This is a genomic window from Martinezella paranaensis (assembly GCF_014200235.1).
In the GTDB taxonomy this organism is placed as follows: Bacteria; Pseudomonadota; Alphaproteobacteria; order Rhizobiales; family Rhizobiaceae; genus Rhizobium; species Rhizobium paranaense.
This window is the reverse complement of the sequence record NZ_JACHBI010000001.1, coordinates 1050736-1107699: the sequence shown is the minus strand read 5'-3', so window position 1 is coordinate 1107699 and position 56964 is coordinate 1050736. Positions and strand designations below refer to the sequence as shown.

General features: G+C 59.4%; 55 protein-coding genes and 1 tRNA gene (2 of these 56 cut by a window edge). 14 read left to right on the top strand and 42 right to left on the bottom strand.

From position 1 onward, the window contains the following. From GGD50_RS05435 to pcsA, 11 genes are all read right to left on the bottom strand, one after another. Positions 1 to 11, bottom strand: the 5' end (the start) of a protein-coding gene (locus GGD50_RS05435) for a FadR/GntR family transcriptional regulator (RefSeq protein ID WP_107107992.1). Its footprint begins 736 nt before the window's first position; the window shows 11 of its 747 coding nt (coding positions 1-11); its start codon is at positions 9 to 11; the stop codon falls past the left edge of the window. Between the two features lie 16 nt (positions 12 to 27). Beyond that, entirely contained in the window at positions 28 to 996 is a 969-nt protein-coding gene (yjfF, locus tag GGD50_RS05430; RefSeq protein ID WP_107107991.1) for a galactofuranose ABC transporter, permease protein YjfF, read from the bottom strand. Beyond that, positions 993 to 2021 carry an ABC transporter permease gene (locus tag GGD50_RS05425; protein ID WP_107107990.1) on the bottom strand — a complete coding sequence of 343 codons (1029 nt, stop codon included), beginning with the start codon at positions 2019 to 2021 and terminating at the stop codon, positions 993 to 995. Before GGD50_RS05425 ends, yjfF begins: the two co-directional genes overlap by 4 nt. Continuing rightward, positions 2018 to 3541, bottom strand: coding sequence for a galactofuranose ABC transporter, ATP-binding protein YtfR (ytfR, locus tag GGD50_RS05420; protein ID WP_107107989.1), 1524 nt, complete (start codon positions 3539 to 3541; stop codon positions 2018 to 2020). Before ytfR ends, GGD50_RS05425 begins: the two co-directional genes overlap by 4 nt. Before the next feature lie 192 nt (positions 3542 to 3733). Further along, positions 3734 to 4696 (bottom strand): galactofuranose ABC transporter, galactofuranose-binding protein YtfQ, encoded by a 963-nt coding sequence (ytfQ, locus tag GGD50_RS05415; RefSeq protein ID WP_107107988.1) that lies wholly within the window; start codon positions 4694 to 4696, stop codon positions 3734 to 3736. Positions 4697 to 4838: 142 nt separating this feature from the next. Then, positions 4839 to 5915, bottom strand: coding sequence for a BMP family ABC transporter substrate-binding protein (locus tag GGD50_RS05410; protein WP_107107987.1), 1077 nt, complete (start codon positions 5913 to 5915; stop codon positions 4839 to 4841). A gap of 52 nt (positions 5916 to 5967) precedes the next feature. Then, the gene (locus GGD50_RS05405; RefSeq protein ID WP_107107986.1) at positions 5968 to 6888 is read right to left on the bottom strand and encodes an ABC transporter permease; all 921 of its coding nucleotides are present in this window, start codon (positions 6886 to 6888) and stop codon (positions 5968 to 5970) included. A 2-nt stretch (positions 6889 to 6890) separates the two neighbouring features. Beyond that, entirely contained in the window at positions 6891 to 7976 is a 1086-nt protein-coding gene (locus GGD50_RS05400; RefSeq protein ID WP_107107985.1) for an ABC transporter permease, read from the bottom strand. Further along, positions 7966 to 9540, bottom strand: a complete 1575-nt coding sequence (locus GGD50_RS05395) for an ABC transporter ATP-binding protein (RefSeq protein ID WP_107107984.1) — start codon at positions 9538 to 9540, stop codon at positions 7966 to 7968. The genes GGD50_RS05400 and GGD50_RS05395 overlap by 11 nt, the downstream gene beginning before the upstream one ends. Positions 9541 to 9580: 40 nt before the next feature. Further along, entirely contained in the window at positions 9581 to 10561 is a 981-nt protein-coding gene (locus GGD50_RS05390) for a quinone oxidoreductase family protein (protein ID WP_107108141.1), read from the bottom strand. Between the two features lie 18 nt (positions 10562 to 10579). Next, complete coding sequence (gene pcsA / locus GGD50_RS05385; RefSeq protein ID WP_107107983.1) at positions 10580 to 11305, bottom strand: phosphatidylcholine synthase; 726 nt, start codon at positions 11303 to 11305, stop codon at positions 10580 to 10582. A 213-nt stretch (positions 11306 to 11518) separates the two neighbouring features. Between pcsA and GGD50_RS05380 the strand changes: the two genes are divergently transcribed. Then, positions 11519 to 12721 (top strand): UbiH/UbiF family hydroxylase, encoded by a 1203-nt coding sequence (locus tag GGD50_RS05380; RefSeq protein ID WP_107107982.1) that lies wholly within the window; start codon positions 11519 to 11521, stop codon positions 12719 to 12721. Here GGD50_RS05380 and GGD50_RS05375 read toward each other — a convergent pair. Together GGD50_RS05375 and GGD50_RS05370 are read right to left on the bottom strand one after the other, a co-directional pair. Then, complete coding sequence (locus GGD50_RS05375) at positions 12698 to 13660, bottom strand: AEC family transporter (RefSeq protein WP_107107981.1); 963 nt, start codon at positions 13658 to 13660, stop codon at positions 12698 to 12700. The genes GGD50_RS05380 and GGD50_RS05375 overlap by 24 nt on opposite strands. A 43-nt stretch (positions 13661 to 13703) precedes the next feature. Continuing rightward, complete coding sequence (locus GGD50_RS05370) at positions 13704 to 14456, bottom strand: cytochrome c biogenesis CcdA family protein (protein WP_107107980.1); 753 nt, start codon at positions 14454 to 14456, stop codon at positions 13704 to 13706. Between the two features lie 203 nt (positions 14457 to 14659). Here GGD50_RS05370 and GGD50_RS05365 point away from each other — a divergent pair, with 203 nt between their 5' ends. Then, positions 14660 to 14872, top strand: coding sequence for a helix-turn-helix domain-containing protein (locus GGD50_RS05365; RefSeq protein ID WP_107107979.1), 213 nt, complete (start codon positions 14660 to 14662; stop codon positions 14870 to 14872). Positions 14873 to 15026: 154 nt separating this feature from the next. Here GGD50_RS05365 and GGD50_RS05360 read toward each other — a convergent pair. Beyond that, positions 15027 to 15102 (bottom strand) — tRNA-Lys (locus GGD50_RS05360). 481 nt (positions 15103 to 15583) lie between these two features. Here GGD50_RS05360 and GGD50_RS05355 point away from each other — a divergent pair. The 4 genes from GGD50_RS05355 to GGD50_RS05340 all read left to right on the top strand — a co-directional run bounded on the left by GGD50_RS05355 (position 15584) and on the right by GGD50_RS05340 (position 17363). Beyond that, on the top strand, positions 15584 to 15790 hold the full coding sequence (locus GGD50_RS05355) for a hypothetical protein (protein ID WP_107107978.1): 207 nt from the start codon (positions 15584 to 15586) through the stop codon (positions 15788 to 15790). Positions 15791 to 15926: 136 nt separating this feature from the next. After that, on the top strand, positions 15927 to 16184 hold the full coding sequence (locus GGD50_RS05350; RefSeq protein ID WP_107107977.1) for a GlsB/YeaQ/YmgE family stress response membrane protein: 258 nt from the start codon (positions 15927 to 15929) through the stop codon (positions 16182 to 16184). 174 nt (positions 16185 to 16358) lie between these two features. Continuing rightward, on the top strand, positions 16359 to 16565 hold the full coding sequence (locus GGD50_RS05345) for a hypothetical protein (RefSeq protein WP_028753159.1): 207 nt from the start codon (positions 16359 to 16361) through the stop codon (positions 16563 to 16565). Between the two features lie 183 nt (positions 16566 to 16748). Next, positions 16749 to 17363: a GntR family transcriptional regulator gene (locus tag GGD50_RS05340; protein WP_107107976.1), complete on the top strand. Its 615-nt coding sequence runs from the start codon at positions 16749 to 16751 to the stop codon at positions 17361 to 17363. A gap of 127 nt (positions 17364 to 17490) precedes the next feature. On the opposite strand, the gene GGD50_RS05335 is transcribed toward GGD50_RS05340, so the two are convergent. The 5 genes from GGD50_RS05335 to cysG all read right to left on the bottom strand — a co-directional run bounded on the left by GGD50_RS05335 (position 17491) and on the right by cysG (position 22497). Then, entirely contained in the window at positions 17491 to 18303 is an 813-nt protein-coding gene (locus GGD50_RS05335; protein ID WP_107107975.1) for a ferredoxin--NADP reductase, read from the bottom strand. A gap of 235 nt (positions 18304 to 18538) precedes the next feature. Beyond that, positions 18539 to 19051 carry a DUF934 domain-containing protein gene (locus GGD50_RS05330; protein WP_107107974.1) on the bottom strand — a complete coding sequence of 171 codons (513 nt, stop codon included), beginning with the start codon at positions 19049 to 19051 and terminating at the stop codon, positions 18539 to 18541. 10 nt (positions 19052 to 19061) lie between these two features. Further along, complete coding sequence (locus tag GGD50_RS05325) at positions 19062 to 20735, bottom strand: nitrite/sulfite reductase (protein ID WP_107107973.1); 1674 nt, start codon at positions 20733 to 20735, stop codon at positions 19062 to 19064. A gap of 7 nt (positions 20736 to 20742) precedes the next feature. Then, complete coding sequence (locus tag GGD50_RS05320) at positions 20743 to 21057, bottom strand: DUF2849 domain-containing protein (RefSeq protein WP_107107972.1); 315 nt, start codon at positions 21055 to 21057, stop codon at positions 20743 to 20745. A gap of 3 nt (positions 21058 to 21060) precedes the next feature. Further along, positions 21061 to 22497, bottom strand: a complete 1437-nt coding sequence (gene cysG / locus GGD50_RS05315) for a siroheme synthase CysG (protein ID WP_107107971.1) — start codon at positions 22495 to 22497, stop codon at positions 21061 to 21063. Between the two features lie 294 nt (positions 22498 to 22791). Here cysG and GGD50_RS05310 point away from each other — a divergent pair, with 294 nt between their 5' ends. Together GGD50_RS05310 and mazG are read left to right on the top strand one after the other, a co-directional pair. Continuing rightward, positions 22792 to 23379, top strand: a complete 588-nt coding sequence (locus GGD50_RS05310; RefSeq protein WP_107107970.1) for a deaminase — start codon at positions 22792 to 22794, stop codon at positions 23377 to 23379. A gap of 25 nt (positions 23380 to 23404) precedes the next feature. After that, positions 23405 to 24241 carry a nucleoside triphosphate pyrophosphohydrolase gene (gene mazG, locus GGD50_RS05305; RefSeq protein WP_107107969.1) on the top strand — a complete coding sequence of 279 codons (837 nt, stop codon included), beginning with the start codon at positions 23405 to 23407 and terminating at the stop codon, positions 24239 to 24241. Positions 24242 to 24338: 97 nt separating this feature from the next. Here mazG and hflX read toward each other — a convergent pair whose 3' ends face one another. The 8 genes from hflX to dusB all read right to left on the bottom strand — a co-directional run bounded on the left by hflX (position 24339) and on the right by dusB (position 34582). Next, positions 24339 to 25700: a GTPase HflX gene (hflX, locus tag GGD50_RS05300; RefSeq protein ID WP_181316057.1), complete on the bottom strand. Its 1362-nt coding sequence runs from the start codon at positions 25698 to 25700 to the stop codon at positions 24339 to 24341. A 48-nt stretch (positions 25701 to 25748) separates the two neighbouring features. After that, a complete protein-coding gene (hfq, locus tag GGD50_RS05295) occupies positions 25749 to 25991 on the bottom strand; it encodes an RNA chaperone Hfq (RefSeq protein WP_007693481.1) in 243 nt (80 codons plus the stop codon). 108 nt (positions 25992 to 26099) lie between these two features. After that, positions 26100 to 26963, bottom strand: coding sequence for a D-amino-acid transaminase (locus GGD50_RS05290; RefSeq protein ID WP_107107967.1), 864 nt, complete (start codon positions 26961 to 26963; stop codon positions 26100 to 26102). A 74-nt stretch (positions 26964 to 27037) separates the two neighbouring features. After that, complete coding sequence (gene ntrX / locus GGD50_RS05285; RefSeq protein WP_107107966.1) at positions 27038 to 28402, bottom strand: nitrogen assimilation response regulator NtrX; 1365 nt, start codon at positions 28400 to 28402, stop codon at positions 27038 to 27040. Further along, positions 28392 to 30665: a sensor histidine kinase NtrY-like gene (locus GGD50_RS05280; RefSeq protein ID WP_107107965.1), complete on the bottom strand. Its 2274-nt coding sequence runs from the start codon at positions 30663 to 30665 to the stop codon at positions 28392 to 28394. Before GGD50_RS05280 ends, ntrX begins: the two co-directional genes overlap by 11 nt. A 286-nt stretch (positions 30666 to 30951) precedes the next feature. Next, a complete protein-coding gene (ntrC, locus tag GGD50_RS05275) occupies positions 30952 to 32403 on the bottom strand; it encodes a nitrogen regulation protein NR(I) (protein ID WP_107107964.1) in 1452 nt (483 codons plus the stop codon). Further along, positions 32400 to 33557 carry a two-component system sensor histidine kinase NtrB gene (locus GGD50_RS05270; RefSeq protein ID WP_107107963.1) on the bottom strand — a complete coding sequence of 386 codons (1158 nt, stop codon included), beginning with the start codon at positions 33555 to 33557 and terminating at the stop codon, positions 32400 to 32402. The genes ntrC and GGD50_RS05270 overlap by 4 nt, the downstream gene beginning before the upstream one ends. Beyond that, complete coding sequence (gene dusB, locus GGD50_RS05265; protein ID WP_107107962.1) at positions 33554 to 34582, bottom strand: tRNA dihydrouridine synthase DusB; 1029 nt, start codon at positions 34580 to 34582, stop codon at positions 33554 to 33556. Before dusB ends, GGD50_RS05270 begins: the two co-directional genes overlap by 4 nt. A 220-nt stretch (positions 34583 to 34802) precedes the next feature. On the opposite strand from dusB, the gene GGD50_RS05260 reads away from it, so the two are divergent. Together GGD50_RS05260 and GGD50_RS05255 are read left to right on the top strand one after the other, a co-directional pair. Continuing rightward, positions 34803 to 36023 carry a bifunctional 2-C-methyl-D-erythritol 4-phosphate cytidylyltransferase/2-C-methyl-D-erythritol 2,4-cyclodiphosphate synthase gene (locus GGD50_RS05260; protein ID WP_107107961.1) on the top strand — a complete coding sequence of 407 codons (1221 nt, stop codon included), beginning with the start codon at positions 34803 to 34805 and terminating at the stop codon, positions 36021 to 36023. Then, complete coding sequence (locus GGD50_RS05255; protein ID WP_028753142.1) at positions 36020 to 36517, top strand: CinA family protein; 498 nt, start codon at positions 36020 to 36022, stop codon at positions 36515 to 36517. The genes GGD50_RS05260 and GGD50_RS05255 overlap by 4 nt, the downstream gene beginning before the upstream one ends. A 15-nt stretch (positions 36518 to 36532) precedes the next feature. Here the strand turns inward: GGD50_RS05255 and GGD50_RS05250 are convergent, their stop codons facing one another. The 14 genes from GGD50_RS05250 to GGD50_RS05185 form a co-directional block, all read right to left on the bottom strand. Beyond that, positions 36533 to 36979, bottom strand: coding sequence for a type II toxin-antitoxin system RatA family toxin (locus GGD50_RS05250; RefSeq protein WP_028753141.1), 447 nt, complete (start codon positions 36977 to 36979; stop codon positions 36533 to 36535). A gap of 9 nt (positions 36980 to 36988) precedes the next feature. Next, positions 36989 to 37555 (bottom strand): P-loop NTPase family protein, encoded by a 567-nt coding sequence (locus GGD50_RS05245; RefSeq protein ID WP_107107960.1) that lies wholly within the window; start codon positions 37553 to 37555, stop codon positions 36989 to 36991. Between the two features lie 126 nt (positions 37556 to 37681). Beyond that, entirely contained in the window at positions 37682 to 38653 is a 972-nt protein-coding gene (gene lipA / locus GGD50_RS05240) for a lipoyl synthase (protein ID WP_107107959.1), read from the bottom strand. A gap of 35 nt (positions 38654 to 38688) precedes the next feature. Next, positions 38689 to 38937 carry a GlsB/YeaQ/YmgE family stress response membrane protein gene (locus tag GGD50_RS05235; protein WP_107107958.1) on the bottom strand — a complete coding sequence of 83 codons (249 nt, stop codon included), beginning with the start codon at positions 38935 to 38937 and terminating at the stop codon, positions 38689 to 38691. A 13-nt stretch (positions 38938 to 38950) separates the two neighbouring features. Next, on the bottom strand, positions 38951 to 39205 hold the full coding sequence (locus GGD50_RS05230; RefSeq protein WP_107107957.1) for a GlsB/YeaQ/YmgE family stress response membrane protein: 255 nt from the start codon (positions 39203 to 39205) through the stop codon (positions 38951 to 38953). 55 nt (positions 39206 to 39260) lie between these two features. After that, complete coding sequence (gene lpdA / locus GGD50_RS05225; protein WP_107107956.1) at positions 39261 to 40706, bottom strand: dihydrolipoyl dehydrogenase; 1446 nt, start codon at positions 40704 to 40706, stop codon at positions 39261 to 39263. A gap of 128 nt (positions 40707 to 40834) precedes the next feature. After that, a complete protein-coding gene (locus tag GGD50_RS05220; protein WP_107107955.1) occupies positions 40835 to 41476 on the bottom strand; it encodes an SGNH/GDSL hydrolase family protein in 642 nt (213 codons plus the stop codon). A 25-nt stretch (positions 41477 to 41501) separates the two neighbouring features. After that, positions 41502 to 42854, bottom strand: a complete 1353-nt coding sequence (locus GGD50_RS05215) for a pyruvate dehydrogenase complex dihydrolipoamide acetyltransferase (RefSeq protein ID WP_107107954.1) — start codon at positions 42852 to 42854, stop codon at positions 41502 to 41504. A 15-nt stretch (positions 42855 to 42869) separates the two neighbouring features. Continuing rightward, positions 42870 to 44243 carry a pyruvate dehydrogenase complex E1 component subunit beta gene (locus GGD50_RS05210; protein WP_107107953.1) on the bottom strand — a complete coding sequence of 458 codons (1374 nt, stop codon included), beginning with the start codon at positions 44241 to 44243 and terminating at the stop codon, positions 42870 to 42872. A gap of 17 nt (positions 44244 to 44260) precedes the next feature. After that, the gene (gene pdhA / locus GGD50_RS05205; protein WP_107107952.1) at positions 44261 to 45304 is read right to left on the bottom strand and encodes a pyruvate dehydrogenase (acetyl-transferring) E1 component subunit alpha; all 1044 of its coding nucleotides are present in this window, start codon (positions 45302 to 45304) and stop codon (positions 44261 to 44263) included. Positions 45305 to 45461: 157 nt separating this feature from the next. Next, positions 45462 to 45773 carry an FtsB family cell division protein gene (locus tag GGD50_RS05200; RefSeq protein ID WP_107107951.1) on the bottom strand — a complete coding sequence of 104 codons (312 nt, stop codon included), beginning with the start codon at positions 45771 to 45773 and terminating at the stop codon, positions 45462 to 45464. A 284-nt stretch (positions 45774 to 46057) separates the two neighbouring features. Beyond that, the gene (gene eno, locus GGD50_RS05195) at positions 46058 to 47332 is read right to left on the bottom strand and encodes a phosphopyruvate hydratase (protein WP_107107950.1); all 1275 of its coding nucleotides are present in this window, start codon (positions 47330 to 47332) and stop codon (positions 46058 to 46060) included. A 149-nt stretch (positions 47333 to 47481) separates the two neighbouring features. After that, positions 47482 to 48321 (bottom strand): 3-deoxy-8-phosphooctulonate synthase, encoded by an 840-nt coding sequence (gene kdsA, locus GGD50_RS05190; protein WP_107107949.1) that lies wholly within the window; start codon positions 48319 to 48321, stop codon positions 47482 to 47484. Beyond that, the gene (locus tag GGD50_RS05185) at positions 48318 to 49205 is read right to left on the bottom strand and encodes a VOC family protein (protein ID WP_107107948.1); all 888 of its coding nucleotides are present in this window, start codon (positions 49203 to 49205) and stop codon (positions 48318 to 48320) included. The genes kdsA and GGD50_RS05185 overlap by 4 nt, the downstream gene beginning before the upstream one ends. 529 nt (positions 49206 to 49734) lie before the next feature. Here GGD50_RS05185 and GGD50_RS05180 point away from each other — a divergent pair. The 4 genes from GGD50_RS05180 (at position 49735) to lexA (ending at position 54788) form a co-directional block, all read left to right on the top strand. Beyond that, on the top strand, positions 49735 to 50979 hold the full coding sequence (locus tag GGD50_RS05180; protein ID WP_107107947.1) for an alpha/beta hydrolase: 1245 nt from the start codon (positions 49735 to 49737) through the stop codon (positions 50977 to 50979). A gap of 68 nt (positions 50980 to 51047) precedes the next feature. Next, complete coding sequence (locus GGD50_RS05175; RefSeq protein WP_246451045.1) at positions 51048 to 53078, top strand: mechanosensitive ion channel family protein; 2031 nt, start codon at positions 51048 to 51050, stop codon at positions 53076 to 53078. Between the two features lie 45 nt (positions 53079 to 53123). After that, the gene (locus tag GGD50_RS05170; protein WP_245407457.1) at positions 53124 to 53675 is read left to right on the top strand and encodes a DUF2721 domain-containing protein; all 552 of its coding nucleotides are present in this window, start codon (positions 53124 to 53126) and stop codon (positions 53673 to 53675) included. A gap of 390 nt (positions 53676 to 54065) precedes the next feature. Then, the gene (lexA, locus tag GGD50_RS05165) at positions 54066 to 54788 is read left to right on the top strand and encodes a transcriptional repressor LexA (protein ID WP_107108139.1); all 723 of its coding nucleotides are present in this window, start codon (positions 54066 to 54068) and stop codon (positions 54786 to 54788) included. On the opposite strand, the gene GGD50_RS05160 is transcribed toward lexA, so the two are convergent. Continuing rightward, a protein-coding gene (locus tag GGD50_RS05160) for a ComEC/Rec2 family competence protein (protein ID WP_107107946.1) crosses the window boundary here: on the bottom strand, positions 54769 to 56964 show its 3' portion. It continues 264 nt past the right edge of the window; only the last 2196 of its 2460 coding nucleotides appear in the window; its start codon lies off the right edge, out of view; its stop codon occupies positions 54769 to 54771. The genes lexA and GGD50_RS05160 overlap by 20 nt on opposite strands.

Sequence of the window (56964 nt, the reverse complement as noted above, 5' to 3'; positions counted from 1 at the left end):
CTGCTGCGCAAGCACTCTGTCCTTCCCTCAGGCGTAACGACGATTGAAGCGGGAAAGCAGCAGAAGACCCTTCTGCATCAGAATAAATGCAAACAGCAGCAGCCCGATCAGTATCTTAGTCCACCAACTGGAAAGTGTTCCATCAAAGGTGATGTAAGTCTGAATCAAGCCCTGTATGAGAATTCCGATAAGCGTTCCCCCAACGAACCCTGCTCCCCCCGTCAGCAACGTTCCGCCGATGACCACCGCAGCAATGGCATCGAGTTCGACACCAACGGTAGCCAGCGAATATCCAGCCGACGTATAGAGAGAAAAAACGATTCCGGATAGACCGGCGAGAAAGCCGGACAGCGCATAGATCTGGATGGTCGTCCGGCCGACCGGAACACCCATCAACTGAGCCGTCTGCACCCCGCCGCCCAGCGCATAGACGTTGGCTCCGAAGCGGGTGCGATGCGCCAGCAGGATGCCGCCGGCAAAGACGATCAGCATGATACCGCCGATCAGCGTCAGACGACCGCCGCCCGGCAGCAGCAGATAGAGATCGCTGAGTTGCGTATAGAAATCATGCTCGATCGGGATGCTGTCGATCGACAGGACGAATGCGATGCCGCGCGCGAGAAACATGCCCGCCAGCGTGACGATGAAGGGCGGCATACTGAGATAGTGGATGATGGCACCCATGCCCGCGCCGAAGATCGTCGTGATCGCCAGAACAAGCGCGAAGGCGATCAAAGGATGGATCGAGGTATCCCGCAGAACGATCGCCAGGAAGACGCCGGTAAAGGCGATAACCGAACCGATCGACAGATCGATGCCGCCGGAAAGGATGACGAAGGTCATGCCGACTGCGGCAATTCCGAGAAAAGCGTTGTCCGTCAGCAGATTGCCGATAACGCGCGTCGACAGCATGGTCGGAAACTGCAGCACGCAGCCGGTATAGGCCAGCAGGAAAATGACGATCGTCACGAGCAGGGGAAGATATTTCGAATTCACTTTGCCTGCTCCTCATGGATCATCTGCGCCGCACCCCGCCGACGCCAGAAAAACGCCGAGACGGATTGGAGAGCTGGAGACTGGATGACCAGAATGATGATGACGATGACGGCCTTGATCACCAGATTGAATTCCGGCGGGAAGCCGGACAACAGAATGCCCGTATTGACCGACTGGATGATCATCGCTCCAACCAGCGAGCCGACAATGCTGAAACGACCGCCAAGAAGGGAATTGCCGCCGACGACAACGGCGAGGATCGCGTCCAGCTCAAGCCAGAGACCGGCGTTGTTCGCATCGGCGCCCTTGATATCGGCGGAAACGATGATGCCGGCGATTGAGGCGCAAAGGCCGCTCAGGGCATAGACGGCGATCAGCAGCACCGGCGTCTGGATGCCCGACAGCGTGCTGGCGCGACGGTTGATGCCGATCGCCTCAACAAGCATGCCGAGCGCCGTGCGCCTCACCAGAAGAATGACCGCCAATGCCACCAGCAGCCAGATGACGACAGGCATCGGCAGAGAGGCGAAAGACCCGCTCCCCAGGAAGATCAACCCATCGTCATTGAAGGTCATGATGACGCCTTCGGTGATCAATTGGGCTATCCCGCGGCCTGCGACCATCAGCACCAGCGTAGCGATGATCGGCTGAATGTCGAGAACCGCGACGAGGAACCCGTTCCAGAGCCCGCATGCAAGCCCGACGCCGATGGTCAGCAGCAGCGTGTAGGCGAGAGAATTCCCGGAGACGATGGCGGATGCCGCGACGGCACCGCAAATTGCGATCACCGCGCCGACCGAGAGATCGATGCCCTTGGTGGCGATGACGAGCGTCATGCCAATCGACAGAAGTGCTACCGGCGCACCGCGATTGAGAACATCGATGATGCTGCCGTACAATCTGCCATTCTGCATTTCCAGATGAAAGAACTGCGGGAACATAATGAAATTCAAAAGAAGAATGGCTGCCAACGCAATGAGTTGCGGAGCCAATCGAAATAACAGGGCCTTGATCTGGGAACTCATGCTTCTTCTCGCTTGCTCTCGCCCGTCGCTATGGAGTCGACGATATGGCTGGCAGTAATCTTGTCGCCCGTCAGTTCGGCAATATGCTCGCGGTCGCGCAGCACGATGACACGGGAACTATAGGCTACGAGCTCCTCCAGCTCGGACGAAATCACCACCAGCGACATTCCCTGCTGGCAAAGGTCTTCGATCAAGCGGATGATCTCGGCGTGCGCACCGACATCGATGCCGCGCGTCGGCTCGTCCAGTATCAGGAAGTTGGGATTGGTCGCCAGCCAGCGGGCCAGAATGGCCTTTTGCTGATTGCCGCCGGACAGCAGCCTTATCGGCTTTTCGCGGTCGGTGGTACGAATATCCAACGCCTTGATATAGCGATCAGCGAGCGCATTCTGCTCGCTGCGCGGCAATGGGCGTGCCCAGCCGCGGCGGGCCTGAAGCGCCATGACTATATTTTCGCGGATGGACAGATCGCCGATGATGCCGTCCGTCTTGCGGTCCTCCGGGCAAAAGCCGAAGCCGCTCTTGATCGCGGCACGCGGGCTCGAAAGAGCCACCGTCCGGTCCTCGATCTTTGCCTCGCCGCTGTCGGCGCGCTCGACACCAAAGAGCACCTCTGCGGTTTCCGTGCGTCCGGAGCCCAACAGACCGGCAATCCCAACCACTTCGCCGGCACGAACCTCGAGGTCGAAGGGTTTGATCTTGCCGCGCTTGCCGAAATTGGTGAAGCGGTACCTCACCGGCCCGCTTTCGCTGACCGCCTGCTTCGCAGTCGCTTCGGCGTGCGCAAGTTCGCGGCCAAGCATCATGGCGATCAGGGTTTGCCGCGAAAGGCCCTCAGCATCGCGCGTCCCCACAAGGCGGCCGTTGCGCAGCACGGTTATGCGGTCGCAGATCTGATAGACCTGTTCCAAAAAGTGCGTAATAAAAACAATGCCTAAACCGCGCTGCTTCAGATTTCGGATAATACCGAAAAGCATCTCGACCTCATGGGTGTCGAGGCTGGCCGTCGGCTCGTCGAGGATCAAAACCTTGCCGGAGAGATCGACGGCACGCGCGATCGCGATCACCTGCTGGATTGCCACGGAGAAACGGTCGAGCTGACGGCTGACATCGATGTCTATGCCGTATTGCGACAACAGGTCTTTCGCCATGCTGTTCATCACGCGGCTGCTGACCATGCCGAGGCGTTTCGGCTGACGGCCGAGAAACAGATTTTCCGCGACACTCAAATTCGCAAGGAGGTTCACCTCCTGATAAACCGTCCCGATGCCGAGCTTCTGCGCTGCGAGCGTATCATGCGGATCGATTTCGGCGCCATCGAGAACGAGGCTGCCTGCGTCGCGGCGATATGCGCCAGTCATGCACTTGATCAGCGTCGATTTCCCAGCACCATTTTCGCCGAGAAGCGCATGAACCTCACCCCGCCGCAATGTGAAATCGACATGATCCAGGGCGGTGGAACCGGGAAAATATTTGCAGAAGCCGGTAGCTGTCAGAAGACGCTCGACATCGTGAGCCATGGGCCAAGAATTTCCTTGAATTGAGCCGCTATGCAAAAGCGCGAAATACGCCGCTCGCTAGAGCGCCGTGCGTTCATCTTACTCCCATTCAGGTGATTTCACCCGAATTCGTGAAGTTTCAGCGCGCCCGCAGTTCCGCGTCGAAAAGCCCGCACCGGCCGTTTGCCGGCCGATGCGGTTTGCTTTCTTACATCAGTAACCCTGGCCCTTCTTTTCCTCGTAGACCTTCTGCGGGTCGTCAGACTGCGTGTACAGCTTGGACTCGGTCTGGATCCACTTCGGCGGCTCCTTCTTGGTCTTCAGGTAGGCGTCGAGAGCATCGAAGGCGGGGCCGGCCATGTTCGGCGTCAGTTCGACCGTCGCGTTTGCTTCGCCGGCAGCCATGGCCTTGAAGAGGTCCGGAACCGAATCGATGGATACGGTCAGGATATCCTTGCCCGGCTTCAGGCCGGCTTCCTTGATCGCCTGGATGGCGCCGACGGCCATGTCGTCGTTATGAGCGTAGAGCGCGCAGATATCCTTACCGCCGTTCTCAGCCTTCAGGAAGCTTTCCATGACTTCCTTGCCCTTGGCGCGGGTGAAGTCGCCCGTCTGGCTACGAACGATCTTCAGGTTGTCATGGCCCTTGATGGCTTCTTCGAAGCCCTTCTTGCGGGCAATCGCCGGCGAAGAACCGGTGGTGCCCTGGAGCTCGACGATGTTGCACTTCTTATCGCCGACGGTCTTCACAAGCCAGTCGCCGGCAACCTTGCCTTCGTGGATCTGGTCCGAGGTAACGGCGGTCAGATAGAGATCCTTCGGTGCGTTGATCGTGCGGTCAAGCAGGATGACCGGGATCTTGGCTTCCTTTGCTTCCTTCAGAACGGCGTCCCAGCCCGTTTCAACAACGGGAGCCAGCAGAATCGCATCGACACCCTGTGCGATGAAAGAGCGAATTGCCTTGATCTGGTTTTCCTGCTTCTGTTGCGCATCGGCGAATTTGAGATCGATCCCGCGCTTCTCAGCTTGCTGCTTGGTAACGGTCGTTTCCGCCGCACGCCAGCCAGATTCCGAGCCGATTTGCGAAAAGCCGACAACCAAATTCTTTGCCGACGCAGACGTAAACATGCAAGCAGCAAGAATCGTGGCACTCACCAGTGCAGTCTTCAATTTCATGATGTCCTCCCAATTGGCCGTCTCTTACGGCCAGTGGCAAAAAATCATATAGTAATACTTTTGTAAATCGACATTGTGTGATGCACTGCAACAAAAAAGGGCGCTCGGGGCGCCCTTTTTCAACCGTCTCAAATTTAGAGGCTTACTTTGCGGCAGGAAGCTTATCGTCGACGCCTTCGATGTAGAAATTCATGCCGAGCAGCGTAGCGTCATCGGCCTTTTCGCCAGCCTTCAGCCAAGGCGTTCCGTCCTGCTTGTTGATCGGGCCCGTGAAGGGAGCGAGTTCGCCGGACTTGATCTTGGCTTCAGTTTCCTGAGCCATCTTCTTCACGTCGTCAGGCATGTTGGTGTAGTCCGACATCTTCAAGATGCCGTCCTTCAGGCCGTCCCAGTTCTGTTCGGCCTTCCAGGTGCCGTCGAGCAGCGCATGGACGCGCTTGGAGTAGTAGTTACCCCAGGTGTCGACGACAGCGGTCAACTGCGCGTGCGGGCCGGAGGCGATCATGTCGGAGGCCTGACCGAAGGCATGGATGCCGCGTTCCTCGGCCACCTGCATCGGCGCGGTGGTGTCGGTATGCTGGGTCAGGATATCGACGCCCTGGTCGACCATCGCCTTGGCAGCATCGGCTTCCTTGCCTGGGTCGAACCAGGTGTTGACCCAGATGACCTTGAGCTTGAAGCTCGGATCGACCGAACGCGCGCCCTGCTCGAAGGAGTTGATGCCCATCACCACTTCCGGAATCGGGAAGGAAGCAATGTAGGCGGCACCGTGATTCTTCGACATCTTGGCGGCGATCTGCCCCAGGATGTAGCGGCCTTCATAGAAGCGCGAGTTGTAGGTGGCGAGATTCGGGCCGCTCTTGAAGCCGGTCGCATGCTCGAACTTCACCTTAGGGAACTTCGCGGCGACCTTGACGGTGGCATCCATGAAGCCGAACGACGTGGAAAAGATCAGCGAGCAGCCGGAACGAGCGAGGCGCTCGATGGCGCGTTCGGCGTCCGGGCCTTCCGGAACATTTTCGAGATAGGGCGTATCGATCTTGTTGCCGAACTCCTTCTGGACCTGCTGACGGCCGAGATCGTGCGCCTGCGAATAACCGCCATCCGTGTGCGAGCCGACATAGACAAAGCAGACCTTGGTCGGTGCCGCTTCGGCCGCGGCAGCGAAGCCGATAATGGCGGCGGCCGTGGTGGCGAGTGTGAGTGCTAGTTTCTTCATGGTTACCCCTGCTGGTTTGACATAACTTACGAAATCCGTCCGGTTGTTGTTCTTAGCGCTCCGGAACGAAGGCCTTGCCGAGCGACGCTGGCGTATTGATCAAGGTCGCGCGGCGATTTTGAGAGATGATGACGAGAACCACTATAGTCGACGCATAGGGCAGCATCGACAGGAATTGTGCGGGAATGCCAACCCCGAAGCCCTGCGCATGAAATTGCAGGATCGTCACCGCCCCGAAGAGATAGCCGCCGGCCATGACGCGCATTGGCCGCCACGACGCGAAGACAACGAGAGCCAGCGTCACCCAGCCCCGGCCGGCCGACATGTTCTCAACCCATTGCGGCGTGTAGACCAGCGACAATTGCGCGCCGGCGAGGCCTGCGCAGGCGCCGCCGAACATGACGGCCAGATAGCGCGTGCGGATGACATTGATGCCGAGGGCATGCGCCGAGCCATGACTGTCGCCGATGGCGCGTAGCTTCAGGCCGGTCCGGCTGCGGAAGAGGAACCAATTGACGCCGATCAGCAGCGCGATCGAGAGATAGAAAGTCAGGTCCTGCTTGAAGAGCACCGGCCCGATGAGCGGAATATCGGACAGGAACGGAAAGACGATTTCCCGCAACTGCACGCCGGGCACGCTGACATAACCTTCACCGATCATGCCGGAGAGACCGAGGCCGAGGATAGTGAGCGCCAGACCCGTCGCCACCTGATTGGTCACCAGCGTCAACGTCAGGAACCCGAACAGCAGCGAAAACAGCGCACCGCCGACAATGCCGGTGATGAGGCCCACATAGGGTGATCCGCTCATCTGCGCGCCGACGAAAGCGGCGACAGCACCCATGATCATCATGCCTTCGACGCCGAGATTGAGCACGCCGGAGCGTTCCACCACCAGTTCGCCGAGGCCGGCGATAACGAGCGGCGTCGAGGCGGTGATGATGGTCAGGAGAATCGCTTCAAAAACACTCATAGTCATGCCGCACCTCCCCGAACCCGCGACCAGACCAGCCGGATCTTATAATTGATCAGCGTATCGCAGGAGAGCACGAAGAAAAGCAACAGCCCCTGGAAGACGCTCGCCGCCTTGGCGGAGATGCCGGGTGACAATTGCGCCGCCTCGCCGCCAAGATAGGTAAGCGCCAGTACAAAGCCGGAGAGGATCGCGCCAAGCGGATTGAGACGCGCCAGGAAAGCAACGATGATGGCGGTAAAGCCGTAGCCAGGCGATATCGCCGGCTGCAGATGGCCGATCGAGCCCGAAACCTCGGAAATGCCGGCAAGACCTGCTAATGCACCGGAGAAGAGGAAGCCGAACCAGACCATTTTTCGCGAAGAGAATCCGGCGAAACGCCCTGCCCGTTCCGATTGGCCGAGAACGGTTATCTCGAAGCCCTTCAGCGTATATTTCATCATGAACCAGGCAAGGATCGCCGCGACGATGGCAAAGACGATACCCCAATGCGCCCGGCCGGAGTCCGCCCAGATCGCCGGCAGCACCCCCTCCGGCGGAAAATCGATGCTCTGCGGGAAATTATGGCCCTGTGGATCGCGCCATGGCCCGCGTGACAGCCAATCCAGGAAGAGCTGCGCGATATAAACGAGCATCAGGCTCGTCAGGATCTCGTTGGTATTGAAATGCGCCTTCAACAACGCCGGAATCGCGGCATAGAGCGCGCCGCCAATGGCACCTGCGATCAGCATCAGCGGCAGGACCATCGGTGAATGCCAATCGGTGTAGACGATCGGGATATACGAGCCGACGACCGCGCCGATGGTGAACTGGCCTTCGGCGCCGATGTTCCAGTTGTTGGAACGATAGCAGACACAAAGGCCGACGGCGATCATGATTAGTGGCCCGGCCTTGATGGCCAGTTCGTGCAGCGACCAGACTTCCAGCAGTGGCTCGACGAAGAAGGCGTCCAGCGCCTCCACGGGGTCCTTGCCGAGGACGGCGAACATGATGGTGCCGGCGATCAGCGCCAACGCGAGGGCAAGCAGCGGCGACAGGAAGCCGAACAGTTTCGAAGCCTGCGGGCGCCTTTCCAGTTCAATGCGCATGCATAGGCTCCGAATGCGTCTTTGATTCATGCAGGCCGCCCATCAGGAGGCCAATCTTTTCCCGCGTCAGCTCGCCCGCTGGATAGGCCTGCGACAGCCGCCCTTCGGAAATGACGGCGATGTCGGTGGCAACCTCGAATATTTCGTCGAGATCCTGGCTGATGACCAGCACGGCCGAGCCGTTGCGGGCAAGATCGACCAGTGCCTGACGAATATGGCTCGCGGCACCCGCATCGACACCCCAGGTCGGCTGATTGACGACCAGCACGGTCGGCTGTCGGTCAAGCTCTCGGCCAACGATGAACTTCTGGAGATTGCCGCCGGAGAGCGAGCCGGCAGTCGGGTCCTCGCCGCTCTTGCGCACGTCCATGGCTTCGGAAATGCGCTTGGTCGCCTGTTTGACCGCACCACGCCGAATCACTTTCAGGAAGCCGCCGCCAAGAAAAGCACGGCGGTCCGATTTGCTGCGGGCGAGCACCAGATTGTCCGATAGCTTCAGCCCCGAAACCGCCGCATGGCCATGACGTTCCTCCGGCACAAAGCCGGCACCTAACAGGCGGCGCGCGTTGATACCCTTGGTCCCGACCGCTTGGCCACGCACGAAGATCAAATTGTCCGATGGCACGGTGTGTTCACCGGAAACGATGTCGAACAGTTCGCCCTGCCCGTTTCCGGCAACGCCGGCGATCGCCAGAATCTCGCCGGCGCGTACCCGCAGCGAAACGTTCTTCAACGACATGGCAAAGGGCGTGCGGGCAGGCACCGAAAGACCGGCAATCTCGAGCTGGATGTCGCCCTTTTTACCAAGCCCTTCATGCTGCACGCTGGCAACATCGCTGCCGACCATCATACGAGCCAACGAGCCGGGCGTTTCCTGCCGTGGGTCGCAGGCACCGGTTACCTTGCCATGGCGCAGCACCGTGGCGCGGGAGCAGATGCGTTGCACCTCCTCCAGGCGGTGGCTGATATAGAGCACCGAACGGCCTTCGTCCCGGAGCCGGAAGAGCGTTTCGAACATACGATCGGCTTCCTGCGGGGTCAGCACGGAGGTCGGCTCGTCGAGGATGATCAGCTTCGGATTCTGCAGTAGCGCGCGGACGATTTCGATACGCTGGCGCTCGCCGACGGAAAGATCGGCCACATGCGCATGGGGATCGAGCGGCAGGCCATAGGCTCGCGATAGGCTGGCAGCCTCCTCGGCGATCTTGCCGATCGGGATGCTGTCATCAAGGGAAAGGGCAATATTTTCAGCGACCGTCAGCGCTTCGAACAACGAGAAATGCTGAAACACCATGCCGATGCCGAGCTTACGCGCTTCGCCAGGCGAACCAATGGAAACGGGTTGGCCTTGCCAGGCGATCTCGCCCTCGGTTGGCTCCAAAACGCCGAACAGCATCTTCACCAGAGTGGATTTGCCTGCGCCGTTCTCACCGAGCAAAGCGTGAATCTCGCCCGGTCGAATTTCCAGATCAATTCCATTACAGGCAGCAAAGCTACCGAACAGCTTCGTCAGCTTGCGAACCGACAATAACGCGCCGGTTGCCGGCACATCGAATGACGACACGTTCCCCTCATTTCCTTCCCACTGTCCTACCCTTTCGGATCTATGGGATCAGCAGCGTAGTTCCACTCGTTTTTCTTGTTTCCAGATCCGTGTGCGCGCGCCCCGCATCGCTCAACGGATAGGTCTGGTTGATATTGATACGCACTTTGCTGCCTTGCACAACAGCAAATAATGCTTTTGCGCTGGCTCTCATTTCCTCAGGGGTGGCGATATAGGCGAAAAGGCTTGGCCGCGTAGCAAAAAGCGAGCCCTTCTGATTAAGGATGGCAAGGTTAAAATTTTCAATCGGACCAGAGGATTGGCCGAAAGTCACCCACATGCCGCGCGGCTTCAGACAATCGAGGGAGTGCGGAAACGTATCACGGCCAACCGAGTCATAGACGACATCGACACCCTTGCCGCCGGTAATCTCGCGGACGCGGTCGACGAAGCTCTCGCTGCTGTAATCGATCACATGGTCATAGCCATGTTCCAGCGCCAGTTTCACCTTTTCAGGCGAGCCGGCGGTTCCGATCACCGTGGCGCCGAGCGCCTTTGCCCATTGTCCGGCAATCAATCCGACGCCACCGGCCGCAGCATGAAATAGCAGCACCGTTTCCGGACCGACCTTGAAGGTGCGGTTGAGAAGATATTCGGCCGTCATACCCTTCAGCATCATCGACGCCGCGGTCTCGAGCTCGATATCATCGGGTACCTTGACGATAAAACGCGTCTCGATATTGCGCTCGACGCTGTAGGCGCCATCGCTGCCGACATAGGCAACGCGATCGCCGACCGCGAAATCGCTGACACCCGGGCCTACGGCCGTTACCGTGCCGGCCGCTTCCTTGCCAAGCGGCAGCGGAAAATAGGGCGCCTTGTAAAGACCCGAACGGAAATAGACATCGATGAAATTCAATCCGATCGCAGCATGGCGGATCTGCACCTCGCCGGCGCCTGGCGGCGGCAGGTCGACCTCTTCCAGCTTCATGACCTCCGGACCGCCGTTTTCGTGAATGCGAATGGCGTGGGTCTTCTTCATGCTCATGTCTCGCAAATCCTACTGGCGTCCGAGGGACGGGAAAAACTGCAGCACGGCGCCGATGCAATAGAGATAGATGCCGGTAACGATAAACAAGATAACGGCCCATTCCGGCATGACGAAATGCATGAGCAATGAATACACTCCGAGCGCGGACCAAAGCAGGAATATGCCGAGATTGAGCGGCCGCAGCCGCTTGACCCGCACCGGATGCAGGAAATTGATCGGCAGGAATGTCAAAACAACCGAAACGCCGACCAGCACCATGGCAGTCACCGCGCTGGCGTCGATGACGAAGAGCGTAAAGACGATCATGTTCCAAACGACAGGGAATCCGGAGAAGAAATACTCCCCCGTCTTCATGCCCGTGTCGGCATAATAAATGGCACTGGATACGACGATCATGCCTGCGGCGACGAAGGACCAGGGCTCACCGATCATGCCCTTTTCGTAGAGCGCGAAGGCGGGCAGAAGCACATAGGTCACGTAGTCGATGATGTTATCCAGCGTGTCGCCGGACCAATTCGGTAAAACTTCCTTGACGCTGACCTTACGGGCGATCGGACCATCGATGCCATCGACAAGCAACGCCAGGCCGAGCCACCAGAACATATCGACAAAGCGATGTTCCGCCGCTGCAACAACGCCGAGAAAGGCAAGGAATGAGCCGGATGCCGTCAAGATATGTACGGAAAAGGCGCGGATTTCCGCGTAAGGCACCCGCTTGTAATTGAAGATTTTCATCCGCCCCGTTACTCGCCTGCTTATCTACCTGCCCCGGCAGGCGATTTTTCTTGCTAATATGCACCCTTTGCCCGGCGCTGCCAGCGCAAAAGCGTCCATGTACCATAGGCTAGCGCGAGTTCTTGTCATTTTCACCCGCTGCGATGTTTCATCCCATGGATTTCAACAGGCTAAGCGTCTATTTTCAGAAAGAAAGATAATTGAGGCATCGATATGAAGCAGGTTGAAGTGGCCGTCATCGGCGGCGGTCTGGCGGGCATGATCGCGGCGATCGCCTTGGCGCGCGGCGGACGAGCCGTTGCGCTCATAGCCCAGCCGCATAACAAGGCCGACCGGCGGACGACGGCGCTGATGGACCAATCGATTCGCTTCCTGGAGCGGTTGACGCTCTGGGACAGGATTGCGCCGTCCACCGCACCGCTGACCACGATGCAGATCATTGACGGCACCACACGGCTGCTGCGTGCGCCGACCGTCGCCTTCCGCGCCTCCGAAATCGGCCTCGACGCCTTCGGCTACAATATACCGAACGCCGCACTGCTCAGCGCTCTTAGCGAAGCCGCAAAGGCGGAAGGCAATATCACGCTTATCGAGACGGCGGCTTCTGAGGTGACTGTGCGCGACGATGGCGTCACCATCACTCTCGAAGACGGCGATATCGTTGAAACGGCTTTGGTCGTCGGTGCGGACGGGCGCAATTCGATGGTGCGGGAAACGGTGGGGATCAAGGTCAAGACGTGGTCTTATCCGCAATCGGCCATGGTGCTGAACTTTGCGCATTCGCTGCCGCATCAAAACATCTCTACCGAATTCCATACGGAAAGCGGGCCGTTCACCCAGGTCCCCCTGCCCGGCAATCGCTCGAGCCTCGTCTGGGTGCAAAAGCCGGCGGAAGCCGCCGCCAATGCTGAGAGATCGCTGGAAGACCTCGGGCGCCTCATCGAGGACCGTATGCAATCGATGCTCGGCAAGGTTACTGTCGAGGACAACGTCCAGGTCTGGCCGCTCTCCGGCATGACGGCCTATCGCTTCGGCAAAGGCCGCGCCGCGCTGATCGGCGAAGCCGCGCATGTTTTCCCGCCGATCGGCGCGCAAGGGCTGAACCTCAGCCTGCGCGATATCCTGACGCTCGTCGAAATTCTGGCGAGCCCCACAGGGCAGCCGATTTCAGCATCCGCCGGCGACAGTTTCGACCGCCGCCGCCGTGTCGATATCATCAGCCGGACGGCGAGCGTCGATCTGCTGAACCGTTCCCTGCTTTCGGATTTCCTGCCCGTCCAGATGTTGCGAGCAGCAGGGCTGCATGTCCTTTCAGCCATTCCGCCATTGCGCAACATCGTCATGCGCGAAGGCATCGAGCCAGGCGGCGGCTTGCGCGGTTTTCCGTCGATGCTACGGGAAAAGTTGCGCCGGTAAGGCACCGGACTTGATCAAATAAAGCACCAGCGAGACCGTCACCACCGAACAAGCGGTGGTGATCAGGATCGTCGCGGAGGCGCGCTCCTGCCAGACGCCATATTGCTGGCCGATGACGAAGACATTCGTCGCCGTTGGCAGAGCCGCGAGCAGCACCGCCGATTCGATCCAGATCGGATCGAAGCCGCCGACCGCCTGCAGCACGACATAGACGACCAACGGATGCAGAATGAGCTTGACCGGCACGATATAGCCGATCTCGGCCGGTATGCGTTTCAGCGGCCGCAGCGCCAATGTCACGCCCATGGCGAACAAGGCGCAGGGTGCGGCCGCCTGAGCGAGATAATCGACGAAGTGCTGGAAGGGAGCTGGCTGGCCGACCGAAAAGGCCGCGGCGGCAAAGCCGAGGGCCGTCGACAGGATGAAGGGATGCAGCAGCACCCTTCTCGCGATGTCGGCGGCAAGCCGCCATGGCGAACGTTTATCGCCGCCCTCGATTGCCATCAGCGCCGGCGCGACGATGAAATGCAGCGCATTTTCAAAGCAGACGATCAGCGCCACCGGTACGGCGGCCTTCTCGCCAAGCGCCAGCAACGCTAAGCCCGGCCCCATGTAGCCGATATTGCCGTAGGCACCGGCAAAGGCCTGGATCGTGCTATCGGCCAGCGAATTGCGACGCAGGAAGCATCCGACCAGGAACACCAGCAGAAAGATCAGATAGGTCGCGGCAATGTCGGTGGCGATGAAATCGACTCGCGTCAATTGTTCGATCGGCGTTTGCGAGACGAGCTTGAAGAAGAGGGCCGGCAACGCGGCGTAGATGATGAAGGTGTTGAGCCAGCCAAGCGCCTCAGCCGACTGTTTGGTGATGCGCGCGGCAATATAACCGACCAAGATCAAGCCGAAGAACGGCAGCAACAGACCGACAATGTCAGCCATCGGGCACATCCATTTTGGCGATTGGAGACAGGACGGGAGTTGCTTAGCCGATTTGCATCAGGATTGGAAAGGTTTGCTGAAACCAGATCGCCATGTCGCTGACATAGCCAAATATGAACGCCAGGCCGGTCAGCACGAGCAGCCCGCCCATAACCTTCTCAACCGTGCCAAGATGGCGGCGGAAGCGGACAAGAAAGCTCATGAAGGCGCCCGAAAAACCGGCGGCGATCCAGAAGGGGATGGCAAGGCCGAGCGAATAGATGGCGAGCAGCCCGGCGCCGGCGCCGATCGTCTCCCGCGAAGCCGCAACGCCGAGGATTGCCCCGAGCACCGGGCCGATGCAGGGCGTCCAGCCGAAGGCAAAGGCGAGGCCCATGATATAAGCACCCGTCAGCGTCGCCGGTTTGCCGCCCCCTTGGAAACGGGCCTCGCGAGCAAGAATGCCAAGCCGAAAAACGCCGAGGAAATTCAAGCCCATGACGACGATGATCAGGCCGCCTATTTTCGCCAGGATATCGAGATGCTGGCGTAGCAATATGCCGATCGAGGACGCACCGGCGCCAAGCGCAATGAACACGGTCGCAAAGCCGAGCGTGAAGAACAGCGCCGAAAACAGGACATTGCCACGAACGCTCGGCCCCGTCGCAATAGCCGCTCCACCACCGCGGAATTGCTCGACAGAAATGCCGGCCATATAGCAGAGATACGGTGGCACCAGCGGCAGGACGCAGGGCGAGAGAAACGAAAGCGCTCCGGCAAGCAAGGCGCTCAGAAGCGAGATATCGGCAAGCGACACGATAGACTCCGGCTATGTCATTCAGCCGTCTTACTAGCGTTGCCGGGGCCGGAACGCCAATCACCTTTTCGCGGGCGAAGCGGGCACAAGGCCGCACCCCTACCGAATAAAGATTGCTTCATATACTGCTAATATCCGAATTTACTCACAGCAACATTGACGTCATTTCTTCTAGCTCTCCAATGATTGCAAGGGAGCGTATCATGGCGGCTGTTGTTACAGAGCATTCCGAAACCTCCGTCGGCATGACGCCGGTGCACGATTCGTCGGCCACGGCCATGAGGCATAAAGAGGAAAGCGTTTTTCGCTTAAAGGCCGAGGGAAAGTCGATGGATTGCATCGCCCAAGAGGCAGGCGTCAGCCGATCGACCGTGACCAGAATCTTCCGCTATGTCGAACGAGCATCCGCCGGCTAGCAGACCGACAGGTGCGACGGCGCAGCAAATCGCTTGCCCGGTCGAGGCGGACACAGGTCGTTCTCATTCGGACATAGGGTAGACACGAAAACGGCTGAACAGGCCGGAGATAAAAGGCCCTGCCCTATAAACTGTCTGACTTTCCTGGATTTTTTGGTGAGAGCGATGGGATTCGAACCCATGACCTACTGATTAAAAGTCAGTTGCTCTACCGGCTGAGCTACGCTCTCCCTGTCCGCGGATGGTCACACCCCGGCTGGAAGTGCGCGGAACATATGCAGACGCCCTATTGCGGTCAACCCATAAAATCGCAGTTGCGGCGACGGACAATGCTTTTCCGCATGTCGACGTGGTGAAACCTGCCTGTCTCGATGCGCGACTTGGAAAGATCAGCGCATCAAGCAGTGGTTTCAAGCTGGAAAAAAGCAAGGATTGGTCGTTTTGATGATACGGAAGGGCATGATTCCTCAATTTAAGGATTATCTTATAGATTATTCTTGCCTTTTCGGGAGATTGCCGCAGACTTTTTGAGGGGCGACTACGCCTTTCTTATTCGAACGAATGACTCGGCGAGCGCCACGTCGGAATGTTACCACGGTTTTGATAGGATGTTTTTGAGCGAACACGGCATTATTGAATGCTAGTTGCCTGAATTCTTAAGATATCTGCCCGGTATCAGGTTTGGGCCGGCACTGGGGGTCGAGGGCGCCAATGAAGCAGAAATCCGAGCTCGATAAATGGTGCAAGGCACAGGAGCAATTTCTGCGTTTCCACCTGCATTGTCTGAAACAGGGCCGCATCCGCGTACATGTCGTGGAAAACAACCGGTTCATCGACACGACCGATGAAGTCGCCGAGGATTTGAGAAAACAGTTAGCCGATCTCAAAGCCTGTCTCGGCGCCCCGGAACAACGGTAACATTTTTCCCCAATAATCGCGCTTTGCCAGCCAGCGGCTCTGTTCGCAACCCAAACGCAATTGTTTGCGGGCCGAATCGCTTTTGGTGTATATCAACTTTTATCAGTAACTTGCCGATTCCTTGAGGAGGATATTTATGGAAGACGCACACGTCGGTTGGATCGCAGCGATCATTATTGGCGGCTTCGCCGGCTGGCTCGCCGAAAAGCTCATGGAAAGCAACATGGGCGTTATCATGAACATCATCCTCGGCATCGTCGGGGCAATTGTTGCTAGCTGGCTCCTTGGGGCCCTGCACATCGCATTGCCGTTCAACGCATGGCTCAACTATCTGATCACCGGCTTCATTGGTGCCTGCATCCTGATCTTCGTCGGTCGGTTGATCAGGCGATAGGCGCGCGCTGCGCGAGCAGAAAGCCGTCCGGACAGAGATGCTCAAAGGGAAGATGGGGATATCTCGTCTTCCCTTTTTTATTGTATTTATGTGACATTTTGCCTTTCACAACCCTTTTCAACCGCATCCGCAGCCCTAACTTTTGTTGGGTAGACGGAAGAGGAGGTTGGAAGCATGACCCAAAGCGCCAATCAGACGCCGGGCCGGAAAGTAATACGCGGTCGCCCCTACAGCATCGCCGAATTCGCACGAAAATATCGCCTCGACGACAAGGAAGCCAAGCGGCTGTTCGACAAGTTCGGACCGTCTTCGACGGAACTGGATTTGCTGATGGCTGCCAAGCGGAAGCCGCCGAGCCTATCCTCCGCAATCGGCTATTGACCCTATCTCACGGTCACGGGCTCCCCTCGCCCGGCCCTTGACCGTCCGATTCCACCAAATCAGAACTTTGACAGGTCCGGCAGGCGGGCTCGCAGCCGGCCGATCTCACCTGATATATCACCGTCGCTTGCCATCGCGACGACGCCATGGCAACTTGTGATATATCAATGGAATCGCCCGAGAATGCTGAATTCGCAAAGCCATCTTGCTTATCTCGCCCTTGAGCATCGGATCGTGACGTTGGCGCTGAAACCGGGTGCACTGGTCACGGAAAAGCAACTGATCGAATTGGCAGGCCATGGGCGCACGCCGGTGCGCGAGGCGATTCAGAAGCTGGCGTGGCAAGGGTTGATTCATGTAAGGCCGCGCGTCGGATTGCAGATCGCGGAGATTCGGCCGGGAGACCATATGCATGTGATGCAGGTCAGGCGCGAACTCGAACCGATCGCCGCATCGCTGGTCGCCAGCCATGCCACTGAGGAACAACGGGAACAGTTGCTTGAGTGCGCCCGGCTCATGAGTGATTGCGCCGCAACGCGCGATCTGCCTGGCTTCTTCGCTGCCGACAAGGCGTTCGATGAAATCCTTGAGGAGGCCTGTCCGAACGGCTTCATCACGGCCGCACTCGGACCCGTGCAGACGCATTCGCGCCGGCTCTGGTATTCGACCGCTACGCCCGATGGCATGGACCGGTCGATTGCGTTGCATGTCAGCGTCATCACGGCAATCCATCGGGGCGACAGCGATGATGCCCGCAAAGTGATGGCAACACTGATCGATTATCTCAGCGACAGATGAAAAAAGCGGCCTCGCTATCGAGACCGCCTTACCTATTCCGATATCCGAGAGCAGTTTCGCTTTTCACGAAAACGCGGAATTAGCCTATTTTGCAATCCCGGATGGAAAACTGCTTCGTATTTTTCGTTTAGCCGACGAAGGCGCGTTCGATGACGAATTCGGCCGGCTTGCTGTTGGCGCCTTCGTTGAGGCCTGCCTTCTCAAGCAGGTCCTTAGTGTCCTTCAGCATGGCCGAGGAACCGCAGATCATGCCGCGGTCGACCGCGGGATCCAACGTGGGAATGCCGAGATCGGTGAAGAGCTTGCCGTTTTCGATGAGATCGGTAATGCGGCCCTTGAAGGGAAACTCTTCGCGGGTGACGGTCGCATAGTGGCGCAGCTTGTCGCCGACGACTTCACTCAGGATTTCATCGTTGCTGATTTCCTCGACGAGGTCGAAGCCGTATTTCAGCTCTGCCACATCACGGGTTGTATGCGTGAGGATCACTTCCTCGAACTTCTCATAGGTCTCTGGATCGCGGATCAGGCTGGCGAAAGGCGCAATGCCGGTGCCGGTCGAGAACATATAGAGCCGCTTGCCCGGCGTCAGCGCGTCGAGCACCAGCGTGCCCGTCGGCTTCTTGCGCATCAGCACTTCGTCGCCCGGCTTGATGTTCTGTAGATGCGAGGTCAGCGGACCATCCGGCACCTTGATCGAGAAGAATTCAAGCTCATCGGCCCAGGCAGGGCTCGCGATCGAATAGGCGCGGTAAAGCGGCTTGCCGTCGACCATAAGGCCAATCATCGCGAACTCGCCCGAGCGGAAGCGGAAGCCCTGCGGCCGGGTCATCGTAAAGCGAAAGAGCCGGTCGGTATAATGCGTCACGCTCAGTACCTTCTCGGCAAAGACGCCGGCGGGCACTGCGGAAACAAAGTCTTCGGTCTTGGCGGGGGCGTTCATTCGGTCTCGGATCCCGTATTCGTCGTACACGTCATTCTTGGCAAGCTGCGTTTCGCGAGGCTGATATTATAATATAGCCCCGATTTAAAGGCATTCTATTCCATCACACGGCGCCGGCATAAAATATGCGTGTTCCGGTCAAGATTCACGCCATCATGTCAGCCATATATAGTCACTAGAATGCGGCAATCCGATGTATCTCGCATTGCCGCCACTCCTGGGGCTGAAAGCCGCATCAGGCCGTTTTGGCGGCCTGGCGGCGCCAGCTATAGGCTTGGCCGCCTTCGGAATGCCGGGCGGTCGGCTGATAGTGATGCGGAATGCCCGGCAGGCGCTGTTCCGAAAGCCGATTCAGCGCCGTCTCGTTGGTGACTGCGAAACTATCAATACCGACCCGCAACATCAATGGAACCTGGTCAATCAGCACATCGCCAACCGCACGCAGCTCGCTGGTGTAGCCGAGGCGCTGGCGCAGCAGCGAGGCGTGGCTGAAGGCGCGGCCATCGTTGAAAGCCGGAAACGCCACGGCGACGATCTCCAGGCGATCGAGATAGGGCTCCAGCCGGGTCACATCGTCAGCCGGCTTGATCAAGACGCCGAGGCCGATATCGTTGCTTTCCTCGGCCTTGGCAATCAGGGCATCGAGGCCGAGCAGCGGCTTCTGCTCTTCCGTCGCCTTCAGCTCATCGGTTTCGATGATCCAGGGATCGTTTGCGACAAAACCGGTTTCCCGCCAAATCTTCGTCATGGCCATCTCCTTACGCCGCTTCGGCCGCTGCCGAGCCGTAGAGCGCATCCTTGAAAGGCTGCGGTCCGACGCGACGATAGGCGGCGAGGAAGGTTTCGGAAGGCTCCAGACGCAGGCCGAGATAGGTATCGACGATCGTCTCGATCGCATCGGTCACCTTTTCCGGCTCGAAACCGCGGCCGATGATCTCACCGATCGAGGTATGCTCATCGCCGGAGCCGCCGAGCGTGATCTGATAGAGTTCCGCACCCTTCTTCTCGACGCCAAGCAGGCCGATATGGCCGACATGGTGGTGGCCGCAGGCATTGATGCAGCCCGAAATCTTGATCTTCAGCTCACCGATTTCGGCCTGACGCTCGGCCGAACCGAAGCGCCTGGAGATTTCCTGCGCAACCGGGATCGAACGAGCATTGGCGAGAGCGCAATAGTCGAGGCCGGGACAGGCGATAATGTCGGTGATCAGGCCGGCATTGGCGGTTTCGAGACCGGCGGCGACCAGGCCGCGATAGACGGCTTCGAGATCGGCCAGCGCCACATGCGGCAGGATCAGATTCTGCTCGTGGCTGACGCGGATTTCGTCGAAGGCATATTCTTCGGCGATATCGGCCACCACATCCATCTGCGCGTCCGAAGCATCGCCCGGAATACCGCCGATCGGCTTCAGCGAGATCGTCACCATGCCGTAATCGGGATTCTTGTGCGGCTGCACATTCTGCTGAACCCAGCGGGCAAAGGCCGGATCGGCCTTCTTCCAGTGGGCGAGGTTTTCCCAGCCTTCGGCGCGTTCCGGCAGAGCCGGAGGTGCGAAATAGGTCGCGATCGCCTGAACGTCGGCCTCAGGAAGCTTCAGTTCCGTGTCTTTCAGGTTTGCAAACTCGGCCTCGACCTGACGTGCCAATTCCGCAGCACCGGTTTCGTGCACGAGGATCTTGATGCGGGCCTTGTATTTGTTGTCGCGGCGGCCGTGCAGATTGTACACGCGCACGATGGCGGTCGTGTAGGACAGCAAGTCTTCTTCCGGCAAGAACTCGCGGATCAGCTTGGCGACCATCGGCGTGCGGCCCTGCCCGCCACCGACATAGACGGCAAAGCCGATCTCGCCCTTGTCGTTTTTCTTCAGATGCAGGCCGATATCATGCACCTGGATGGCGGCACGGTCGCGCTCGGCGCCGGTGACAGCAATCTTGAACTTGCGCGGCAGGAAGGAGAATTCCGGGTGAACGGAGGACCACTGCCGCAGGATTTCCGCATAGGGACGCGGGTCGGCGACTTCATCGGCGGCGGCACCGGCAAAATGGTCGGCCGTGACGTTACGAATGCAATTGCCTGACGTCTGGATGGCGTGCATCTCGACGGAAGCAAGCTCAGCAAGCACATCGGGTATATCGGACAGCTTCGGCCAGTTGAACTGCAGGTTCTGGCGGGTGGTGAAATGGCCGTAACCGCGGTCATAGGTGCGCCCGATATGCGCGAGCATCCGCACCTGGCGCGAGCTCAGCGTGCCATAGGGAATGGCAATGCGCAGCATGTAAGCATGGAGCTGCAGATAGACACCATTCATCAAACGCAGCGGCTTGAACGCATCTTCCGACAGCTCACCCGAAAGGCGCCGCTGCACCTGATCGCGGAACTGCGAAACCCGTTCCGCAACAAAGGCGTGGTCAAATTCGTCGTAGCGATACATGATTTCCTCAGACTGCAATGAATTCCGGATCGGCCGCGGCATAACCCGGCGCGTATTCCATCGTGGGACCTTCGGCGCGGATGCGCTCACGCAGGCGCAGCGGCCAGAGCTTGCCGGCGGTTTCCTGAACTTCAATCAGGTTGACGTCGACGACCTTGTTATCGGCATAAGCCTGCTTGCCGATCGCCTCGAGCGCGGCATCCGCCTCGGCATGACGAGCGACGAGCGCCTCCTGCAGCGAGGTTGCCCACTCACCATTGGCATCCAACCAGACGGCAATGCCATCGGTCAGCCGGTTTGCGGTCAAAACCTTGTCGACCATGGATCAGCTCCTTGCAAATTCTTGAGCGGCGGTCTCCTGGCGGACCAGCGGCTCGGACTGTTCGAAATTGGCGCCGGCGACAGCGTCGCCGATGATGACCATGACCGGACCGCCGAGTTCATCGCGATGCTCCAGGTCCGGCAGATCTTTCAAGGTGCCGTGCATCAGGCGACGGTCGCGGCGGCTGGCGTTCTCGATGACGGCGACGGTGGTCTCCGGCGGAAGCCCGGCTTCCATCAGACGACCGGCCACGGAAGCGGCGACCGTGCGGCCCATATAGACAGCGATGGTCGCGCCGGATACGGCGAGGCTCGCCCAATCCGGCAGGACGTTGCCGGTCAGGTCGTGACCGGTGGTGAAGACCAGCGACGAGGCGACGCCGCGCAGCGTCAACGGCAGCTCGAAATCGGCAGCCGCAGCAAAAGCCGAGGTGATACCGGGAACGATCTCATAGGTAACGCCAGCAGCGCGGAGGGCAGCCATTTCCTCAGCCGCCCTGCCGTAGACCAGCGGATCGCCGGACTTCAGCCGCACGACGCGCTTGCCGTCCTGACCAAGCTGCACCAGCAGATCATTGATCTCTTCCTGGGATTTCGTGTGGCAGCCCTTGCGTTTGCCGACGGAAAGACGCTCGGCGTCACGGCGGCCCATATCGACGATCGCCTGTGGGACGAGCGCGTCATAGACGATGACATCGGCTTCCATCATCACGCGTTGAGCGCGCAGCGTCAGCAAATCTTCCGCGCCAGGACCGGCACCTACCAGCCACACATGACCCTCGACCTTGTGCATAGAGTGCAGCAAGCTGTCGGCGGCACGTTCGGCTTGCAGCAGATGACCGGCGCTGACGGCGTCAGCAACAGGGCCGGAAAAGAAGCGGCGCCAGAAGACGCGGCGGGCGACGCCACGCGGCACCAGGCGTTCGACGGATTTGCGATAGCTCGTCGCCAGTTCTGCGAGCTTGCCAAGCGAAGGCGACAGCAATTGATCGATCTGCGCGCGGATCATCTGCGCCAGCACGGGGCCGGCGCCTTCGGTGCCGATAGCGACAGCGACCGGGGCGCGATTGACCAGCGCCGGCGTGTAGAAATCGCAATAGTCAGGCTGATCGACGGCGTTTGCCGGAATTCTTGCGGCGCGGGCAGCGTCAACGATGGCGCGGTCGGCTTCGGCATCACCGGTGGCGGCGAACACCAGGGCAGCGCCCTCCACCTGATCGGGCGAAAAAGCCGTTCGCACGGTCTCGATGCGATTGGCGATCAGGAAGGAATGATAATCGGCTTCCGGCGTTTGCGCGTAGGCGACGATCTTCGCCTGCGTATTCATCAGCAACCGCGTCTTGGCAAAGGCTTCATCACCATTGCCGAACACAGCCGCGATCCTTCCTTCCACGCGAAAGAAGGCGGGAAACACCGAAAGCTGTTGAGTCCTGGGAGGCATCATTATTCCACTTCGAGATTGCCCGAATATCACCTTACCGGCCAGGAGATTGAAGAAACAGAAATTCTAATGCTCCGCCGAGTCCGTATTCTTTTGCTCGACATCTCTCCGATTTGAGCAAAACTCACCAGTCAGTCAGAATAGCATAAATACAGGAAATCCATAGACTTTTAGGACTTCTTGCTATCAAGGACATTCCTATTGCCTGTGGCAAATGGAGTCCATACGTCATTTGCGCATTCCGCCGTGCCGGCAATGCCGTTAAGATGAAGAAAATATCTCGGAGTGTTCCGTTTGTCCGCCAACACCATCGCCGCCCGCCTCCTCGATGTCATGGAACACGATATCCTGCCGCTGACGCAAAGGGGCGTTGCCGCCGGAAACAAGGTTTTCGGCGCGGCGATCCTGCGTAAATCCGACTTGTCGCTGGTCATTGCCGAAACGAACAACGAGCTCGAAAATCCGCTTTGGCATGGCGAAGTACATGCGTTGAAGCGCTTCTACGAACTCGGCGAGAAGCCTGCGACCAAGGAGCTGATCTTCCTCTCCACGCACGAGCCCTGCACCATGTGCATGTCGGCCATCACCTGGGCCGGCTTCGATAATTTCTACTATTTCTTCAGCCATGAGGATTCCCGCGACGCTTTCGCGATCCCGCATGACCTGAAAATCCTGAAAGAGGTCTTCGGGCTGGAACCGGGCGGCTATCGCCGGCAGAACGCCTTCTGGAACAGCTTTGCGGTCGCCGATCTCGTCGAAACGGAAGCGGACCCGCTGAAGGCGGCGCTCAAGGAACAGACGGCGCGCATCAAGGCCGCCTATGCCGCGCTCTCCAATCGCTACCAGGCGACCAAGAGCGACAACGACATTCCACTAAACTGAAATAGACAAGACCATAGAGGCCACGATGGAAGCATCGCGAGACATATCCCGCCTGATCGAAATCATGGCGGCACTGCGCAACCCCGAGACCGGTTGCCCGTGGGACATCGTCCAGACCTTCGAGACCATCAAGCCCTATACGATCGAGGAAGCCTACGAGGTTTCCGATGCGATCGAACGCAGGGATATGGACGATCTTTGCGAAGAGCTCGGCGATCTCCTGCTGCAGGTCGTTTTCCATGCTCGCATGGCTGAGGAAGCGGGCGAATTCTCCTTCGGCGATGTAGTGGAAGCCATTACCCGCAAGATGATCCGCAGGCATCCGCATGTCTTCGCTGTCTCCGGCGCCGATACGCCCGACGCGGTGAAAGTGCAGTGGGAAGAGATCAAGGCGCAAGAGAAGCGCGAGCGCGCCGAGCGCCGGGCACGCCGGGGAATCTCCGAGGATTTCAAAACCGGTTTTCTCGGTTCGGTGCAACGCACATTCCCCGCTTTGACCGAGGCGCTGAAATTGCAAGAACGCGCCGCCAAGGTCGGCTTCGACTGGTCAGCGCCCGAGCCGATCCTCGACAAGATCGAGGAGGAAATCGACGAATTGCGGGTGGCACTTGCAAGCGGCGACAAGGCCAAGGTCAGCGACGAACTGGGCGACCTGATCTTCGCCGTCGTCAACATCGGCCGGCATGTGAACGCGGAGCCCGAGCAGGCATTGCGGGGCACGAACACGAAATTCCGCCGCCGTTTCAATCACATCGAAACGACACTCGCCGCCGAAGGGGAAACTCTCGACGGCGCTTCTCTGGAGCGGATGGAAGATATCTGGCAGGCGGCGAAGGCGATCGAGCGTCAGCTCGCTGAATAGAGCAAATCCAGCGCGAAGCGGTTTTCCGTCCGGAATTGCGGAAAAAACAAAGGGATAGAGCGGTTCTTCTGTGAAAAGTTGAACCACTCTAGGACGTCTATTCCCAATCCTCGCGCTGCGGCTTCGGACCATTGCCCATGCGCCGCTCCAACTCCGCCGCTTCCGTCTCGGTCAAGCGCAAATCCAAGGTGACGGTGCCGTCCTCGTTGTCTTCGCGGCCATCGACGATGGCGTAATTGTAGAGCCACGGCAACAATGCCAGCTTGTCGAGGGGCAGCGTGATCGTCGTCTCGGTCAGGACACCGGAGAGCCGGCGGCTGATTTCGTTCATCAGGCGATCGACGCCCTCGCCGCTCCTTGCCGAGACCGCGATGACGTTTTCAGCGGTCGATGCCTTCTGGACGATGGCATCATGCGCCTCCGGCTCCAGTCGGTCGATCTTGTTCCAGACTTCGAGGATGCGCTCCGCCCCTTCCGCCTCGCCGATGCCGAGATCGCCGAGGATTCGCATGACATCGGCGCTCTGCGCCGGATTGTCATCATCGGAGAGATCGCGCACATGCAGGATCAGGTCGGCTTCCAGGACTTCTTCCAACGTGGCGCGGAAAGCGGCCACCAGATGGGTCGGCAGGTCGGAAATGAAGCCGACGGTATCGGAAAGGATCACGGTGCGGCCATGCGGCAGCTTCATGCGCCGCAGCGTCGGATCGAGCGTCGCAAACAGCATGTCCTCGGCCAGGACACCAGCACCGGTAATCCGGTTGAACAGCGTCGACTTGCCGGCATTGGTGTAGCCCACCAATGCCACGATCGGATGCGGCACCTTCTTGCGCTTGGCACGGTGAAGCTGGCGGGTGCGCACCACCTGCTCCAGCTCGCGCTCGAGCCGGATGATCCGCTCCTGCAGCATGCGCCGGTCGGCTTCGATCTGTGTTTCACCGGGGCCGCCCATGAAGCCCGCACCGCCGCGCTGGCGCTCAAGGTGGGTCCAGCTTCGAACCAGCCGGCCCTTCTGGTAGTTCAAATGCGCAAGATCGACCTGCAGCGTGCCTTCCTTGGTGGAGGCGCGGCGGCCGAAGATTTCAAGAATCAGACCCGTGCGGTCGATGACCTTGGCGTTCCATTCCTTCTCGAGATTGCGCTGCTGCACCGGCGTCAGCGGATGATCGACGATCACCAAGCCGGCATCGAATTCGTCGAGTAGCGCGCGGATTTCCTCGATCTTGCCGGTGCCGAGAAGTGTCGCCGGACGCGGATCGCTGATCGGCACGATCGAGCCATTGACGACGTTCAAGTCGATGGCGAGTGCCAGACCCTTGGCTTCTTCGAGCCGGCTTTCGGGGGAACGGATGGTCGTCGCCCCATCCGCCTGCGCGGAGCGCGACGCGCGCGCCTGCTTCAGGACGGGCACAATGACGACAGCATGCGTGTCATCCCGATGCTTCGCAGTTTCCGGGATGATGGAATCGTTTTTCGTATCGCGTGTCGTGATAACGGCAAATCCTAGTTAGGATGCGACTTCTTCGCTTTCGAACATCTGCATCGGTTGGCCAGGCATGATCGTCGAGATCGCATGCTTATAGACGAGCTGTGAATGGCCGTCTCGGCGCAGCAGGACGCAGAAATTATCGAAGGACGTAACAACGCCCGTGAGCTTTACGCCATTGATCAAAAAGATTGTGAGTGAAATCTTTTGCTTGCGAACAGTATTGAGAAATAGGTCCTGCAAGTTTTGAGAACGTTCCGCCATCGCGCCGCTTCTTTCTTTTTTGCCAGCCTAAGCCGGTGAAATATCAAGATATACTGAGACCCCGGAAAGGAGATACCCTCACTTTCTCCTCTCCAGCGAATGTTGGTATCAAATCGCAGTCTTTTCCGCAACGTCGAAAAAGGCTTCGCGAATTTTCTGCGAAACGCTCCCGGGATGACCGTTGGCGATCGTCTGGCCGTCGATGGCAACCACCGGAAAACAAATGCTGGTGGCGGCCGTAATGAACACTTCGCGCGCCGCCATCATCTCCTCGACGGAGAAGAAACGCTCGACAACGGTGACCTCCAGTTTCGCGGCGACATCCATCAGCGTCGTGCGCGTGATGCCGCGCAGGATGCCGTGCTCCGCCGGGCGTGTGACCAGGTTGCCATCCGTATCGACGATCCAGACGTTGGTCGCAGCCCCCTCCTTCACCATACTATTATGATCGATATAGATCGCTTCCTGTGCGCCGGCTTCCTTGGCCTGCTGGCGAGCCAGCGCATTCGGCAGAAGCCCGACAGACTTGATGTCGACCCGATCCCATCGATTGTCGCGCACGGTGATCGCCTTGATGCCATTGGCATTTTTCTTGGCGATGACGGACGGATCGGTGCTCTTGGCGGTGACCACGATCGAGGACGGCGTGCCTTCGGCCGGGAAGACATGATCACGGCGGGCGACGCCGCGCGTCACCTGCAGATAGAACAGGCCGTTGCGGACGTGATTGCGGCGCAGCGTCTCGCGAATCACATGGATCAGCGCCGCGCGGCTCATCGGCCAGGCGATGCGCAGTTCGCCGAGTGAGCGGTTGAGACGGTCGAGATGGCGGCTCAGATCGACGATCAAGCCGTGACGGACCTCGCAGACCTCGTAGACACCATCGGCAAATTGATAACCGCGATCCTCGACATGGACCATTGCATCGCTGTGGTTGACGTAACGGCCGTTCACATAAGCTATTCTCGGCATGGCGGACCCTGATCAGAATTTCATAAGAATATGAGAGGGTTGCGGGGCAGATCGGAACTGCCGCGCAAAGGATTTCAGACGCCGAGCGACTTCAGCTTGCGGTGCAGCGCGGAGCGTTCCATGCCGACGAACTCGGCGGTGCGCGAAATATTGCCGCCGAAGCGGTTGATCTGCGCGATCAGATAGTCGCGCTCGAACATTTCGCGGGCTTCGCGCAGCGGCAACGTCATGATGTGATAGTCGTTCTTAGCGGATACCTTCGGCAACATGTCGCCGAGATCGGTCGGCAGCATCTCCGCGGTGATCGGCGTCTCCGGGCCATCGGTGCGCGCGAGAATCATCAGGCGCTCGATATTGTTGCGAAGCTGGCGGATATTGCCCGGCCAATCATGCGCCTGCAGCACCGCCATGGCGTCGTCGCCGATGCGGCGCGAGCGGATGCCAGCCTGCTCGGAAATCTGGCGCATCAATTGGTCGACGAGGAATGGAATATCCTCGCGCCGCTCGGCGAGCGCCGGCACACGCACAGGCACCACAGCGAGGCGGTGATAGAGATCTTCGCGGAACAGGCTTTCGGCGATCCGGCTTTCCAGATTGTAGGCGGTCGACGATATGATGCGCACATCGACTTTCACGCGCTTCGAGCCACCAACGCGCTCGAACTGCTGATCGACCAGCACGCGCAGGATCTTGTTCTGCGTCTCGCGCGGCATCTCGCCGACTTCATCGAGATAGAGAATGCCGCGATGCGCCTCTTCCAGAGCGCCGATCTTGCGCGGCTGGCCCGGCGACCCTTCGGTGCCGAAGAGGGCGATTTCCATCCGTTCGGGGGTGATTGTTGCGGCGTTCAGCGCGACGAAAGGACCGTTGGCGCGCGTCGACTTCTTGTGGATCATGCGGGCCACAAGTTCCTTGCCGGAACCAGAGGGGCCGAAGATCATCACGCGACTGTTGGTCGGGGAGACCTTGTCGATGGTCTGGCGAAGCTGCGAAACGGCAACCGATGTGCCGATCAGCTCGACGGCGTCGCCGGTGCGGCGCTTCAGCTCGGAGACCTCGCGCTTCAGCTTGGAGTTTTCCAGCGCCCGTTCGGCGATCAAGATCAGCCGGTCGGCCTTGAACGGCTTCTCGATGAAATCGAATGCGCCGCGCTTGATGGCGGAGACGGCAGTTTCGATGTTACCGTGGCCAGAGATCATCACCACCGGCAGTTCCGGATGGCGCGTCTTGATCTCATCCAGCAACGACAGGCCGTCGAGCTTGCTGCCCTGCATCCAGATATCGAGGAAGATCAGCCGCGGTGCTCGATCGGAGATCGCCGCCAAAGCGCTGTCGCTGTCGAACGCGGTGCGAGTCTCATGTCCTTCATCCGAAAGAATTCCCGAAACGATTTCGCGAATATCTTCCTCATCATCCACCACGAGAATATCAGATGCCATATACGCTTTCCTTGTCACTTGCTGTCGGGGCGACGGAGGCCTGCTCACGGCGTGGCAAATGCACGCGGATCATGGCACCCCTGCCCTGGTCGAAATCGGCGGGAGCATCGTGCAGTTCTAGCTGCCCGCCATGGTCTTCAATGATCTTCTTGACGATCGCGAGCCCAAGGCCCGTCCCCTTCTCGCGCATCGTCATGTAAGGTTCGAGAATGCTGTGCCGGTTCTCGACCGGCAGGCCGCGGCCATTGTCGATGACGTCGACCGTAAAGCGGTCGCGCTCGGCATCCAGGAATGAACGTACGAGGACTTTAGGCTCCTCGCGGGTCTCGCCGCTCGGCACGCCTTCGATCGCCTCCACGGCGTTCTTGATAAGATTTCCGAACGCTTGGCCCAGCATGCGCGTGTCAAACATGCCTTCCAGGCGCTCCTCGCCGAGTTCGCGTTCGAACTTGACGTGGTTATTGCCCATTTCGCGCAGGAACACGGCGTCACGCAGGATGTCGCGCAGGTCGCTCGGTTCCATCGTCGGCTTCGGCATGCGGGCGAAGGAGGAGAATTCATCGACCATGCGGCCGATATCGCCCACCTGGCGGATGATCGTGTCGGTGCATTGATCGAAGACCGGACGATCGGCCTCGGCGATGTTCTTGCCGAAGCGGCGGCGGATTCGCTCGGCGGAAAGCTGGATCGGCGTCAGCGGGTTCTTGATCTCATGGGCGATGCGACGTGCAACGTCGGCCCAAGCGGTCGAGCGCTGGGCAATGACCAGATCGGTGATGTCGTCGAGCGTGATAACGTAGGATTCATTCGAATCGCGCGACTCCTCGCGCGTCACCTGAACGCTCAGCGTCCGCACCGTGCCGCCACGCACCAGGCTGATCTGCTTGCGGAAGTCGTTGCGATGCCGGGTCGTCGCTTCCGTCACGACCTGCTCGACCTCTGGGGCTATATCGGCCAGGTTCTTGCCGACAAGTTCATCGCTCTTCAGGGTCAGCAGCTCTTCGGCGGATGTGTTGGCAATGGTGATGCGCCGGTCGTGCTCGACGCCGATCACGGCCGCGGTCACACCGGAGAGCACCGCTTCGATGAAGCGACGGCGGTCATCCACCTCGTCCTTGGCTTCGAGGATCTCGTCACGCTGCGTGCGTATCTCCGAGATCATCTTGTTGAAGGTGCGCGACAGGCTGCCGACGTCGCCATCGGCCGCGCGCACCGGCACCAGCACGTTCATGTTGCCGGACGCGACATTGTCGGCGGCGCTGATCAAAAGCCGGATCGGCCGAACGATGCGGTCCGCAACCGCGATTGCGGTCCAGATCGCCGCCAGAAGCACGATCAACGCAAAGCCGATGTAGAGCACCGCAAAGGCGATCTGCAGGGACATGCGCCCCTCTTCCATCGCCTTGTATTCGGCCGTGTTGTCTTCGACCATGCGCATGGCGTTCATGACGCGCGGATCGACGGCCCGGACAGTGTAGAGGAAGGAACCGGGAATCTCGTCCAGTTTGATGATGGCACCGACGAGATTGGTCACCCCAGGCGGGATGAGGGTCGGCTGGCCGTCGGCGGAGGCTTCGAGCGCATCCTTCGGAATTGCCGGCAGCGGACGCTCGGTCTTGATGTCGGCCTGAACAATCGCGCTGCCGTCACGACGCACCAGGAAAGCGCCGAGCAAGCCGCGGCCCTTGGCCTGCCTGGTCATCAGATCGGCAAAACCGGTGCGATCGAGACTGTAGAGCGTGCGATTGCGCTCCAGATCGTTCGCCATGGAAACGGTCTGGCCCTGCAGGTAGCTGGCATTCTCCATCAGATAGGCCTGAGCGACATTCTGCGAGGAGCTGATGATCTGCTGCGTGCGCAGCGCAAACCAGCGATCGAGGCCGACATTCAGCGTCAAACTGGCGACGATGGCCACGAGGATCGCCGGGGTGATGGCGACGATAGAAAAGAGAACGACGATGCGGATATGCAGGCGCGCCGCCGCGCGGCCGCGGCTGCGGGCTTTCACAAGGCGTGCGACTTCACGCGCGATCAGGGCGATCAGACCTAGAACGAACAGGCCGTTGATGACGACGGAAGTGAAGACGACGGATGATGTGGGGGCGACCGGTGTCAGCCCCAGGAGCATCAGAAGCGTGGCGATCGCGCACAAAAGCGCGCCGCCGGCCAAGATCAGGCCAGGAAGGGCGAAGGATGCACGACGGTCCGTCACCTTGACGACCGCCTCGTCGCTCGTTGTCGGCGACCCCGCGTCCTGCTTCATTCCCATCGTCTCCGGGCGCGGGCGGCGGTCGGCGCCCTGGCCAAAATTGCAATCGCACTGCTTTGGCGGCGGCAAGAGCGACAGGCAAAGGAGGAACCGTCATTCGGCTTCGTATCTGATGCGAAACCTCCGTTTCAAATCATTCGAATAATGAGCTGAAACTAATAAACAATTTCCCCTTGCACAGGAACACACTCGACGAATCGCCACCGCAAAAACTGTGAACCGGCTGCGTGACCTTTAAGCAACGCATTGTGGCGAAAATGCAACGCATCCAATCACATTGTCAAGCCGTGCGGGAGCTCCGATAGACGGAAACACCCAGCTCTCTGATCTTTTTGCGCAATGTATTGCGGTTAAGGCCAAGCAGATCGGCGGCTTTGATCTGATTGCCGCGGGTCGCGGTCAGTGCGGCAAGGATCAGCGGATATTCCATTTCGGTGAGAACGCGATCATAGAGCCCCGGCGGTGGCAGATTGTCGCCGAAGCTCGAGAAATAAGTACGCATGTTCTCTTCGACCGCCTGAGCGATGGTCATGTTGCCGGTGCGGACCGGGCCTTTTTCGATCGGGCTATCGGGCACGTCGGCGCGCAATTCCGAATCGATGATCTCGCGGGTGATGACATCCTGCGGATAGAGCGCCATCAGGCGGCGGATGAGGTTTTCCAGCTCGCGCACGTTGCCCGGCCAGGGATAGGATTTCATGAGTTCCAGGGCTTCCTGGTCGAAGCGCTTCGAGCCCAGTCCTTCCTTTTCCGCCTGCTGCACGAAATGACGGACGAGATCGGGAATATCCTCGGCGCGGTCACGCAGCGGCGGCAGGCGCAGCGGCACGACGTTGAGGCGATAATAGAGATCTTCGCGGAAGAGGCCTTGATTGATCGCCTGCTTCAAATCCTTGTTGGTGGCGGCAACGATGCGGACGTCAGTGCGGATCGGCGTGCGGCCGCCGACGGTCGTATATTCGCCCTGCTGCAGGACGCGTAGCAGACGGGTCTGGGCGTCCATCGGCATGTCGCCGATTTCGTCGAGAAACAGCGTGCCGCCCTCGGCCTGCTCGAAGCGACCGGTCGAGCGCGTCTGCGCACCGGTGAAGGCGCCCTTCTCATGGCCGAACAATTCGGATTCGATCAGGTCACGCGGGATTGCCGCCATGTTGATGGCGACGAAGGGGCCATTGCGGCGCTTGCCATAATCATGGAGCGCGCGGGCGACGAGCTCCTTGCCGGTGCCGGACTCGCCGGTGATCATCAGCGTCAGGTCGGTCTGCATCAGACGCGCCAGAACGCGGTAGATTTCCTGCATGGCCGCAGAGCGGCCGACCAGCGGCATGCCGTCCTGCATGTCGTCATCGAGCTTGGCAGGCTTGCGCTTCGGTTCGGACAAAGCGCGGCCGATAATGGCGATCAGCTCCGTCAGGTCGAAGGGCTTCGGCAGATAATCGTAGGCACCCTTTTCGGAAGCCTTGATCGCCGTCATGAAGGTATTTTGCGCACTCATGACCAGAACGGGCAGCTCCGGCCGTGCCTTCTTGATGCGCGGCAGCAGGTCGAAGGCATTTTCGTCGGGCATGACGACGTCGGTTACAACGAGGTCGCCTTCGCCGGCGGAAACCCAACGCCAAAGCGTGGCGGCGTTGGATGTGATGCGTACATCGTAGCCCGCGCGGCTCAAAGCCTGATTGAGCACGGTGCGGATGGCCGCATCATCGTCGGCGACAAGGATCGTGGCTGTCATCGAGTAGTCCCTGTGGAGTTCGGAAGAGGAGCGTCTTCAAGCGTGATGCCTTTGGAGGCCGGCATCAGAACGCGGAAAGTGGTGCGGTGATTCTGGCTGTCACATTCGACGATCCCACCATGATCGCCGATGAGCTTGGCGACCAGCGCGAGACCAAGGCCGGTGCCATTGGTCTTCGTCGTGATGAACGGATCGAAGAGATGCGGCAGGAGATCGGCGGGCACGCCAGGGCCATTGTCGATCACGCAGAATTCCAGCGGCAGCGAGATCTTCTCACGCGTGCCGGCGACCGAAAGGCGGATACCCGGACGATAGGCCGTCGTCAGTACGATCTCGCCATCCGCCCGGTCGCCAACGGCTTCGGCAGCATTCTTCACCAGATTGAGGAAGACCTGCACGAGCTGGTCTCTATTGGCATAGACCGCCGGCAAGGATGGGTCATAGTTCTCGGTGACCTTGATGTTGCGCGCAAAACCGGCTTTTGCCACCGCCTTCACATGATCGAGAACGGAATGGATGTTGACCGGCACGCGGTCGATCGGACGTTCGTCGGAAAAGACCTCCATGCGATCGACCAGCGAAACGATCCGATCGGTCTCCTCGCAAATGAGGCGAGTTAGCCCGCGGTCGTCATCCCCTACCGATTGTTCGAGCAATTGGGCGGCACCGCGGATGCCGGAGAGCGGGTTCTTGATCTCATGCGCTAGCATCGAGGCAAGACCGGTCACCGAACGGGCGGCAGCACGATGCGTCAATTGCCGGTCGATCTTGTCGGCCATGGACCGTTCCTGGAACACGATCACCACGGAGCCGGGTTCGCTCGAAACAGGCGCGACATAGATGTCCACCAGCTTGTCCTGGCCGAGGCGCGGCGAGCTGAGATCGACACGGTATTCATTGACCGGGCCGCGGCGTTCGCGCACCTGGTCGATCAGCGCCAGCAGCGGGCTGCCGAAAGGAATGAAGGTGGAAATCTCATAGCGCGACAGATGCGAGGCGCTGGCGCCGAAGAAGGCTTCGGCCTCCCAATTGGCAAAGGCGATCAGGCCGGCCTCATTGACCATGACGACCGGGTTTTGGATCGCGTTGAGAACGGCCATGGCCACGGCGCTGCCCGTGTGATCCGAGGCTCCGGAATTGGATTTGGAACTCATGCAGCCTCCTGGGCGCATTGGGCGAGATCGGAGCCGTCCTGCAGCGCCGCATAGAACAATGCCGCCACCTCCCGGCTGTCTTTCGAAGTCATGATTCCTGCCTTTTCAGCGCCCGTTATGGTGGGAGCGTAACGGTCCAGATACCAGCCGAGATGTTTGCGGGCATGACGAATGCCAACGGCTTCGCCATAGAACGCGAGCATCATCTGATAGTGCTCAAGGGCGATATCGGCGATCTCGCTGCGGTCCGGATGGCGGTGTCCCGCAAGCACGCCCGCGTGCCAAGGCCGCCCCTGGCAGCCGCGACCGACCATGACGGCATCGGCGCCGGAGCGGCGAAGGATCTCGCGAGCATCCTCCGGTGTGTCAACATCGCCATTGGCGACCAGCGGAATGGAGACGACATCGCGCACGGCGCGGATGGCATCCCAATCTGCCCTGCCCTCATAAAACTGCATGCGCGTGCGGCCATGAATGGTGACGAGCCGAATCCCGGCTTCCTCGGCGCGGCGGGCGATGTGCGGCGCGTTCATGGAATTTTCGTCCCAGCCGAGCCGCATCTTTAGCGTTACCGGGACATCGACAGCCTTGACCGTCGCCTCGATCAGGCTCAGCGCATGATCCGGATCGCGCATCAGCGCCGAACCGGAATAGCCGCCGATGACCTTCTTGGCCGGGCAACCCATATTGATGTCGATGATGTCGGCGCCATTGTCAGCGGCGATCTTCGCCGCCTCGGCCATCCAATGCGCCTCGCGACCTGCCAGTTGCACCATATGTGGCTTCAGCCCGGCGCTTCTCAGGCGAGCCCAGGATTCAGCCGTATCCTGCACCAGCTCGCGGCTGGCGACCATTTCGGTCACGACGAGGCCAGCCCCATAGCGCAAAGCGAGCTGACGAAAAGGCAAATCGGTCACACCCGACATCGGCGCGAGGATCACGCGATTGCGGATGGGCACGGGGCCGATGGAAAATGGGGCTGCAAGCTCGGACGGAAACAAATGATTATCTTTCAGGCACACCATATATCTGCACTATTTTTAGACAGTCTTATGAAGCTTGCCAAGGGGTTTCGGAGAATGCCGATATTTTTCGGGCGAATGCTGGAAAATACCCATTCGAGGCGATAGACCCTGCTGGAGCGAGATCCCGCTTTGGCGATCTGCTTGGCATGATGCTGTCCAAAAACCGCTTTACACTTTTGGAGCTCATGTTGGAGCGAAAGCCTTTCATCCCTGGGGGTTTATGACGCAAATGCACTCAATGCAACCGATGTCGATCGGAATCGTGATCGTTGCTGCCGGACGCGGCGAGCGGGCGGGATCGCCCGAGGAAGGCCCGAAGCAGTACCGCCTGATCGGCGGCCGGTCGGTTATTGCGCATACGCTTGAAAAATTCGTGACATGGTCACAGGCGCAGAAGATTGTGATCGTCATCCATCGCGACGACGAGACATTGCTGCAAACCGCGCTGCAACAGGTTGCCGATTCGCCAGAGGTCGAGATTGCTTTCGGTGGCGCCTCCCGTCAGCAATCGGTGCTTGCCGGGCTTAGGCAGTTGGAAAATGCCGGCGTTACGCATGTTATGATCCACGACGCCGTGCGTCCTTTCTTTGACCATGATCTGCTCGATCGCGTTGCCGCGGCGCTGGCCAAAGGCGCACCCGCCGTGCTACCCGCCATGCCGGTGACGGATACGTTGAAACGAGGCGATGCGGCTGGGTTGGTGACCGAAACCGTGCCGCGCTCGGGCCTTTACGCCGCGCAGACGCCGCAATCCTTCCGTTTCGCCGATATTCTGGCGGCGCATCAAAAGGCTGCAGCCGAAAACAGGACGGATTTCACCGACGATGCGGCGATCGCCGAATGGAGCGATCTGCCGGTAACGCTCGTTGCCGGCAGCGCCGACAATGTCAAACTGACAATCAAAAGGGATATCGCCATGGCCGATGAAAAGCTCTCCGCCGATCTGCTGCCGGATGTGCGCACTGGCAACGGCTACGATGTCCACCAACTCGAGCCGGGCGACGGCGTCATGCTCTGCGGCGTCTTCATCCCGCATGATCAAAAACTGAAGGGTCATTCCGACGCCGATGTCGCGCTGCATGCGCTGACCGACGCCTTGCTCGCCACCTGCGGCGCCGGCGATATAGGCGATCACTTTCCGCCCTCCGATCCGCAATGGAAAGGCGCCCCTTCCCGCATCTTCATCGAACATGCGGCAAAGATCGTCCGCGAGCACGGCGGTACGATCATGAATGCCGATGTCTCGCTGATCGCCGAGGCGCCGAAGGTCGGGCCGCACCGCGAAGCGATGCGCGCCAAACTCTCGGAATTCCTGGGAATCAGCCTTGAACGCTGCTCGGTGAAGGCGACCACGAACGAGAAGATCGGCTTCGTCGGGCGCCGCGAGGGCATTGCGGCCATTGCTACGGCGACGGTGGTTTATCGGGGAGGAAAGGCATGACCCATTTTCCCGACGATATTCTGGCGCTCGCCCAGGGCATCATCACAGATTTCGCGGCCAAGGGCTGGATGGTCGCCACGGCGGAATCCTGCACCGGCGGGCTGATCGCGGGTGCCTTGACGGAAATTCCCGGCTCATCGGCAGTCGTTGACCGCGGCTTCGTCACCTATACGAATACGGCGAAGATGGACATGCTTGGCGTGCAAGAGCAGACCCTGGCGCAGTTCGGTGCCGTTTCCAAAGAGACGGCACTGCAGATGGTTCATGGCGCCCTTTTCCGCTCGCGCGCCGATCTTGCCGTTGCCGTGACCGGCGTCGCCGGACCGAGCGGCGGCTCTGCGGACAAACCGGTCGGCCTCGTTCACCTCGCCGCCAAGGCACGCACGGGCGGCCTCATCCATCATGAAATGCGCTATGGCGATATCGGCCGCGACAAGGTTCGGCTCGCCACCTTAAAGACCGCATTGGAAATGCTCATCACTCTTGGCAAGTAGCACCGCGCCCCCGCTTCAGGCGTAGATCTTCTTCGCGCGTGTCTCGAAGGCATCCGTGAACATACGGAAAGCGCGATCGAACATCGATCCCATCAGGGCGCCAAGGATGCGACTCTTGAATTCGTAGTCGATGAAGAAATCAATGCTGCATCCGCCGTTTTCCGACGGCGTGAAGCGCCAGCGGTTGTCGAGATATTTGAACGGCCCGTCGATATACTTCACATCGATCGCCCGTTCCGCCTTGTTGAGCAGTACCTGTGTCGTAAAGGTCTCGCGGATCGCTTTGTAGCCGACAGTCATGTCGGCGACCAACAATATCTTGCCGTCGCGCTCCTTGCGGTTGCGGACAACCAGCGCCTCGCAAAGCGGCAGGAATTCCGGATAGCGCTCGACATCGGCAACGAGATCGAACATCTGATCAGGCGAATGCGGAACAGGGCGGTGGGTTTCAAACTGAGGCATGAGCGGCAATTAAGCAGGACGGCTCAGAAGATCAAGAAGCCTGCGCATTTCGCCGCGGGATTTTAGCTGCAGAACAGGCACATCCGGGCCGTGTTGAGCGAGGCCGGCAAGCACTTTAGGAGCAAACTTGCGCTCCCAATCCCAGATGTAACGCAGGAATTCCCAATCGATGCGCTCGGGACAACCCGGCGCCATATCGGGGCGCGACCGCCCCTGCCATCGCAGCGCTCTCGATAGAGCTCCCCATACGCATACCCAGCGCGGCATGCGTACCCAAAGGACAAGCTCTGTGCGTGGTAACCTCAGATCAAAGCTTGATGGCCCTGTTCCATCGATCAGCCACCGATCCTCGGCTACTTTGGCCGCGATTAGAGCACGTTCCTCGGCCTTGTCTCTCTTTACCCAGCCCGGCAGCCAGAAAAACTCGCGATCCATCGAGATGTAAGGCAGGTCCAGGCGAGCGACAATTTTCTGGGCCAGCGTTGATTTGCCTCCGCCGGAGCACCCCATGATGAGGATGCGATCGACGCCCCTAAGATGGGCAACTCCTTCGGCTATGCTGCTCAATTCCCTCATATTTCAACCTCACAACGAGTAAGATGCAGCTTTATGAAGTTTCGCGCGATGATGATCTGATGACGGTAGAAACAAAAACCGCGGCACAATCGCCGCGGTTCGTTCAAAAGGCAAGAGATTGGAATTTTACTCTGCGGCCAGCAGAACCTTCTTCTCGCGGGCGGCCCGCAGCCGGGCAAAATCATCGCCGGCGTGATGCGAAGAGCGAGTGAGCGGGCTGGAGGCGACCATCAGGAAGCCCTTGGTGTAGGCAACCGTCTCATAGGACTTGAATTCGTCCGGGGTGACGAAGCTCATAACCTGATGATGCTTGCGGGTCGGCTGCAGGTACTGGCCGATGGTCAGGAAGTCGACGTCGGCTGTCCTGAGGTCGTCCATGAGCTGCAGCACTTCATTGCGCGCTTCGCCGAGGCCGACCATGATGCCGGACTTGGTGAACATGGTCGGATCGAGCTCCTTGACCCGCTGCAGCAGACGGATCGAGTGGAAGTAGCGGGCACCGGGACGCACGGTCAGATAGTTGCCGGCGACGGTTTCCAGATTGTGATTGAAGACGTCCGGCTTGGCGGCGACGACGCGCTCCAGGGCGCCCGGCTTCTTCAGGAAGTCCGGCGTCAGGATTTCGATCGTCGTTGTCGGCGAGGCGGCGCGGATCGCCCAGATCACCTTTTCGAAATGCTCGGCGCCGCCGTCTTCGAGATCGTCGCGATCGACGGACGTGATGACGACGTGGCTGAGGCCCATCTCCTTGACGGCCTTGGCGACGTTTTCCGGCTCGGCCATATCGAGCGCATTCGGCTTACCAGTCGAGACGTTGCAGAAGGCACAGGCGCGGGTACAGATCTCACCCATGATCATGAAGGTGGCGTGCTTCTTGTCCCAGCACTCGCCGATGTTCGGGCAGCCGGCCTCCTCGCAGACAGTGACGAGCTTGTGCTCCTTCACGATCGAGCGGGTTTCGGCATAGCCCTTCGATGTCGGCGCCTTGACGCGGATCCAATCCGGCTTGCGCAGGACTTCCGTATCCGGCCGATGCGCCTTCTCCGGATGACGCACACGCTTGGCATCGGGATTGATCGTGTCGAGAATCGTGACCATGAACGTCTACTTTCCGCCGCTTGCTCGCGGCCTATTCATCGCCGTACGAGTTTGGCGAGAAATATCAGAATGCATGCACCAATGAAACCGGTGACGAAATAACCGAGCCGACCGCCGGGCACGCCGACATGCAGTTGCACCAGAATGCCCGCTGCAACGACCGAGCCGGCAATGCCGAGAACGATGTTGAGGATGATGCCGTATCGCACCTCCATCAGCTTACCCGCGAGCCAGCCCGCGAGACCGCCGATGATGATCAGACCCAGCCAGCCTATGCCTTCCATCGCGCCTTTACCCCTACGCTATCGCCCTTGCAAACAGGACTACGATGATTGCGCCCACCGTTGCGTGAATGATTTCAACCACGAGCGCATTTTGTATGCCCAGCGAGATTCCCAGCCGATTGAACAGGAACCCGCCCACGAAAGCGCCGATCACGCCGCTCAACAAACAACTGATCAGGCCCCCGCCGCCGACAACCAGGCTGGCGAGAAACCCCGCCACCAAACCGATCAACAGAAAGACGATCCAAGCCTCAGTACTGATAGACATGATGATTTCCTTTGCAATTTTCCACCCTCCGGATAGAGGGCGAGCCAGGAGATTATCAAGCGTTGAGTACGCGGCCGTAGGCGTCCAGCACGGCTTCCTTCATCGTTTCCGAAACGGTCGGATGCGGGAAGATCGTGTGCATCAGTTCCTCTTCTGTCGTCTCCAGGTTCATGGCGACAACGAAACCCTGGATCAGTTCGGTGACTTCAGCGCCGACCATATGCGCGCCGAGCAGCTCGCCGGTCTTCTTGTCGAAGATGACCTTGCACAGGCCCTGGTCTTCGCCAAGAGCGATCGCCTTGCCGTTGGCCGTGAACGGGAAGCGGCCGACGCGGATGTCGCGGCCGAGTTCCTTTGCCCTTGCTTCCGTCAGACCGACGGAGGCAACCTGCGGCTGGCAGTAGGTGCAGCCCGGTACCTTGCTCTTGTCGGTCGGATGCACGTTCGGCAGACCGGCGATCTTCTCGATGCAGACCACGCCTTCATGTTCGGCCTTGTGTGCCAGCATCGGCGGGCCGGCGACGTCGCCGATCGCATAGATGCCCGGCACGTTGGTCTTGCCGTAGCCATCGATGACGACGCAACCGCGATCGGTCTTCACGCCGAGCGCTTCCAGACCCAGATTTTCAATGTTGCCCTGTACGCCGACGGCGGAGATCATCCGGTCGGCAGTGATCTGCTGTACCTTGCCATCTTCGGTCTCGATATGCGCGGTGATGCTGTTCGCACCCTTGTCGACCTTGGTGACCTTCGTCTTGGTGAATATCTTCAAGCCGCGCTTTTCCAACTGCTTGCGGGCGATACCGGAAACTTCGGCGTCTTCCACCGGCATGATGGTCGGCATGATTTCGACCACGGTGACGTCGACACCCATCGAGCGATAGAAGCTCGCAAATTCGATGCCGATCGCGCCGGAACCCATGACCACGAGCGATTTCGGCAGGAAATCCGGCTTCAGGGCCTCGAAATAGGTCCAGATCAGCTTGCCGTCCGGCTCGATGCCGGGCAGCGCGCGCGGGCGAGCGCCTGTGGCGACGATAATGTGCTTGGCGGTGTAGGTGCCCTCGCCCTTGACGTTCTTCGGCAGCGGATGCTGCGGCTCGACGACCGGCTTCGTCGATTTGCCGACGACGATTTCGCCTGGCTTGGTAATCTTGGCCTCACCCCAGATCACGTCGACCTTGTTCTTCTTCATCAGGAAGCCCACGCCTGCGTTAAGGCGCGCGGAAACGCCGCGCGAACGGCCGACGACCGCCTTCACATCGGGCGTCACCTTGCCTTCGAGGACAAGGCCATAATCCTTCAGATGATTGGAATGATCGAGGATTTCGGCCGAACGGAGCAGCGCCTTGGTCGGAATGCAGCCCCAATTCAGGCAGATGCCACCGAGGTGTTCGCGTTCGACGATCGCCGTCTTCAGGCCAAGCTGGCCGGCGCGCACGGCGGCGACATAGCCGCCAGGGCCAGAGCCGATGATGATGACGTCGTAATTCTCAGCCATATGTTTCCTGCCTTTGGTTGGCGGCCGGTCGAAGCTCAGCTCGCCTTGATTTTTCCGAAGCACGATGCCGAACCGCAAAGCGAAAACTGTGAAGCAGTTTTCAGGTAAGATCATGCTCAATCAAATAGTTAAAGTCCGAGCATCACTCGCACGATCGGCTCAAGGCCGCGGCCAAGCGCCCGGGTGTTTTCTGCGTCGAGATGCACGCCATCAAGCGGTGTGGTGACGGCAACCGTGCCTGCATCGAAAAAGCCGCAGCCAAGCTCGTCAGCCAGATCGCGGTAGAGCGTCGCAAGCTTCGCCGACTCCTTGATCGCGCCGAGGTAATGGGCGGCGAAGGCCGGATTGGCGGTCTCAGTAATAACAGGGGGCGCCACGATCAGAATGTCGGGGACTTCATAATCGAACGCCCATGTATGATTGCGTATAAGCTGAATCAACCGGCTGATGCCCTGCAAGGCAGCAAAGGCCGAACCGGCGATCACCGGCTTCATGTCGTTGGTGCCCAGCATGATGATGATGAGATCGAGCGGCGCGTGCGTCTGCAGGATCGTCGGCAATACCTTTGCACCGTTACGGTCGCAATCGGCGAGATGATCGTCGAAAGCCGTGGTGCGGCCGTTCAGCCCTTCCGGGATCAACCGGACCTGATTGCCGAGCGCCTTTTGCAGCACGCTCGGCCACCGATCTTCGAAGGCATGACGACCGATCGTTTCGGCGCTATAGCCCCATGTCAGCGAGTCGCCATAACACAGAACGGTCTTGGTCATTCATGCCTCCGTGTCGTGACAAGGCTCAGACGAGCATCCCCATCGGATTTTCGATGTAGCCCTTGAAGGCAGCCAGGAGCTCGGCACCAAGCGCACCGTCGACGGCGCGATGGTCGGTCGACAGCGTGACGGTCATCATAGTGGCGATGGCCATTTCACCCTTCTTGACGATCACACGCTGTTCGCCCGCGCCGACGGCCAGAATGGTCGCATGCGGCGGGTTGACGACGGCGGCGAAGTTCTTGACGCCCATCATGCCCATATTGGACACGGCCGTTGTACCGCCCTGGTACTCCTCGGGCTTCAGCTTGCGTTCCTTGGCGCGCTTGCCATAGTCCTTCATCTCGTTGGAGATGGCAGACAGCGTCTTCAGCTCGGCGCTGCGGATGATCGGCGTGATCAGGCCGCCCGGAATGGAGACGGCAACGCCGACATCGGCATGCTTGTGCTTGACCATGCTGCTGTCGGTCCAGGACACGTTGGCATCCGGAACGTCGCGCAGCGCCAGCGCCAGGGCCTTGATGACCATGTCGTTGACGGAGAGCTTGTAGGCCGGAGCACCGTCCTTCGACTTCGGAGCGGAATCGTTGAGCTGCGTGCGGAGCGCCAGCAGTGCATCGAGTTCGCAATCGACCGAGACGTAGAAGTGCGGGATCGTCTGCTTGGATTCCTGCAGGCGCTTGGCAATCGTCTTGCGCATGCCGTCATGCGGCACAAGCTCGTAGGAACCGGGCTCGAACAGCTTGAGAACGGCATCATCAGACATGCCCTTCGGAGCGGCTGCGGCCGGAGCCTGTGCAGCAGCGGCCGGCAGAGCTGCGGGAGCAGCAGCCGGAGCGGCCTTGGCGACACCGCCGGAGACGGCAGCTTCGATGTCCTTCTTGACCACGCGGCCATGCGGGCCGGAGCCGACGAGCGCGGCCAGATCAATGCCGGATTCCTTGGCAAGCCGGCGAGCGAGCGGCGATGCGAAGGTGCGCTGGCCGTCCGTCGAAAGAGCGGCGGGCACGACCGGCGCCGGCTGTGCGGCCGGTGCGGATTGAGCCGGAGCCGTTTCCGCCTTCGGCGCTGGTGCCGCGGCGGCAGGTGCTGCAGCCGGAGCGGCAGCGCCTGAAGCAGCAGCGGAGACGTCCTCGCCTTCGCCGGCCAGAACCGCGATCAGCGCATTGACCTTGACGCCTTCGGTACCGGCGGGAACGACGATCTTGGCAACTGTGCCTTCGTCGACGGCTTCGACTTCCATCGTCGCCTTGTCGGTCTCGATCTCGGCGATGACGTCACCGGACTTGATCTTATCGCCTTCCTTGACCAGCCACTTGGCGAGGTTGCCCTCTTCCATGGTCGGCGAGAGGGCAGGCATGGTGATGTTGATAGGCATCGAAGAGCCCTCCCCTTATTTGTAGCAAACGGCTTTCACCGCATCGACCACTTCACCGACATTCGGAAGCGCGAGCTTCTCGAGGTTGGCGGCGTAGGGCATGGGCACATCCTTGCCAGCAATCGTCAAGATCGGCGCATCGAGATAATCGAAGGCCTGCTGCATGACGCGGGTGGCGATTTCCGTGCCGACGGAAGACTGCGGATAGCCTTCCTCGACGGTCACCAAGCGGCCCGTCTTCTTGACGGATTCGATGATTGTCGGCAGGTCCATCGGGCGGATGGTGCGAAGGTCGATCAGCTCGACGTCAATACCCTGGGCTTCCAGCTCGGCAACTGCCTTGGTGGCATAGGTCATGCCGATGCCGAAGGAGACGACCGTTGCGTCCTTGCCCGAGCGATGGATGCGGGCCTTGCCGATCGGCAGAACGAAATTGTCAAGCTTCGGCACGTCGAAGTGCTGGCCGTAGAGAATTTCGTTTTCAAGGAAGATGACCGGGTTCGGATCGCGGATCGCGGCCTTCAGCAGGCCCTTGGCGTCGGCTGCCGTATAGGGCATCACGACCTTGAGGCCCGGAATCTGGCTGTACCAAGCGGCATAGTCCTGGCTGTGCTGGGCGGCAACGCGAGCAGCCGCGCCGTTCGGGCCGCGGAAGACGATCGGAGCGCCCATCTGGCCGCCGGACATATAAAGGGTCTTGGCGGCGGAGTTGATGATGTGGTCGATCGCCTGCATGGCGAAGTTGAAGGTCATGAACTCGACGATCGGACGAAGGCCGGCCATGGCGGCACCGACGCCGACACCGGCAAAACCATGCTCGGTAATCGGGGTATCGACAACGCGGCGAGGGCCGAATTCCTGCAGCAGGCCCTGGGTAACCTTGTATGCGCCCTGGTATTCGGCAACTTCTTCACCCATGACGAAGACGTCCGGATCGGCGCGCATTTCTTCGGCCATGGCGTCGCGCAGTGCTTCACGCACCGTCATCGATACCATTTCCGTGCCGGCCGGGATTTCCGGATCAGCAGGCGCGGTCTTCGGCTGCGCCGGAACGGGTGCCGGAGCAGCGGCAGCGGCCGGAGCTTCGGTCTTGACCGGTTCGGCAGCCGGAGCAGCCTTGGCCGTCGAGATATCCGAGGCGGACTCGCCGTCCTGCAACAGGATCGCGATCTTGGTGTTGACCTTGACGCCTTCGGTGCCGGCCTGGATCAGCAGTTTGCCGATCGTGCCTTCGTCGACGGCTTCCACTTCCATGGTCGCCTTGTCGGTTTCGATTTCGGCAATGACGTCACCGGAAGTGACCTTGTCGCCTTCCTGCTTGAGCCATTTGGAAAGGGTGCCCTCTTCCATCGTCGGAGACAGGGCGGGCATAAGAATATCGATGGGCATGGATCGTCCCTCCCCGATTAGAGCAGAATGTCGGTGTAGAGCTCGGATGCATCCGGCTCCGGATCGTTCTGGGCGAAATCGGCGCTGTCGGCGACAATGTCGCGGACGTCCTTATCAATCGCCTTCAGCTCGTCTTCCGACGCCCAACCCTTTTCCAGAAGGCGAGCGCGAACCTGCTCGATCGGGTCATGCTCGGAGCGCATCTTCTGCACTTCGTCCTTGGAACGATACTTGGCCGGGTCCGACATGGAATGGCCGCGGTAGCGATAGGTCAGCATTTCCAGAATGATCGGGCCTTTGCCGGAACGGCAATATTCGACTGCTTCGTCGGCAGCAGCCTTGACGGCGCGGACATCCATGCCGTCGACCTGGATGCCGGGAATGCCGAAGGAGGTACCACGCTTGGAGAAGTCGGACTGCGCGGTTGCGCGCGCCGTCGACGTGCCCATGGCGTAACGGTTGTTCTCGATCACGTAGATCACCGGCAGCTTCCAGAGCTGCGCCATGTTGAAGCTTTCAGAAACCTGGCCCTGGTTGGCCGCGCCATCGCCGAAATAGGCGACGCTGACATTGTCATTGCCGCGATACCAGTTGGCGAAGCCGAGGCCGGTGCCAAGCGAGACCTGCGCGCCGACGATGCCGTGGCCGCCGTAGAAGTTCTTCTCCTTGGAGAACATGTGCATGGAGCCGCCCTTCCCTCGGGAATAGCCGCCCCGGCGTCCGGTAAGCTCGGCCATGACGCCGCGGGCGCTCATGCCAGTCGCCAGCATATGGCCGTGATCGCGGTAGCCGGTTATGACCTGGTCGCCTTCCTTCAGCGCCAATTGCATGCCGACGACGACAGCTTCCTGACCGATGTAGAGGTGACAGAAGCCGCCGATGAAGCCCATGCCGTAGAGCTGGCCGGCCTTCTCTTCGAAGCGGCGGATCAGGAGCATCTCACGATAGGCCTTGAGTTCCGCATCGCGGTCGAATTCCGCGATCGCACCACCATTGGTGTCTTTGGCAGGCTTGGATGTCGTCTTGCGGCTGGAAACGGACGCGGATTTTCGCGGCGCCATTCAACTCTCCCTATGTGAGTGGCCTCGTTATGTAGTGCCGCGTAACATAGGGAAGATTGCTCGCCACAGCAATGCTATAATTGCATGGCTCATATTCTTCGCAAGCGATTGATATGCTTATAAAAAAAGCAATTAACCAGAATTCGGTTAATTGTGACTATTTGTTGAAGATAACGATCTCATCGTCCTTCGAGTAGGTCAATTGATAGCGCGCATATTGGTCAAGCATATCCTTGTCCAGCGAGCCATCGCTGAGCAATGCCACTTCTTTTTCAAGGCGTTCGCGCTTGGCGACGAGATCGGCGAGTTCCTTGCTGCGATCGATGCGCTGCTTCTCGAAGACCTCGGTCGCCTTCAGACCGTAATCGCCGTGAATGCAGTGATAGCCGAAATAGCTCACGAAGGCGACCGTGATGGCGGGGAGAACGAAACGGCCGAACTTTCTCTTCTTATGATATTTTGTCCACATACTCGCTTGCTCAAAACGCTCTGTCGAGAATGATCTTGAACCCCAAGTCCGCGACGGAAATGCGAAGTGGCTTCCGATAAGATCACGCTAAATCAAACATCTCTGACAACACTAGCCGCCAGAGATTAACCATCCGTTGACTCTGCCATTTTTCCAACAAAAAACCGCGCCCGAAAGCGCGGTTCAAGAGCTGGAAATTATTGGCTTATAAGCCGACTCGGATTGTTATTCGACGCAGAATAAGCCTTTGCGAAAATCCCGCGGATTTTCAGGGGTATCGACTATCAGCCGCGAAGGATGGAACGGCCGGCATATTGTGCCTGAGGGCCGAGCGCTTCTTCGATGCGGATGAGCTGATTGTACTTGGCAAGACGATCGGAACGCGACAGCGAGCCGGTCTTGATCTGACCGCAGTTGGTCGCAACAGCGAGATCGGCAATGGTCGAATCCTCGGTTTCGCCGGAACGATGCGACATGACGGCCGTGTAATTGGCCTTGTGCGCGGTTTCGACGGCGTCGAGGGTTTCCGTCAACGAGCCGATCTGGTTGACCTTGACGAGGATCGAGTTGGCGACACCCATGCGGATGCCGTCACGCAGACGAGCCGAGTTCGTGACGAATAGGTCGTCACCGACAAGCTGCGTCTTCTTGCCGGTCAGGTCGGTCAGGATCTTCCAGCCTTCCCAATCGTCTTCGGCCATGCCGTCTTCGATCGAGATGATCGGATATTTGGCAGCGAGCTCGGCAAGGTATTCGGCCATAGCGCCGGATTCCAGCGTGCGGCCTTCACCTTCGAGAACGTACTTGCCGTCCTTGAAGAATTCCGTGGAGGCGCAGTCGAGACCAAGCGCGACTTCCTCGCCCGGCTTGTAGCCGGCCTTTTCGATGGACTTCATGATGAAGTCGAGCGCAGCCGGGGCGCTGGAGAGGCCCGGTGCAAAACCGCCTTCGTCACCGACATTGGTGTTGTGGCCCTGCGAAGCCAGTTCCTTCTTGAGAACGTGGAAGATTTCCGAACCCATGCGCACGGCGTCACGGAGCGTATCTGCGCCGACCGGAAGGATCATGAATTCCTGGAAGTCAATCGGATTGTCGGCATGGGCGCCGCCGTTGATGATGTTCATCATCGGAACCGGCAGCAGACGGGCGTGAGCGCCGCCGACATAGCGGTAGAGCGGCAGGTTGGCGCTCTGGGCAGCGGCCTTGGCGGTTGCGAGGGATACGCCGAGGATGGCGTTGGCACCGAGGCGCGACTTGTTCGGCGTGCCGTCCAGCTCGATCATGATGTTGTCGATCTGAATCTGGTTTTCCGCGTCAATGCCGCCGATCGCATCGAAGATCTCGGTGTTGACGGCTTCGACAGCCTTCTCGACACCCTTGCCATGATAACGCTTGCCGCCGTCGCGAACTTCGACGGCTTCATGCGCGCCGGTCGACGCGCCCGACGGAACCGCGGCGCGGCCCATGCTGCCGTCTTCGAGGTACACATCGACTTCGACGGTGGGGTTGCCACGGCTGTCGAGAATCTCGCGGGCGATAATGTCGGTGATTGCGGTCATGATAGCTTCCTGCTCGCTGGTTGTAAATCGATTGAAATCTGTCTTAGTCGAAGATGCGGAAATTACAATGCCGCCCCGCATCCTCGATTGAAGCTCCTACAGGCCGCGTAGCGCAAGTTCATGTCAGCCTGTTGAACGCCTCCCATTTCTCAGGCCTTGGCGATCGCGTCGAAGGCAAGCAGCTTTTCCAGAAGCTGCGGCATGTCCTTCAGATACACCATGTTCGGACCATCAGACGGCGCATTGTCCGGGTCTTCATGCGTCTCGACGAAGACGCCGGCAACGCCGACAGCGACCGCTGCGCGCGCCAAGGTTTCGACGAATCGGCGATCGCCGCCGGTCGAACCGCCCTGCCCGCCCGGCTGCTGCACGGAATGGGTCGCGTCGAAGACCACCGGCGCACCCATTGCCGCCATGATCGGCAGCGAGCGCATATCGGAAACCAACGTGTTATAGCCGAAGGAGGCGCCGCGCTCGCAGAGTAGGATATTCGGATTGCCGCTGTCGTTCAGCTTGGCGAGCACATTCTTCATGTCCCAGGGCGCGAGAAACTGTCCCTTCTTGACGTTGACGACGCGGCCGGTCTTGGCAGCTGCAACCAGCAGGTCGGTCTGGCGCGACAGGAAGGCCGGGATCTGCAGAATATCGACCGTCTCGGCGACAATGGCGCACTGCTCTTCCGTGTGGATGTCGGTCAAAACCGGAAAGCCATATTCCTTCTTGAGGTCGGCAAAGACTTCCAGTGCCATTTCCAGACCGATGCCGCGCTTGCCTGACAGCGAGGTGCGGTTCGCCTTGTCAAAGGACGATTTGTAGACAAGGCCGATGCCGAGCTTGCCGCAGAGTTCTTTCAGGACACCGGCAACCATGAAAGCGTGGTCGCGGCTTTCCATCTGGCAGGGGCCAGCAATCAGCGAAAGCTTTGACGAGTTGGAGAACAGGACCTTGGAGGCTCCCTCGCCAACGGTCACTTCGGAATTCGTGCTCATGCTATCTCCTCGAAGGCGAACAGCGCGCCCTGTCCGGGGGCGGGCTTTGCCAGAATACGATTGTTCTTACGCGTGTATGTGACGCCGTTAGCAGTCAAATGCGCCGATGTCACGGAAAGATCGCGGGTCTTGAAAAGGATTGCCCGCGCGCGAAGGCCGGGATCCTCGGCCGGCACCGGCAAATCGTAGAAGGCTTCCATGCCTTGCGGGGTCAGGACCTCGATCCCCGCATTGGCCGCGTGGACAGTTAGGCCGAAGGAATGATCGACTATCTTTGGTCCACCCGCGACCTGCTCGAAAAAGCCACGGAACGCAGCCGGCTTCGGCGTCGATACGGCAATTCTAGCGATGCCGGTCACGCCATTGGCATGCCGCTCCAAGGCGCCGCGATCAGCCGGCAACGGATTGATGCGCTGGCAGCAAAAGGTGAAGAAATCCGGCGAACGCAGATCGGCTGCGAAAGCGAGACGGAAACCTGCCGTCACCTCCGAGCCATCCGGCATGCGCATCGGCCGCGCAAAATCGAGCATGTTTCCGGCAGACATGGCATTGGCCCGGAAGCGCTCGTCATCGGCGACCGCATCGTCCGTACCGAAAACGATGGCCGAAAAACCTTCATCATCGATGCGAAAACGGTAGGCCTGGTCGCGGGCGACGAAAACATTGCCTTCCGCCACGCTCGCCTGGCACTGCTCCTGGGATGCAACGCCCAGGGGCTCCAGATAGATATTGTCGGGAAAGAAAACGCAGGCGTTTTCCGTGCCGAAGGGATGGCGGGCATCGGCGGCGACGGTAAAGCCGAGCTTACCCAGCCGTTCCCGCGCCCCTGCGATATTGGCCGTCGGCAGAACGAAATGATCGAGCGGATGCGGCGACGAGATCATGGTCTCCCCCTTCATTCGTCGGCAGGTTTGCGCCCATCTGCCGCTCAATTCAAGATCAAAGCGTTACGGCAAAACCAGGTAGAGCGCTCCCAGGACATCTTCAACAAGCGCGTCAAAAACTATTGTGAGGGACAGGAATGAAATCGTCGAAAATCAGGCGGCGGGAAGAAGGGTCAAGCATCCTGCCGCAGACTGCGCTCCAGATGCGCTATATCTTCCATCCACTTAGCGGAATGGCGTATACAGCGGCGCAGAACTCTGGCTTGCGGAAACGAAATAATTCGATCATCATAATATAATAACACAACTGGGAACGCAGCCTTAGGCGAATGATCGCGGTGATGGTGGCCTCGACGACGTCCCTTTATTGGCGGCACACAAAAATGCGCATTCTTCCATTTCGGATTGTCCAGGGCTAACGCAACGCACAATCCGATCTCGGAAAAGGAAGGACGGTCTGTCGTTACTTCTATTTTCGCGGCAGTACTTTGTCCGACCTGTCGAATGCCGAGGGGGAGGCATAGGTTTGATGCTCGTCGAGAGGGCGCTTACACGCGCGGTCTTGTGTCTGGTTGCATGTCTCTGCCTTGCCGTGGCGGGATGCGCTGGGCATGCCGAGGGGGTTATGAAGCCGGTCGCACTGTCGACCGCCATTCCGCACAGTTCCACGGTTGACATGCTGGTCGCAACCAGCCGGGCGCCGTCGGGTGATCCGAATACACTTTTCTCCGGCGAGCGGAGCCCGCGTCCGTATCTAACCGACGTCGCCATCTCCATCCCACCGAACCGCAAACCCGGAACCCTGCAATGGCCCAAGAAATTGCCGCCAGATCCAAAGACGGAGTTTGCGGTAACCCGGGTTCACGAGCTGCACTCCATCGCTGAAGGTCGTGCTTGGTTCAGCCAGCATACCGTCGACGGAAAGGTGCTGGTCTTCGTTCACGGCTTTAACAACAAATACGAGGATTCCGTCTTCAGGCTTGCGCAGATCGTGCACGATTCCGGCGCCCAGGTGACGCCGATGCTCTTTACCTGGCCTTCACGCGCACGGCTTCTCGACTACAACTACGATAAGGAGAGCACGAATTATTCGCGAACGGCGCTCGAGACGGCCCTCAGAACCTTATCAAGCGATCCAGAGGTGAAAGACATCACCATCATGGCGCACTCCATGGGCACCTGGCTCGCCATGGAGGCGTTGCGCCAGATGGGCATCCGGGATGGCCGCGTGAACCCGAAAATCCACAACGTCATCCTGGCATCACCGGATATCGACATCGATGTTTTCGCGAAACAGTTCGTTGAGATGGGCGCGCCGCGGCCGAAGTTCACGATCTTTGTTTCCCAGGACGACCGGGCGCTGGCAGTCTCCCGACTGATATCGGGCGATGTCTATCGCCTCGGCGCCATCAATCCGGCCGAAGAACCCTACCGCACCAAGCTCGAACGCGCTGGGATCACCGCGATCGATCTTACCAAGGTGAAAACCGGAGACAGCCTCAACCACGGAAAATTCGCGGAGAGCCCGGAAATCGTCAAGTTGATCGGCACCCGACTCGTTGCCGGGCAGCCGCTCACCGATTCCGACGTACGGCTGAGCGACGACATCACCGCTGTGATTGCCGGAACAGTCAAAGGCGTCGGTACGGTGGCTGCCAAGACAGTAACAGCGCCCGTCACCGCGATCGAAAACGCCAAAACAACCGGCCCTAAAGCTACCGATATCGAAGATACATTGAAAAGCGACCCCCAGCAGCGTGAACTCACGAATTGAACGGCCGAGATCGGCAGGTGCCAATTGATGACTTCCCTTGCGAATGAACTGGTTTCGAGGTTGTTCAGATGTTTCGGCGCCTGATCCCTGGTGTTTTGGTTCTTCTTTTTATGATGATCGTGCCGCAACTGTGCCGGGCGCAGGTTGCCGAAACACCCCCTGCGGCACCGCCTGCAAAAGTGTCCGAATTGCTTCGCTTGATGAATGATCCGGAGCTACGCCAGTGGCTGGAAAAGCGGCAGGCGGCGGAGCAGCAGCCTACCGCGGCGACAGCGACATTGATCGAGAGCGGCGAAGCCCGCGCTCGGGCGCGATATCAGGCGCTGCGAGCGGCGATTCCGAATGTCCCGGTGCAGCTCGCCGATGCAGCGCGCAGGGTGCGTGAGCAGGCAAGGAACAGCGGCTTTGCGCCAGCATTCGTCATGCTCACCATACTGGTCTGCATCGGTCTCGCGGGGGAATGGTTTTTCAAAAAAACTGTCCTCAAAGCCCGGTTTCAAAATCCTCTTGTCGCACACACGATCGGAGAATTCGGGCCATGGATCGCTTTCACCCTCGTCAGCTCCGGCATTTTCCTGGCCATCGACTGGCCGCCACTTCTGCATGTGGTGATCCTGTTTTATCTGCTGGCATTCATCGCCGCTCGCCTCGTGTTTGCCTGCTGCAAGCTATCGAGGGACGCAGGCGCCTTGTCGCCCTTCGGCTACCATAGAGCCTGTCTCTTCATCGCCGTTCTGGCCTTCGCCGGCGCCACGACGTCGCTGACCAAACCGCTCTCCATCGACGGAGACGTCGGCACCGTCATTTCCCACGGCTTCTCCATTCTCCTGTTGCTAATCGTATTTGAAGCCGTGTGGCGACGGCCGGGCGATGCGACAGCCTCCAGGCAGCTAGCGCTTGTGAATACCCTCTATTCAGTCTACGCGATCGGCCTCTGGCTTCTTTGGGTGACAAACTTCCTCGGTCTTTTCTGGCTTGGGGTCTATGCCGTTATTCTTCCGGGATTGCTGTCCGCCGTCGGACGAACGGCAGAGGCATTCGCAAAAGGACGGTGGCCGAGCGACAACAAGAACAGTGCGCGCATGGTGTTGGCAGTCCGTGGTGCGCGGGCACTCGTCATCGCAGCCGCGGTCGGCTGGATCACAGTCATCTGGCACTATGATCCCAACATCCTCGCACGAGAAAATCCGGCAATCGACGCAGCCGTTCGCGGCGCACTGAAGAGCGTCGTCATCCTGATTTTGGCCGATCTCTGCTGGCAGTTGTCGAAAGCATTCATTGACGAGAGATTGAGCGTTGCCGATAGCGACGCATCCTCGCCGTCGGCGGAAGCCGCGCGCGCGGGCCGCCTTCGCACCCTGCTGCCGATCTTCCGCAACGCGCTTGCAGCCATCGTCATCGCGGCCGCCGTCCTCACGGTATTGTCGGAAATGGGCGTGCAGATCGGGCCGCTGATTGCGGGAGCCGGCATATTCGGCGTGGCGATAGGCTTCGGCTCGCAAACGCTCGTCAAGGATATCGTCAGCGGCATTTTCTACCTCATGGACGATGCCTTCCGCGTTGGCGAATACATTCAGAGCGGCAGCTACAAGGGAACTGTGGAATCCTTCAGCCTGCGTTCCGTCAGGCTTCGACATCATCGCGGTCCGGTGTTCACGGTTCCCTTCGGCGAACTTGGCGCCGTTCAGAACATGAGCCGTGACTGGGCGATCGATAAATTCATGCTGCGGGTTCCGTTCAACACCGATGTCGCCAAGGCGAAGAAGATCGCCAAGCAAATCGGAGAGCAATTGAAGGAAGATCCGGAAATCGGCCCGCAAATCCTCGAGACCCTGAAAATGAAGGGCGTCGAGCAGATCGGCGACTTCGGTATCGAACTGAGCTTTGCCTTCACCGTCCTTCCCGGTCGGCAAACCTATATCCGGCGGCGCGCCTACACCATGATCCGCGACGCCTTCATGGAAAACGGTATCGAATTCGCTCAGCCAACCGTCCAGGTGGGCGGCGAGGAGAAATCCGACACCGCAGCCGCCGCTCTGACAATGCACAAAAAGAGAACCGCTGAACAGTTGGCACAATCGCCGGCGCCACCGACGTAAAACATTCGCGTGAGATCAGCCACGGCCTCACGCTGACGTCCTTCCTTGCCGAAGCAACACCCCGAACCTGATGCGGATGACGTCGGAAAGGAGATCGAGCGTGCTGAACGACCAGCTAACGTCTGCTGCCGCGCACGTTATTCAAATAGCGCTGACGCCGGTCTTTCTGCTGGCCTGGCCGGCACCGCCGGGTGCCTCAATGTTTTCTCGGCTAGGCTCGCCCGCGTCTCGGACCGGGTCAACAGCCTTTTCGAACGGGTGACTTCGGAGGACCCGGATGAAACGCGGCTGCTGCAGCTCTACTATCTGCGGCGGCGGACATTGGCGCTTGAGGTTGCCGTCCTGCTCGGCACGGCATCGGGCATGTGCACATGCCTTGCAACGCTCGGCCTCATGGGCGGAGCGATTCGCCAGCAATTTCGCGAGCAGCTACTGCTGTGGTTCTTCGGCCTTGCCGTCATCGCGCTCATGGGCGCTTTCGTGGCCTTTCTCTTCGAGATGATTCTGGCCGGTCGCAGTATGCTAAAGCAGATCGCCAACGACCGCACCCTGCTCGAGCATACGCACAGGAGTTCGAGTAAGAGCCCAACCTATTGAATTTCCATCCAATATTACTAGAATCGTCGCCGATCCCAGCCCCGCGAAAATTCGATCCTTCCTGTTCGATCTACAGTTTGTTCTCCTTCGTTCGGAGAGCATCGCTCTCCAAAGAGACTATTGAGCAAACAACGTGGCTTTTTATCGCTTTTGAGATGGACCGCTCCTGATCGCAGAAATCACATTTAATCGTATTCCATATACATATCAGTACCTTAGTCTGTATGCGTCGAGAAAATCCGTCAGCCCAGGACCCGTTCTGTTCCCATTTATTTGAGACACTTACAAAATATTCACCAAAATTTAAGGACTTGCGGAACACATATGGAACATATAGTGTCCGTTCTGGATTTGTTTCACGACACCTTCTCAGTCCCGAGGTTCAAAACGATGTTGACGCGCAAGCAGCAGGAACTGCTTCTCTTCATTCACGAACGCATGAAGGAGTCCGGCGTTCCGCCATCTTTCGACGAGATGAAAGATGCGCTGGACCTCGCGTCAAAATCTGGCATTCACCGTCTCATCACGGCTTTGGAAGAGCGCGGTTTCATCCGCCGTCTGCCGAACCGGGCCCGGGCGCTGGAAGTCATCAAGCTGCCGGAGGCCTATAGCCCGAGCCTGCAGCCACGCCGCGGCTTTTCGCCAAGCGTCATCGAGGGTAGCCTTGGCAAACCGCAACTTGTGCCGCCACCCGCTCCCGCCAAGCCGGTAAGTGAGGAAAACAACAGTTCGGTCTCGGTCCCCGTCATGGGCCGCATCGCCGCCGGCGTTCCGATCTCGGCCATCCAGAACAATACCCATGACATCACCGTTCCCGCCGACATGCTCGGCTCCGGCGAGCACTATGCGCTGGAGGTCAAGGGCGACTCGATGATCGATGCCGGCATCTTTGATGGCGATACCGTCATTATCCGCAACGCCACGACCGCCAATCCCGGCGACATCGTCGTCGCTCTCGTCGATGATGAAGAGGCGACATTGAAGCGCTTCCGCCGCAAGGGAGCTTCGATCGCGCTTGAGGCCGCTAACCCGGCTTACGAGACCCGTATTTTCGGGCCGGATCGTGTGAAAGTGCAAGGCAAGCTCGTCGGCCTCATTCGCCGCTATCACTGACGGGTGACACCGGTGCGATCGGCGCTCCGAAAGTACCGGTTCGCCAGTCATAGGCGCGATGAAGGCTCCATGGCCGCGTTAGATTTTCAAACGCCGCCGTTATTACCGGTTTCTCGGCGCCGAGGTTCATTTCGATGGACCCAGTCCGGCGAAGTGTTACGCCCGTAAAAAGCATAGCGCCGGAGCGGCAGCGATCAAGCCGCAGCCGTATGGGTGTGACGACGATATTGGCGGTATCGCAGGCCGGAGCGAGATAAGCAGCGTCTTCAATGGTGACAAGCATGTCGCCATTCTCCAGCATTGCCACGCACCAAGCCCCTTTCTGGCAGGCGAAACCGCCCTGCCCGGCATTGTCCAGTGCCGCATCCATCGCCTTTCGAACGGCGGTCTGTTCGTCGGAACTCAAGCGGCGATGCTTGTCCGATTTGCTGATTTTAGGGAGCTGGCTGTCGGGCGGAAGCATCGCAGGCGGTTGCTGCTCGGTGATCGCCAGGGCTCTTTGCCACTGCTCGAAGATGAAATCGGGCGGTTTCTCACGGTTGGTCGTCAACGCACCGTTTCGCAGCAAAGCGACCAGCGTACCGTCCTCGGAGATCATCAGATCGGGTTTCGGAACACCGGGGCTGAGGGCCACGACTGCGACCGAGCCAATGATCAAAAGCGCACCCGCATGCCGCAGCCATGTTTTGAGCAGGGTCATCAGCAAGAAGCCGACTATGACCGTGGGAAATAGCCAGACCGGTAGTCGGCCAAAGGGAATATTGCCGCCCCAGGCGGCGACCGTTTTGGCAACGACGATGACGGCATCGAGTCCCGCGCCGGTGATCTGCCAGAAAGGAGCATCGACGCCAAACGGCATCAGCATTGTAGCCGCCATACCAAAAGGCATGACGACAAAGGAGACGACCGGCATGGCCGCCAGATTGGCGACAAGACCATATGTCGCCAAGCGGTGAAAATGCTCTATCGAGAAGATCGCGGTCGACGCGCCGCCGATAAAGGAGGTCGACAATATGCCTCCGAAGAAGCGCGAGACGAAGAGCAGCGGACGCAGGAGCCGGAACCGGGAGAGAACGCTTTCCCGATGCGGTCGCCTCGTCCAGAGCGAATAACCGGACACCAATGCCAAGGTCGCCGCGTAGGACATCTGGAAACTTGGTCCGAGCGCCTGTGACGGTGACAGAATGAGGATGACGATCGCCGACAGTGCTACGTTTCGGAGGCTGAGGGATGGCCGGTCGAAGAGCACGGCAACCAGCATGATCGCCATCATGATGAAAGCGCGCTCTGCCGATACGCCGAAGCCGGAAATGAAATAATAGGCTGTCACCGTGACCAGCGCGCCGAAGGCTGCGATCTTCTTCGTTGGCCAGGCCTGGGCCACGCCGAAAAACAGGCTGAGGGCATAACGCAGGCCGACATAAAAGATGCCCGCGGAGAGCGCCATGTTCAGGCCGGAGATGGCAATGATATGCGCAAGACCTGAGGTCCGCAGCGCTTCCGTCGTCTCATCCGAGATCGCTCGTCTCTCATCGGTGACAAGCGAGGCCGCAAAGGCGCCGGTGTCACCGGGCAAAAGCATCCTAATCCTGTCGCCGATGCTGCTGCGCAAACGCGCGAGCCAGATATCCGCCTTATCGAAAAACGATCCCTGAGCAACATCACTGGTCGGTGATAGTAGCGTCGGCGTTCCGTAGGCAAAGCCGTTCGCGCCGGTGCCATCGAAATAGGCGCTGAAGGCGAAATCGTTGAGACCGGGCAAGGCGGGTCCGGCCGGTGGCGTCAGCCGCGCCCTGCCTTGAATGCGATCCCCGAGTTCAAAGGGCTGGAGCTGTTTGCGCACGAAAATGGTGATCTGCGCCGGAGGCCGGCGAACAGCCGGCTTTTCCGTTGCCTCGAGAGCTACGACATAGCGCCAACGCCCCTTATCGTCGGCCTCGCGCCGTTCGATCCGCCCGGTGATCGTAGTCGTCACCGCAGAGTCGAGCATCACCGTCGACGCGCGCCAGGTTTCGCATTGCGCCAAAGCCATGCCGGAGCAGGCAAGCATGGCCGCATACAGCAAGTGCCGCAACACCCGCCCCGCCTCCTGTTGGATGAAGAAAGCGGCTGCGAAGATAAGGAGGGCGGCAAAAACGGCCTGCGGCGGCGGATCGGCTCCGGCGGCAAACCAGAA

Excerpts from the sequence above, each read along its gene's own strand:
- GGD50_RS05425 (WP_107107990.1), bottom strand. The coding sequence starts at position 2,021 with ATGAGTTCCCAGATCAAGGCCCTGTTATTTCGATTGGCTCCGCAACTC.
- ytfR (WP_107107989.1), bottom strand. The coding sequence starts at position 3,541 with ATGGCTCACGATGTCGAGCGTCTTCTGACAGCTACCGGCTTCTGCAAA.
- ytfQ (WP_107107988.1), bottom strand. The coding sequence starts at position 4,696 with ATGAAATTGAAGACTGCACTGGTGAGTGCCACGATTCTTGCTGCTTGC.
- GGD50_RS05410 (WP_107107987.1), bottom strand. The coding sequence starts at position 5,915 with ATGAAGAAACTAGCACTCACACTCGCCACCACGGCCGCCGCCATTATC.
- GGD50_RS05405 (WP_107107986.1), bottom strand. The coding sequence starts at position 6,888 with ATGAGTGTTTTTGAAGCGATTCTCCTGACCATCATCACCGCCTCGACG.
- GGD50_RS05400 (WP_107107985.1), bottom strand. The coding sequence starts at position 7,976 with ATGCGCATTGAACTGGAAAGGCGCCCGCAGGCTTCGAAACTGTTCGGC.
- GGD50_RS05390 (WP_107108141.1), bottom strand. The coding sequence starts at position 10,561 with ATGAAGAAGACCCACGCCATTCGCATTCACGAAAACGGCGGTCCGGAG.
- pcsA (WP_107107983.1), bottom strand. The coding sequence starts at position 11,305 with ATGAAAATCTTCAATTACAAGCGGGTGCCTTACGCGGAAATCCGCGCC.
- GGD50_RS05380 (WP_107107982.1), top strand. The coding sequence starts at position 11,519 with ATGAAGCAGGTTGAAGTGGCCGTCATCGGCGGCGGTCTGGCGGGCATG.
- GGD50_RS05375 (WP_107107981.1), bottom strand. The coding sequence starts at position 13,660 with ATGGCTGACATTGTCGGTCTGTTGCTGCCGTTCTTCGGCTTGATCTTG.
- GGD50_RS05365 (WP_107107979.1), top strand. The coding sequence starts at position 14,660 with ATGGCGGCTGTTGTTACAGAGCATTCCGAAACCTCCGTCGGCATGACG.
- GGD50_RS05355 (WP_107107978.1), top strand. The coding sequence starts at position 15,584 with ATGAAGCAGAAATCCGAGCTCGATAAATGGTGCAAGGCACAGGAGCAA.
- GGD50_RS05350 (WP_107107977.1), top strand. The coding sequence starts at position 15,927 with ATGGAAGACGCACACGTCGGTTGGATCGCAGCGATCATTATTGGCGGC.
- GGD50_RS05345 (WP_028753159.1), top strand. The coding sequence starts at position 16,359 with ATGACCCAAAGCGCCAATCAGACGCCGGGCCGGAAAGTAATACGCGGT.
- GGD50_RS05340 (WP_107107976.1), top strand. The coding sequence starts at position 16,749 with ATGCTGAATTCGCAAAGCCATCTTGCTTATCTCGCCCTTGAGCATCGG.
- GGD50_RS05335 (WP_107107975.1), bottom strand. The coding sequence starts at position 18,303 with ATGAACGCCCCCGCCAAGACCGAAGACTTTGTTTCCGCAGTGCCCGCC.
- GGD50_RS05330 (WP_107107974.1), bottom strand. The coding sequence starts at position 19,051 with ATGACGAAGATTTGGCGGGAAACCGGTTTTGTCGCAAACGATCCCTGG.
- GGD50_RS05325 (WP_107107973.1), bottom strand. The coding sequence starts at position 20,735 with ATGTATCGCTACGACGAATTTGACCACGCCTTTGTTGCGGAACGGGTT.
- GGD50_RS05320 (WP_107107972.1), bottom strand. The coding sequence starts at position 21,057 with ATGGTCGACAAGGTTTTGACCGCAAACCGGCTGACCGATGGCATTGCC.
- cysG (WP_107107971.1), bottom strand. The coding sequence starts at position 22,497 with ATGCCTCCCAGGACTCAACAGCTTTCGGTGTTTCCCGCCTTCTTTCGC.
- mazG (WP_107107969.1), top strand. The coding sequence starts at position 23,405 with ATGGAAGCATCGCGAGACATATCCCGCCTGATCGAAATCATGGCGGCA.
- hfq (WP_007693481.1), bottom strand. The coding sequence starts at position 25,991 with ATGGCGGAACGTTCTCAAAACTTGCAGGACCTATTTCTCAATACTGTT.
- GGD50_RS05290 (WP_107107967.1), bottom strand. The coding sequence starts at position 26,963 with ATGCCGAGAATAGCTTATGTGAACGGCCGTTACGTCAACCACAGCGAT.
- ntrX (WP_107107966.1), bottom strand. The coding sequence starts at position 28,402 with ATGGCATCTGATATTCTCGTGGTGGATGATGAGGAAGATATTCGCGAA.
- GGD50_RS05280 (WP_107107965.1), bottom strand. The coding sequence starts at position 30,665 with ATGAAGCAGGACGCGGGGTCGCCGACAACGAGCGACGAGGCGGTCGTC.
- ntrC (WP_107107964.1), bottom strand. The coding sequence starts at position 32,403 with ATGACAGCCACGATCCTTGTCGCCGACGATGATGCGGCCATCCGCACC.
- GGD50_RS05270 (WP_107107963.1), bottom strand. The coding sequence starts at position 33,557 with ATGAGTTCCAAATCCAATTCCGGAGCCTCGGATCACACGGGCAGCGCC.
- dusB (WP_107107962.1), bottom strand. The coding sequence starts at position 34,582 with ATGGTGTGCCTGAAAGATAATCATTTGTTTCCGTCCGAGCTTGCAGCC.
- GGD50_RS05260 (WP_107107961.1), top strand. The coding sequence starts at position 34,803 with ATGACGCAAATGCACTCAATGCAACCGATGTCGATCGGAATCGTGATC.
- GGD50_RS05255 (WP_028753142.1), top strand. The coding sequence starts at position 36,020 with ATGACCCATTTTCCCGACGATATTCTGGCGCTCGCCCAGGGCATCATC.
- GGD50_RS05250 (WP_028753141.1), bottom strand. The coding sequence starts at position 36,979 with ATGCCTCAGTTTGAAACCCACCGCCCTGTTCCGCATTCGCCTGATCAG.
- GGD50_RS05245 (WP_107107960.1), bottom strand. The coding sequence starts at position 37,555 with ATGAGGGAATTGAGCAGCATAGCCGAAGGAGTTGCCCATCTTAGGGGC.
- lipA (WP_107107959.1), bottom strand. The coding sequence starts at position 38,653 with ATGGTCACGATTCTCGACACGATCAATCCCGATGCCAAGCGTGTGCGT.
- GGD50_RS05235 (WP_107107958.1), bottom strand. The coding sequence starts at position 38,937 with ATGGAAGGCATAGGCTGGCTGGGTCTGATCATCATCGGCGGTCTCGCG.
- GGD50_RS05230 (WP_107107957.1), bottom strand. The coding sequence starts at position 39,205 with ATGTCTATCAGTACTGAGGCTTGGATCGTCTTTCTGTTGATCGGTTTG.
- lpdA (WP_107107956.1), bottom strand. The coding sequence starts at position 40,706 with ATGGCTGAGAATTACGACGTCATCATCATCGGCTCTGGCCCTGGCGGC.
- GGD50_RS05220 (WP_107107955.1), bottom strand. The coding sequence starts at position 41,476 with ATGACCAAGACCGTTCTGTGTTATGGCGACTCGCTGACATGGGGCTAT.
- GGD50_RS05215 (WP_107107954.1), bottom strand. The coding sequence starts at position 42,854 with ATGCCTATCAACATCACCATGCCTGCCCTCTCGCCGACCATGGAAGAG.
- GGD50_RS05210 (WP_107107953.1), bottom strand. The coding sequence starts at position 44,243 with ATGCCCATCGATATTCTTATGCCCGCCCTGTCTCCGACGATGGAAGAG.
- pdhA (WP_107107952.1), bottom strand. The coding sequence starts at position 45,304 with ATGGCGCCGCGAAAATCCGCGTCCGTTTCCAGCCGCAAGACGACATCC.
- GGD50_RS05200 (WP_107107951.1), bottom strand. The coding sequence starts at position 45,773 with ATGTGGACAAAATATCATAAGAAGAGAAAGTTCGGCCGTTTCGTTCTC.
- eno (WP_107107950.1), bottom strand. The coding sequence starts at position 47,332 with ATGACCGCAATCACCGACATTATCGCCCGCGAGATTCTCGACAGCCGT.
- kdsA (WP_107107949.1), bottom strand. The coding sequence starts at position 48,321 with ATGAGCACGAATTCCGAAGTGACCGTTGGCGAGGGAGCCTCCAAGGTC.
- GGD50_RS05185 (WP_107107948.1), bottom strand. The coding sequence starts at position 49,205 with ATGATCTCGTCGCCGCATCCGCTCGATCATTTCGTTCTGCCGACGGCC.
- GGD50_RS05180 (WP_107107947.1), top strand. The coding sequence starts at position 49,735 with ATGCTCGTCGAGAGGGCGCTTACACGCGCGGTCTTGTGTCTGGTTGCA.
- GGD50_RS05175 (WP_246451045.1), top strand. The coding sequence starts at position 51,048 with ATGTTTCGGCGCCTGATCCCTGGTGTTTTGGTTCTTCTTTTTATGATG.
- lexA (WP_107108139.1), top strand. The coding sequence starts at position 54,066 with ATGTTGACGCGCAAGCAGCAGGAACTGCTTCTCTTCATTCACGAACGC.